The organism is Flavobacterium selenitireducens (assembly GCF_014748335.1).
Lineage (GTDB): Bacteria > Bacteroidota > Bacteroidia > Flavobacteriales > Flavobacteriaceae > Flavobacterium > Flavobacterium selenitireducens.
On sequence record NZ_JAAVIY010000002.1, the window covers coordinates 230687 to 288357 of the forward strand.

Annotated in this window: 42 protein-coding genes, 1 tRNA gene and 1 pseudogene (2 of these 44 running past the window's edge); 21 read left to right on the forward strand and 23 right to left on the reverse strand. The window is 48.1% G+C overall.

The genetic code is table 11. The annotated features are described in order from the left end of the window. Window positions 1–983, reverse strand: partial view of an adenosylmethionine--8-amino-7-oxononanoate transaminase gene (gene bioA, locus HC229_RS04585; protein WP_191019284.1) — the 5' portion only. Its footprint begins 292 nt before the window's first position; only the first 983 of its 1275 coding nucleotides appear in the window; its start codon is at window positions 981–983; its stop codon lies beyond the left edge, outside the window. Then, a complete protein-coding gene (gene bioD, locus HC229_RS04590; RefSeq protein ID WP_191019285.1) occupies window positions 980–1600 on the reverse strand; it encodes a dethiobiotin synthase in 621 nt (206 codons plus the stop codon). Before bioD ends, bioA begins: the two co-directional genes overlap by 4 nt. Window positions 1601–1770: 170 nt before the next feature. On the opposite strand from bioD, the gene HC229_RS04595 reads away from it, so the two are divergent. Continuing rightward, the gene (locus HC229_RS04595) at window positions 1771–2850 is read left to right on the forward strand and encodes an AI-2E family transporter (protein WP_191019286.1); all 1080 of its coding nucleotides are present in this window, start codon (window positions 1771–1773) and stop codon (window positions 2848–2850) included. Window positions 2851–2918: 68 nt separating this feature from the next. Here HC229_RS04595 and HC229_RS04600 read toward each other — a convergent pair whose 3' ends face one another. Next, window positions 2919–4058, reverse strand: coding sequence for an aminotransferase class I/II-fold pyridoxal phosphate-dependent enzyme (locus tag HC229_RS04600; RefSeq protein ID WP_191019287.1), 1140 nt, complete (start codon window positions 4056–4058; stop codon window positions 2919–2921). A 272-nt stretch (window positions 4059–4330) separates the two neighbouring features. Here HC229_RS04600 and HC229_RS04605 point away from each other — a divergent pair, with 272 nt between their 5' ends. The 5 genes from HC229_RS04605 to HC229_RS04625 are packed head-to-tail and all read left to right on the forward strand — an operon-like array spanning window position 4331 to window position 6087. Continuing rightward, window positions 4331–4840, forward strand: coding sequence for a DUF2975 domain-containing protein (locus HC229_RS04605; protein ID WP_191019288.1), 510 nt, complete (start codon window positions 4331–4333; stop codon window positions 4838–4840). Continuing rightward, window positions 4840–5067 carry a helix-turn-helix domain-containing protein gene (locus HC229_RS04610; protein ID WP_191019289.1) on the forward strand — a complete coding sequence of 76 codons (228 nt, stop codon included), beginning with the start codon at window positions 4840–4842 and terminating at the stop codon, window positions 5065–5067. Before HC229_RS04605 ends, HC229_RS04610 begins: the two co-directional genes overlap by 1 nt. Continuing rightward, window positions 5057–5242: a hypothetical protein gene (locus HC229_RS04615; protein ID WP_191019290.1), complete on the forward strand. Its 186-nt coding sequence runs from the start codon at window positions 5057–5059 to the stop codon at window positions 5240–5242. The genes HC229_RS04610 and HC229_RS04615 overlap by 11 nt, the downstream gene beginning before the upstream one ends. Before the next feature lie 42 nt (window positions 5243–5284). Further along, window positions 5285–5821 (forward strand): DUF3667 domain-containing protein, encoded by a 537-nt coding sequence (locus HC229_RS04620; protein WP_191019291.1) that lies wholly within the window; start codon window positions 5285–5287, stop codon window positions 5819–5821. Beyond that, on the forward strand, window positions 5812–6087 hold the full coding sequence (locus HC229_RS04625) for a hypothetical protein (RefSeq protein ID WP_191019292.1): 276 nt from the start codon (window positions 5812–5814) through the stop codon (window positions 6085–6087). The genes HC229_RS04620 and HC229_RS04625 overlap by 10 nt, the downstream gene beginning before the upstream one ends. Here HC229_RS04625 and HC229_RS04630 read toward each other — a convergent pair. The 10 genes from HC229_RS04630 to HC229_RS04675 all read right to left on the reverse strand — a co-directional run bounded on the left by HC229_RS04630 (window position 6084) and on the right by HC229_RS04675 (window position 21486). Further along, a complete protein-coding gene (locus tag HC229_RS04630) occupies window positions 6084–8276 on the reverse strand; it encodes a PepSY domain-containing protein (RefSeq protein WP_191019293.1) in 2193 nt (730 codons plus the stop codon). The two genes, HC229_RS04625 and HC229_RS04630, sit on opposite strands and share 4 nt — an antisense overlap. A 9-nt stretch (window positions 8277–8285) precedes the next feature. Next, on the reverse strand, window positions 8286–8768 hold the full coding sequence (locus HC229_RS04635) for a DUF2271 domain-containing protein (RefSeq protein WP_191019294.1): 483 nt from the start codon (window positions 8766–8768) through the stop codon (window positions 8286–8288). After that, on the reverse strand, window positions 8768–10249 hold the full coding sequence (locus HC229_RS04640) for an ankyrin repeat domain-containing protein (RefSeq protein WP_191019295.1): 1482 nt from the start codon (window positions 10247–10249) through the stop codon (window positions 8768–8770). The genes HC229_RS04635 and HC229_RS04640 overlap by 1 nt, the downstream gene beginning before the upstream one ends. A gap of 179 nt (window positions 10250–10428) precedes the next feature. Further along, window positions 10429–10710, reverse strand: a complete 282-nt coding sequence (locus HC229_RS04645; protein ID WP_191019296.1) for a F0F1 ATP synthase subunit epsilon — start codon at window positions 10708–10710, stop codon at window positions 10429–10431. Between the two features lie 102 nt (window positions 10711–10812). Continuing rightward, window positions 10813–12321 carry a F0F1 ATP synthase subunit beta gene (atpD, locus tag HC229_RS04650; RefSeq protein ID WP_191019297.1) on the reverse strand — a complete coding sequence of 503 codons (1509 nt, stop codon included), beginning with the start codon at window positions 12319–12321 and terminating at the stop codon, window positions 10813–10815. A gap of 222 nt (window positions 12322–12543) precedes the next feature. Then, complete coding sequence (locus tag HC229_RS04655) at window positions 12544–14079, reverse strand: G-D-S-L family lipolytic protein (RefSeq protein ID WP_191019298.1); 1536 nt, start codon at window positions 14077–14079, stop codon at window positions 12544–12546. Between the two features lie 25 nt (window positions 14080–14104). Further along, entirely contained in the window at window positions 14105–16891 is a 2787-nt protein-coding gene (locus HC229_RS04660; protein WP_191019299.1) for a TonB-dependent receptor, read from the reverse strand. A gap of 278 nt (window positions 16892–17169) precedes the next feature. Next, window positions 17170–19017, reverse strand: a complete 1848-nt coding sequence (gene glmS / locus HC229_RS04665) for a glutamine--fructose-6-phosphate transaminase (isomerizing) (protein ID WP_191019300.1) — start codon at window positions 19015–19017, stop codon at window positions 17170–17172. Between the two features lie 41 nt (window positions 19018–19058). Beyond that, window positions 19059–20663: a DUF4270 domain-containing protein gene (locus HC229_RS04670; protein ID WP_191019301.1), complete on the reverse strand. Its 1605-nt coding sequence runs from the start codon at window positions 20661–20663 to the stop codon at window positions 19059–19061. 16 nt (window positions 20664–20679) lie between these two features. Then, on the reverse strand, window positions 20680–21486 hold the full coding sequence (locus tag HC229_RS04675) for a glycogen/starch synthase (protein ID WP_191019302.1): 807 nt from the start codon (window positions 21484–21486) through the stop codon (window positions 20680–20682). Between the two features lie 108 nt (window positions 21487–21594). Here HC229_RS04675 and panC point away from each other — a divergent pair, with 108 nt between their 5' ends. The 6 genes from panC to HC229_RS04705 all read left to right on the forward strand — a co-directional run bounded on the left by panC (window position 21595) and on the right by HC229_RS04705 (window position 28668). Next, a complete protein-coding gene (panC, locus tag HC229_RS04680; RefSeq protein WP_191019303.1) occupies window positions 21595–22443 on the forward strand; it encodes a pantoate--beta-alanine ligase in 849 nt (282 codons plus the stop codon). Between the two features lie 14 nt (window positions 22444–22457). After that, on the forward strand, window positions 22458–22808 hold the full coding sequence (panD, locus tag HC229_RS04685) for an aspartate 1-decarboxylase (RefSeq protein WP_191019304.1): 351 nt from the start codon (window positions 22458–22460) through the stop codon (window positions 22806–22808). A 2-nt stretch (window positions 22809–22810) separates the two neighbouring features. Next, on the forward strand, window positions 22811–23782 hold the full coding sequence (locus HC229_RS04690; RefSeq protein WP_191019305.1) for a lysylphosphatidylglycerol synthase transmembrane domain-containing protein: 972 nt from the start codon (window positions 22811–22813) through the stop codon (window positions 23780–23782). Between the two features lie 210 nt (window positions 23783–23992). Further along, entirely contained in the window at window positions 23993–25141 is a 1149-nt protein-coding gene (locus tag HC229_RS04695) for an alpha/beta hydrolase-fold protein (RefSeq protein WP_191019306.1), read from the forward strand. 144 nt (window positions 25142–25285) lie between these two features. Continuing rightward, complete coding sequence (radA, locus tag HC229_RS04700) at window positions 25286–26647, forward strand: DNA repair protein RadA (RefSeq protein WP_191019307.1); 1362 nt, start codon at window positions 25286–25288, stop codon at window positions 26645–26647. Between the two features lie 47 nt (window positions 26648–26694). Then, complete coding sequence (locus tag HC229_RS04705; RefSeq protein WP_191019308.1) at window positions 26695–28668, forward strand: transglycosylase domain-containing protein; 1974 nt, start codon at window positions 26695–26697, stop codon at window positions 28666–28668. On the opposite strand, the gene HC229_RS04710 is transcribed toward HC229_RS04705, so the two are convergent. Further along, complete coding sequence (locus HC229_RS04710) at window positions 28665–29156, reverse strand: regulatory protein RecX (RefSeq protein WP_191019309.1); 492 nt, start codon at window positions 29154–29156, stop codon at window positions 28665–28667. The two genes, HC229_RS04705 and HC229_RS04710, sit on opposite strands and share 4 nt — an antisense overlap. Window positions 29157–29639: 483 nt before the next feature. Between HC229_RS04710 and HC229_RS04715 the strand changes: the two genes are divergently transcribed. Both HC229_RS04715 and HC229_RS04720 read left to right on the forward strand, forming a co-directional pair. After that, entirely contained in the window at window positions 29640–34862 is a 5223-nt protein-coding gene (locus HC229_RS04715) for a choice-of-anchor D domain-containing protein (protein ID WP_191019310.1), read from the forward strand. A 171-nt stretch (window positions 34863–35033) separates the two neighbouring features. Next, a complete protein-coding gene (locus HC229_RS04720) occupies window positions 35034–39230 on the forward strand; it encodes a choice-of-anchor D domain-containing protein (protein WP_191019311.1) in 4197 nt (1398 codons plus the stop codon). Window positions 39231–39262: 32 nt separating this feature from the next. On the opposite strand, the gene HC229_RS04725 is transcribed toward HC229_RS04720, so the two are convergent. From HC229_RS04725 to HC229_RS04745, 5 genes are all read right to left on the reverse strand, one after another. Beyond that, entirely contained in the window at window positions 39263–40132 is an 870-nt protein-coding gene (locus tag HC229_RS04725) for a cupin-like domain-containing protein (protein WP_191019312.1), read from the reverse strand. A 172-nt stretch (window positions 40133–40304) separates the two neighbouring features. Then, window positions 40305–41393 carry a biotin synthase BioB gene (bioB, locus tag HC229_RS04730; RefSeq protein ID WP_191019313.1) on the reverse strand — a complete coding sequence of 363 codons (1089 nt, stop codon included), beginning with the start codon at window positions 41391–41393 and terminating at the stop codon, window positions 40305–40307. Between the two features lie 145 nt (window positions 41394–41538). Continuing rightward, window positions 41539–41991: a hypothetical protein gene (locus HC229_RS04735; RefSeq protein ID WP_191019314.1), complete on the reverse strand. Its 453-nt coding sequence runs from the start codon at window positions 41989–41991 to the stop codon at window positions 41539–41541. A 158-nt stretch (window positions 41992–42149) separates the two neighbouring features. Next, the gene (locus HC229_RS04740; protein WP_191019315.1) at window positions 42150–43478 is read right to left on the reverse strand and encodes an HTTM domain-containing protein; all 1329 of its coding nucleotides are present in this window, start codon (window positions 43476–43478) and stop codon (window positions 42150–42152) included. Continuing rightward, entirely contained in the window at window positions 43475–44404 is a 930-nt protein-coding gene (locus HC229_RS04745; protein WP_191019316.1) for a bifunctional riboflavin kinase/FAD synthetase, read from the reverse strand. Before HC229_RS04745 ends, HC229_RS04740 begins: the two co-directional genes overlap by 4 nt. A 181-nt stretch (window positions 44405–44585) precedes the next feature. Here HC229_RS04745 and HC229_RS04750 point away from each other — a divergent pair, with 181 nt between their 5' ends. From HC229_RS04750 to HC229_RS04760, 3 genes are all read left to right on the forward strand, one after another. Continuing rightward, window positions 44586–47267 (forward strand): zinc-dependent metalloprotease, encoded by a 2682-nt coding sequence (locus HC229_RS04750; protein WP_191019317.1) that lies wholly within the window; start codon window positions 44586–44588, stop codon window positions 47265–47267. A 166-nt stretch (window positions 47268–47433) separates the two neighbouring features. Beyond that, window positions 47434–50178: a zinc-dependent metalloprotease gene (locus HC229_RS04755; protein WP_191019318.1), complete on the forward strand. Its 2745-nt coding sequence runs from the start codon at window positions 47434–47436 to the stop codon at window positions 50176–50178. Between the two features lie 134 nt (window positions 50179–50312). Continuing rightward, window positions 50313–51533, forward strand: a complete 1221-nt coding sequence (locus HC229_RS04760) for a zinc-dependent metalloprotease (RefSeq protein WP_191019319.1) — start codon at window positions 50313–50315, stop codon at window positions 51531–51533. Between the two features lie 45 nt (window positions 51534–51578). Here the strand turns inward: HC229_RS04760 and HC229_RS04765 are convergent, their stop codons facing one another. Further along, the gene (locus HC229_RS04765; protein WP_191019320.1) at window positions 51579–51920 is read right to left on the reverse strand and encodes a hypothetical protein; all 342 of its coding nucleotides are present in this window, start codon (window positions 51918–51920) and stop codon (window positions 51579–51581) included. Window positions 51921–52267: 347 nt separating this feature from the next. On the opposite strand from HC229_RS04765, the pseudogene HC229_RS16590 reads away from it, so the two are divergent. From HC229_RS16590 to HC229_RS04775, 3 genes and pseudogenes are all read left to right on the forward strand, one after another. Beyond that, a pseudogene (locus tag HC229_RS16590) lies at window positions 52268–52387 on the forward strand (AraC family transcriptional regulator); the annotation flags it as partial. Window positions 52388–52709: 322 nt separating this feature from the next. Next, the gene (locus HC229_RS04770; protein WP_191019321.1) at window positions 52710–53627 is read left to right on the forward strand and encodes a polysaccharide deacetylase family protein; all 918 of its coding nucleotides are present in this window, start codon (window positions 52710–52712) and stop codon (window positions 53625–53627) included. Then, window positions 53624–54766 (forward strand): GNAT family N-acetyltransferase, encoded by a 1143-nt coding sequence (locus tag HC229_RS04775; RefSeq protein WP_191019322.1) that lies wholly within the window; start codon window positions 53624–53626, stop codon window positions 54764–54766. The genes HC229_RS04770 and HC229_RS04775 overlap by 4 nt, the downstream gene beginning before the upstream one ends. A 48-nt stretch (window positions 54767–54814) precedes the next feature. Here HC229_RS04775 and pth read toward each other — a convergent pair whose 3' ends face one another. The 3 genes from pth to HC229_RS04790 all read right to left on the reverse strand — a co-directional run bounded on the left by pth (window position 54815) and on the right by HC229_RS04790 (window position 57478). After that, window positions 54815–55381 carry an aminoacyl-tRNA hydrolase gene (pth, locus tag HC229_RS04780; protein ID WP_223845522.1) on the reverse strand — a complete coding sequence of 189 codons (567 nt, stop codon included), beginning with the start codon at window positions 55379–55381 and terminating at the stop codon, window positions 54815–54817. A gap of 522 nt (window positions 55382–55903) precedes the next feature. After that, complete coding sequence (locus tag HC229_RS04785) at window positions 55904–56512, reverse strand: 50S ribosomal protein L25/general stress protein Ctc (protein ID WP_191019323.1); 609 nt, start codon at window positions 56510–56512, stop codon at window positions 55904–55906. Between the two features lie 24 nt (window positions 56513–56536). Next, window positions 56537–57478, reverse strand: a complete 942-nt coding sequence (locus HC229_RS04790) for a ribose-phosphate pyrophosphokinase (protein WP_191019324.1) — start codon at window positions 57476–57478, stop codon at window positions 56537–56539. 163 nt (window positions 57479–57641) lie between these two features. Between HC229_RS04790 and HC229_RS04795 the strand changes: the two genes are divergently transcribed. Next, window positions 57642–57671, forward strand: a tRNA-Leu gene (locus tag HC229_RS04795) (it continues 50 nt past the right edge of the window).

Consider the following 57671-nt stretch of genomic DNA (forward strand, 5'->3'; position numbering starts at 1 on the left):
AAATTGTGCTGGGTTTCCTTCGATCTCAGTAGCTCAAACGCCGCCAAAGCCGCAGCGCAGCCCGTAGGATTCGCCGTAAACGTATGGCCGTGGAACAGCGCTTTGTTGATGTCGTCCGAATAAAAAGCATCAAAAATTTGTTGGGTAAACGTTGTGATTGCCATCGGGATCGTGCCTCCGGTCAATGCTTTCGACAGGCAAATGGCATCAGGCTGCTCCTTGAGGTAGTCACAGGCGAAATTTTTTCCGGTTTTACCGAAGCCTGTCATGACTTCGTCTGCAATTGTAAGCACATCGTTCGCTTTGCAAATCGAGATCAACTCATCCAGATATTGTGCTTCGTACATGACCATTCCCGCCGCTCCCAATACCAACGGCTCGAAAATGAAGGCCGCGCATTGATTTTCCGCGATCGCATTTTTCAACGCCGCGAACGACGCTTGCTGTTTTCCCTGAACCGGAACGGGAATCCTGACGACGTCTATGAACATGCCCTTGAAAGCTTGGGTGTACAACGAAATCCCGCTCGCTGCCATTGCCGCAAAAGTGTCGCCGTGAAACGCATCTTCAAATGCTATGATCGTCTTGCGAAACCCGCCTTTGTTGTAAAAATATTGCAATGATGCTTTGATCGCAACTTCCACGGCGGTCGATCCATTATCTGAAAAGAACACTTTTTTTTGGTTCCCAGGCAACATTTCGAGCAGCTGTTCGGCCACTTGTATCGCCGGTTCGTGGGTAAATCCGCCAAAAAGTACGTGCTCGAGCGTCGTGAGTTGTTTGTAGATCGCGTCGGCAATAAATGTATTCGAATGTCCAAACGGATTCACCCACCACGAAGCGATCGCATCTACGTATTGTTTGCCCTCGACGTCCCAAACGAGCGCGCCCTCGGCTTTGGCGATCACAATTGGCGGTTTTGCGGTTTTGTGCTGCGTATACGGATGCCAGAGATACGCTTCGTCTTTTTCTTGTAATGTCATGATTTGAGCAGGTTTTCCCGGAATTTGTCGGCGTATTCGGCAATCACATTTTTATCGAAATAGGGTTCGGTTTCGATGCGTCCAATCATCTTCAACCCGGTTTTTTCCAGTATGATTTTTTCCGTTGACGGATTTTCATCTCCCGAAAATATAATTCCGGCAATACGCGCTTCACGGTTTTGAAGCGCTTCGATTGTCAGTAATGTGTGGCTGATGCTGCCCAGGTAATGACGCGATACCACGATCACCTGGTAATCAGGCCGAATCAAATCTGCAATCGTCTCCGATTCGTTAAGCGGCACGAGCAAACCACCGGCGCCTTCGATGACGAGGTGTTCATTCTGGATTTCGGGCTCAGCAATTTTGGAAACGTCAATTCGGACGCCGTCGATTTCTGCGGACCAATGCGGGCTTGCCGGCGTATTCAGCGCGTAAGAATTCGGATGGATCTTGGTCTTGGCGTTTGAGACGTAAGCGGCCACTTTGTGACTGTCGGAATTGGTAAGGTCGCCGGCCTGGACGGGCTTCCAGTAATCGGCTTCCAGTGCCTGTGTGACGATAGCCGAAGCGACGGTTTTTCCCACGTCGGTCGAGCTTCCGGTGATAAAAAACTTCATGCGGCAAAGATACGTTTGTTGTCGTTTGCAAACGTTTGTTGTCGGGTTTTTAACGCTACCGACAATTGGGTCGTCATTTAACTTTTCCGACGTGTTATTAATCCAATGCGACGGCCGAAATTGTCAGCTCAAAGAAAATCGCGTACATTTAATTGCAAACCACGACACAAATGAACCGAGCTTTTGTCCCGCCTTATATAAAATTCGTCTTTCTTTCGCTGCTGATCATCATCATTGTCTTTTTTATGGTCATGGCTAAAAAAATCCTGATTCCCCTAATGATATCGGGTTATGTCGCGATGTTGTTGACGTCGTTCTGCAACCGCCTCGAAAAACGAAAAATACCGCGATCGCTGGCCGCCTTCATCGCCTTGCTGATCGCCTCTATATTCCTCATCGGATTCCTGTACTTCGTGGTCACGCAAGTAGGGAATTTCGCAGATGACGTCGAGGCCAATATGGAAGCCAACCTCAATTCGTTGGTTTCCGGAGCCGATAGCTGGATTCAGAAAAATACCGGATTCGACATCCAGATGGAGCGCGGGTTCGAGCTCAAAAAGATGTTCAGCCTCGTACAATCGGAAGACAAGGCGCTTACCGATTTCCTGTTCAAAGCGCTCGGTACCCTTTCTGACATTATTTTATTGCCGGTTTTTATTTTCTTCCTGCTGATTTACCGCGATCATTTTGCGGTTTTTGTAAGCAAGGTTTTTCGCAGCCAAAAAGATTCGGATTTGCTCCAACAGATCGCTGAATTGCGAAAAGTGGTGCACAACTATCTTATCGGGGCGGGTAAAGTGATGCTGATACTTGGCATTGTCAACACTGGCGTTTTGTTTGCGCTTGGAATCAAACACGCGATTTTCTTCGGGATGCTCGCCGGCGCACTCAACATCATTCCGTATCTCGGCCCGGCCCTTGGCGCCATCCTTCCGTTTCTGTTCGCATTGCTGACCAAGGACAACCTGTTTTATCCTGCGGCGGTCGTGGTATCGTTTACCTTGATCCAGTTTTTGGAGAGTGCCTATCTGACGCCGCGTATCACAGGCGCTAACGTCAGCCTGAACGCTTTCGTTACCTTTCTCGGACTGCTTATTGGCGGCATGATTTGGGGAATTCCGGGAATGATCTTGATTATCCCGACGATCGCAATCCTGAAGAAACTGTTTGAATTGAGTCCGGAAACTGAGCCTTACGCTTATTTGTTCGGGGAAGAAGACCATCGCTGGTTTCGCAAGCGCAAGACGTAATTCAAGTTTGGATTTTATGCCGACATCGTACGCTGATTTGAAGATTTCAGGCATCACTGAAAATTGGGTCAGAACAGAAGGTCGCGAAGGTTTTCGAGCAAGTCTGAAATTTCCTGTTCGGAATTGTAACTGTGCAGGCAAATGCGCAGTCTTTCCTGACCTTCGGGAACGGTTGGCGACAAAATGGCCTTCACGCCGAACCCTTTTTCCTGTAACTTTTCGGCTACCGATTTCACGCGCTCATTTCCGGGAATTACCGCACATTGAATCGCCGATTTGCTGTAAACAAACATTGGTTTTAGTGACAGCCGGTTTTTTTCGCGATTGAAATGCGAAATTATTTCCGAAAGTTCGCTAACGTTTGTTGTCGTTTGTAAACGTTTGTAAGCGGTAATTACCGTCGCGACCGAATGTGGCGGTAGTGCCGTCGTATAAATGAAACTTCTGGCGAAATTCACGAGATATTCCTTTAATCGAACCGATCCCAAAATCGCGGCTCCGTGGCAACCCAAACCTTTGCCAAACGTGATGATCCGGGCGAAAAAGGCGTTTTCCAAACCGAGCTGTTGTACCAAGCCAGAACCGTGAGCACCAAAAACGCCAATCGCGTGCGCTTCATCGATGACGCACAAACAGTCGTGACGGGCGCAAATTCGCGTCAGTTCCTCGAGGTTGGGCGAGTCGCCGTCCATCGAAAAAACAGATTCGGTGACTACGTAGATAGTTGTGTTTCCGGATTTGAATTTCGTGGCAAGCGCTTCGAGTTCTTCGAGATCGTTATGCGCGAACTTGAACGCTTTGGCTCGCGAAAGACCGATTCCGTCGCGAATGGAAGCGTGGCACAATTCGTCGTACAAAATAACGTCAGAGCGTTGGGGAACACTGCTGAAAAAACCGATGTTGGCATCGTAACCGGAGTTGAACATCAAAGCCGACTCGCTTAGGTGGAATTGCGAAATAAAAGTTTCGGCCTGGTCGTAAAGATGATGGTTTCCCGAAATGAGGCGGGAACCCGTCGAGCCGTTTGTAAGCGTTTGTTGTCGGATAAGGAACTCGTGTGTTTCGTCGAAAATCTCGCGGGAATGCGCAAAGCCAAGGTAGTCGTTCGAGCAGAAGTCAAACTGGAAATCGGCGGACGACAGCGTTCGTATTGCGTTTTCCTGTGCGCGTTTTTCGAGTTTGTCCAGTAGTTTTTTCGGGAAATCCATGCGTAAAATTAGGCAAATTGGCGTTAGCGTGAAAATGGGTTCATTAGCCCCGAAGCGCGAATTAGCCTTTTGCAGACAACCGCTATTTTTTGTCGTGGATGCGGGCGACCAAAGGAAGCCACGCAAGCCGCGCAACAAAAAGGCGGGTGGTAAAAAAGCTAAGAGCAAGCGAAGGAAAGGCTACCAAAGAAATAATTTTTAAAAGTTTTTTGATAATTAATTATTGTTATTCGATAATATTTATACATTTGCTGAAACCAATAATCGACAATATGAAAAAACTCAACATTCTAAAAACACTGCTCGATCTCTTTTTCTTTTTCGGAATTCTGTCATTTGGCGCCGTTTGCATTTTTGTGATGATCGCGCTTTTCGGCGAAGAACCAATGAACCTCAAAGTCAATGGCAAAGATCTCATGGTGGACAATTGGGGCGCTCGTTCGCTGCTCGTTTTTTGGTTGATTGCGGCAGCACTTTTCGTAAAAGCGATCCAGTTGCTGAGGCGTAACGTGAAATCGTTCGTGAAACGGGAGATTTTTACCGATGAGGTCGTCCGGAATTTCAGTTACATCGGATGGTGTTTGTTGATCTCAACGTTCGTTTACGGCGTGCCTTCGTTCATTTATCGCGCAATCGTACATGAAAAAGTGGGGCTTGATCTCGAGATCGGAAGTTTTGACTCCGGGATTTTGTCCGTAGCTTTGGCGTTGTTCTTTATGGTCTTGAGCGAGGTTTTCAAGATTGCCAAAAATTTGAAGGAAGAAAACGATTTGACACTTTAATGCCGATAATAATCAATGTAGACGTCATGTTGGCCAAGCGCAAGATGCGGTCCAACGAATTAGCCGACCGCATCGGGATGACGACGGCCAATCTCTCCATTCTCAAAACGGGGAAAGCAAAGGCGATCCGTTTTTCGACGCTCGAGGCGATTTGCGAAGTGCTCGACTGCCAACCTTCCGATATTATCGAATATGTCCCATCCAAACCTGATTCAGATGAAAGCTAAACATGTCTTTATTTTACTCGCATTATCTTGCGCGTTTACCGTTGGCGCGACCCTTATGAAAGTCCAACGCGTCGAACATGCGAGCCTGATGCTGGCGTTTGCCATGTTTTTCCAGATTGGTGTTTTCGGATTCATCGCATATAAAGTTCTCTCCAAGAAAAACGACAGTTTGTAAGCGAAAGCCGCATTTTCGTATATTTCGGGGAAACAGTCACTTATGGCTTCCGTATGTAGGAATTGCGATCGCGAATTGGCGGCCGATTTCGGTTTTTGTCCGGGTTGTGGGCAAAAGTCCGATCTGCACCGCTTGAGCTGGCACGAAATCGCCCATGATTCCATTCATTACTTTACGCACGCGGACAAGGGAATTTTCTCCTTGATCGCCGATTTGGGCTCCAAGCCGGGAAGTGTCGCGCGCCAGTATGTCGAAGGTCGGAGGCGCAAGTATTTTCCTCCGTTGAACTTCTTTCTTATCATCGCCGCGATCCTGGTGATATCATCTACATGGAATCCGCTCCAACGCACGGACATTTCCCGGGAAAACATAACGGTGTTGTCCAAAATCAAGGATACTCAGGAACGTGCCCATCAATTGAGCGTTTACGAACGAAAAGCAAAGGTGACACCGTTCATAAGCAGCTATTCGAATGTTGTCGCGCTGGCTTCGCTGCCGTTGAGCGCCTTCGTTTTCTTTTGTTTTACACCAGGTCGCGATACAATTATGTCGAACATCTTGTCGCGGGAATGTACATGATCGGGTTTTGCCTGATGATTTATGCGTTGTTGGTGGCAATTGCAAGCCTGATCGGGATAAAGCGGGATTACGTTTCGGGAGTCCTGTTGCTTTTCCAGATCGGATACGGGGCGTTTTTTTACTTCGGATTCATGGAAAAAGGTCGCAAGAGGCGGATCGTGTTGCCATTGTTGGCGAGTTTCGCGTCCGTTTTCCTGTGGATCGTATTGACCACGACGCTTATCGGAATTTACATCCGCACCGGATTTTGGGGACTTATCGCTTAATAACAATCCATTTTGACCTGTCCGGACGACTGAAAGTGGCTCAACGGTTTCTTGAGCTCGTTTTCGCAAATTCCGGTCAATAGTTCGAGTACGTTGTTTTGCATCGGAAGCGATCCGCAAATGAGGATTTGTCCACCGGATTTCAATAATTCGGCAACAAAATCGGCGTCGCGCGCGAGCAAATCCTTCACATACGATTTTTCGCCTTCACGCGAGTACGCCAGGTTGAGCTTCGAGAGTTTCCTCGATCGGATTTTGGTTTCGATGAAGTCGCGATACGGCTCAAACGATCGTGAATTACGGAAGCCGCAGTATAAATGGCATTCAGATTCGAGAAGGTTTTCGTCAATCATGCCCAGGAACGGCGCGATTCCGGTTCCGTTCGACACTAAAATGGTTGATTTTGCCTTCTGGTCAAAGTGGAATTCGGGATTGGGTACGATGCGGCCCGTCACGGTTTGCCCGACATTGAGATCGTAAAAAAACGTCGATCCCAAACCGAATTCGTGTCGCTTGATGCTGAGTTGTATCGATTTCCCGACTTTTCCAATCGAATACTGTCGTTCGCGATGATCGCCCGCGGGATAAATATTGAGCAAGTCGCCCGACCGGAAATGTCGGTTTTTTTTGGGTTCGAGTTGCACGACGAACGCGTTTCCGACGTCGGAATCTGTTTTTTTGACGACGGTAAATTTTTGTAGTTTCCGAGGTTTTTCAGTAACCGAATTAAGGTTCAGGTCAAGTCCGATGTTCGCTTTGTTCGACCATTCGCTGGCCCATTCGGTAAACGTTGCGATAGATTTGTCATTCACGGTTCGGATTTCGAGAAACGGTTTGAGACGTTCCTCCCGCGACATTTCGTTGTAGACGGAGTGCGCGAATTGGCAAAAGTCGGGATAAGCGTGCGAACCAAAACCGACAACCGAGAAATGTACGGTATGATCCTGCCATTTTGAGCGAATGGCCGAGAGCGCTTTTTTGGCATTGGTCGGCGCTTCCCCGTTGCCGTAAGTTGCGGTAATCACCACTATATGTTTTGCGTTCGGGAATGTTGCGTAGTCGTTCAATTCGGCGAAGTGTGATTTCTGTCCGGATTGTATCAGCGAAAGATGGAACGCCTTGGCAAAACCCATCGTGCTCCCGTTCTCCGATCCCGCCAACACTATGATTTCAGCTGTTTCTTTCTTATACTTATTTCGGATTTTACCACGTCGGCGCTTTAGCGTCATCGCAAATCCCGAGTAAATGAAATAGACGATGTTGACGCACGCCACTGCCAAAATCAAAGCCCAGATCACGTTGGCGCGTCCGGTGTGCAAATCGAGGCCGAGCGTGAGGTAATTTTTGATTTCCGGATGTTTGTGTTCGCTTAAAATTTCCCCGGTGAATTGGCTGACGACGATTTCCTTTTGAGCAAGTTTTACGGTAAAGGCGTCTTCGGCATCGTCCGAAAACGGAAATTCAACCGAGACGACATCGGACAACAGAATATCGCGGAAAGCCGGAAAATCCGAGACTTCGCGCTTAGGTTCGGACTTGACTTTTTCGTAATCGATATTGTGCGCAACGTTCGGTGTTTCCAAAAAACCAAATTCGTTGAACGTCAGCAGCACGCCCGTTATCGAGATGATCAGGATCGGAACGAGCCAGATGCGGCCAAAGATGACATGATAGTATTGAAATTGGTTCTCGCGCACGACTTTCGAGAAAAACTTTGTCAGTTGGCGCTGGCGTTTGACCACGAGAATACTTCCGGTCAGTGCGATCAGAAACAGCAGGAACGCCGTCAATCCGACGAAAAAACGGCCGATGCCATGCAGGAAAAGCGAGCGGTGAAGTATGGTGACAAATTGGAAAAATTCACTTTGAGGTTCGATTCTCGCGAGAATTTTTCCCGATTTCGGATCGATGTAGGCTTTGACGGTTTCCATTTCGGAATCCATTGCATCGATTGTTACGAATTTTCCTTTCTCGACCTTAAGCTCGAGGATTTCCTCATAATTTTTTTGACTGAGCGCGACGGTTTCTGCCAACGAAATCTGGTCGAGACCGCTCACGGCGTAGGGTTTTAAGCTGTCCGATACGGGTTCGAACGCCAAAATGAAACCCGTTACCGAAGCAAGCAATATAAAAAGGAAAGAAGATACGGCCAAAGCGAGGTGGCTGTATCTCCAAATCGAAATCGTCATCGTATTTTCTTAATCTTTATTCGGCATCAGGCGCACATAGCGGATGTAGTTGTTGCCTTCGGTTTTTCCCGAAATATTTTCGGACGTAAGCGGCACTTCGATGTCTTTTACGTTGTACTTCTGGTTTTCGACAGCTGTTTCAAACCGGATCGTGTAACCCGCATCGATTTTCTTTTTGTCGATTTCCAGCACATTCACTGACCGATCGCCGCCTGCCATCGAAGCTCCCGTGATTGCCGTGATGTTTTGCTTTTTCGCCTTTTGGAATGTCCACCATTCTTTGAGGTCGGGATACCATTTTTTGTCGCGCCCCATCACATAGAGCGTTTGTTCGTATTCGCCTTTAGCGTTGACGAGCGAAACCGTTATGTAAGCGCCTTCACCGGGATAATTGGACATTTGCACCATGCATTTGTACTTTTCGGATTGGGCGGTTGCCGTTGCGGAAACCAGTATCGCAAACAGGCTAAGGATTTTGACTATACTTTTCATTATTTGAGGAAATCGATGGAGACTTTGTTTTGTTTGAGGACTTCATTTTCTGAAGCCAGATCGTAGGCGGTTTCGTCCATGTCGGTTTTGTCGGATGTTTTCGCACCGGCTGCGACCAGGAATCTGAGCGCTTCGTCGTTTTTGGACATCATTGCCGCTTTGTGCAGAGCAGTCATACCCTCGGCATTTTTCTTATTGACATCAATTCCGAAATCTTTGGCTTTTTTGAGCAGGTTGAGGTCGTTTTTCGCAATTGCTAAATGGTATAAGGTGTTACCGTTTTTTTGAGGACTTTTTATGTCGATGCCTTTTGCTTCCAGCATTTTGAGTTTTGCGTCGAAATCCCCGGCTTTTTTAGGATTGTAAGATTGTATGAGATAATACGAAAGGTTGTTTCCGTCAACATCGCTGACATTAGCGTTTGCGCCTTTTTCGAGCACCAATGCGACAATTTCAGGGGAATTGTTCTGGATGGCCATCGCAAGTGCCGTTTGGCCTTTGGTATTCACGGCGTTGATGTTCTTGGTTTTTTCCGCCAACGTCTTAACCAAACTCACGTCCGGATTTGAAGAAGCCGCGTTCATCAACACCGTATTTCCTTCTTTGGTGGCCTGGTTTACATCGACGCCTTTCGACAGGAAATAAGCGATCACATCGGCTTGATTTTCCTTGCGGACGATATAGTGAAGCGCATTTTCCCCATTGACGCCTTTTGCCGTCGGCTTGACGCCTTTCGATTCGAGGAATTGATAGGTTGCTAGCTTATTCGTATTCGACCGCGAACCTTGCGCTGCCGCAATCATCGCATGATCGGTAAACATTACGCCTTTTTTGAGCAACTGCTCCATGATTTGCCGATTCCCGCTTTTCGCTGCGTAGTCGAGCGCCGTTTTTCCGTTTGCATCTTTGCTTTTCAAATCGACACCTTTAGAGGCAAAATAGTCGATGAGCGTCATGTCTTTCGCACTTCCGGAAGCCAGCAGCAAAGCGTTCGCACCATCGTGATCGAGGTCTTTCTTGAGGTTTGCGCCATAGCCGATGCACAGGTCGTACACTTTGGTGTCAAGTTGGCCGTTTGCGGCGGCAAAGTTCAGGACGGTGTAGCCGTGATCGTCCTGTAGATTTGTCTTGGCCCCTTTTTTCTTTAGGGATTGCATCAGATCCGTATTTCCGGCATAGGCTGCCCAAAACAGATAAGTTCGTCCGTCGTGAGTGATTTTGTTGACATCGTTCGCGTTTTTTGACAGCAGGTATTCTATGGTTTCCATCGGCGCTTTTTCCAAGATGGCGTAAACCGTGGCGTCGAACGCGTTGGAGTTTAGTTGGGTAGCGTCGTTGCCTTTTTGTTCGTCGGCTATGACCGTCGCGACAGATGGCGCCGCTTTCCAATAGGCGCGGTCAAGGAAAATATTTTGTGCGTCCGCCTGAAAAGCGGTCAGTGCTAGGAAAATTGCAAGGAATAGAGTTGATTTTGAGTACATCGTCGTGATTTTTCGGACGCGACAAAATTAAGAAGAACGATTCTAAATAAAGAGTATAATTGGTTAAAATTTGAAAATTTTGAGTTTAGGTCAGATTCGGGAAAATTGTGTGTTCCGGTCACCTAATTCCATAAAAAAAGCCGGAACAATGCCCGGCTTTGTATTTCAGTGAATCGTTTTCAGTCAACCAAAACGATTACTTTATTGTCATTCATCTCGATAGTCCCGGATGTTACGGCCAACGTATACGTCTTTTCGTCAACTTTGACGAATTTGCCCGCCACTTCTTTAGCGAAATGGAAACTGTTCGCCTGGATTTTCACATCTCCCGCTTTCAAAATCGAAACGATGGGAGCGTGATGGTTCAATATCTGGAAACTTCCGTCAACGCCCGGCAATGTTACGGCTGTAACTTCGCCTGAGAAAAGCGTGGCTTCGGGAGAAATTATGTCTAATGTCATATTTTTAGTTGTTGGTTGTTGGTTGTTGATAGTTATTAGTTGTTAGTTGACGGACATCGAACACCATCACCTATTAACTAACAACTATCAACTATCAACTATTTACGCTTCAGCAAGCATTTTCTGACCAGCTTCAACCACATCTTCGATAGTTCCTTTCAAGTTGAAAGCAGCTTCAGGCAAGTGATCGAGTTCACCGTCAATGATCATGTTGAATCCTTTGATAGTGTCTTTGATGTCTACCAAAACTCCAGGGATACCTGTAAACTGCTCAGCAACGTGGAACGGCTGAGACAAGAAACGCTGGACGCGACGTGCACGCGATACGGACAATTTATCTTCTTCAGACAATTCTTCCATACCAAGAATCGCGATGATATCTTGCAATTGCTTGTATTTCTGTAGAATTTCTTTTACGCGTTGCGCACATGCATAATGCTCGTCACCCAAAATTTGCGGAGTCAAGATACGCGAAGTCGAATCGAGTGGATCAACCGCCGGGTAAATACCAAGCTCGGCGATCTTACGAGACAATACCGTTGTAGCATCAAGGTGGGCAAATGTCGTAGCAGGAGCCGGATCCGTCAAGTCATCCGCAGGAACGTAAACCGCCTGTACAGATGTGATCGACCCTTTGTTTGTAGAGGTGATACGCTCTTGCATCGCACCCATTTCAGTAGCCAACGTCGGTTGGTAACCAACGGCAGACGGCATACGACCCAAAAGTGCCGAAACCTCAGAACCTGCCTGCGTAAAGCGGAAGATGTTGTCAACGAAGAAAAGAACGTCCTTTCCTTGGTCTGAACCAGCACCGTCACGGAAATACTCCGCGATGGAAAGTCCTGAAAGCGCAACACGTGCACGTGCTCCAGGTGGCTCGTTCATCTGTCCGAATACGAAAGTCGCCTTCGACTCACGCATAAGGGTTTTGTCAACTTTGGCCAAATCCCAACCTCCATTTTCCATAGAGTGCATGAACTCGTCGCCATATTTGATAATGCCTGACTCAAGCATCTCGCGAAGCAAATCGTTTCCTTCACGCGTTCTTTCACCTACTCCTGCGAATACCGAAAGACCACCGTGACCTTTTGCAATGTTGTTGATCAATTCCTGGATCAAAACCGTCTTACCTACACCGGCACCTCCAAAGAGACCGATTTTTCCACCTTTTGCATAAGGCTCGATAAGGTCGATAACTTTGATTCCGGTAAAGAGTACTTCAGAAGACGTCGACAAATCCTCGAAACGAGGCGCCTGGCGGTGAATCGACATTCCGTTTTCTCCATCGCGCGGCAAGTCGCCAAGACCGTCGATAGCATCTCCGATAACGTTGAAAAGACGTCCGTAAACATCCGGTCCGATTGGCATCTTGATCGGGTTTCCTGTCCCGACAACTTCGAAGCCACGGCTCAAACCGTCAGTCGAGTCCATCGAAATGGTACGCACCGTATTTTCACCGATGTGTGACTGAACCTCAAGTACTAACAACGTACCGTCTGCTTTTTTGATTTCGAGTGAATCGTAAATTTTTGGGAGTTCTACATCGCCGCTGAACACTACGTCAACTACCGGTCCGATGATCTGAGCAACTTTTCCTGTTATTTTCGACATTGCTTATGTATTTATTAAATAGCCGTTTAGGTTTTCTAAATGACCTTCTTTTTTTCGAGTGCAAAGATAGTTTTTTGAAATAGCAAGTCAATAGGTTTTACTGAAAAAAATCGGTTAAAATTGACGATTGTACGCAACTTCATAAAACGCACTGACATTTCCATAAAACAAAAGAGCCGTTTCTACAGAAACGACCCTTTGATATACACGAATAGGTTGTTATTATGGAAGGTTCATCGGATACTGGATCGGATACGTTCCCAAGTCGACACCTTTAAAATTCGATCCGTACGTCGTATTGATGGCTTCGAGAAATTTGTTGGCTATCAAGCCATAACCGCGTGCGCTTGGGTGAATGCCATCGAGTGAAAACGCCCCGCCGGTCGCAAAGGTGGCGGTGAGATGGTAGTTCCCGAACCGGATGCCGCCGTTCAGCAATTGGTTCATTATGGCAAAAGTATCTACGAACGCAAGGCCGTGTGTTTCCGCAGCATTGGCGATAGTTACATTGTATGCATCGGTGGCCGCCGCGATTTCAGTCACTTCGGACGGGACCAAAACATGCTTGTCCTGCAACGGGTAGGTGATCCCGAACTTGTTCAAAGGTGCCGGAATTCCGGCTGGAGCCGAACCAATTACCGCGCGTGTCGTCAACAAAACGAAGTCGCGTGCCGTTCCTGCTTTTGCATGACGTGCCTGGCCAAAAACCTGGCCGTAGAATGTTGCCGTCGCGATGCCAAGGCTCGGAGTGAACGCTGCCGTTAGCTGAGCCGATAAATCAGGAAGCGATTCGTCTTTTATCAAAAGTGGATTTCCCTGCGTTTTGCTCAGCAGATTGATGCGGTCGCCCGCTCCGAAAGCCGTCAGTGCTTGTTTAAGCGGTCCGTACAGTTGGGCGTTCAGTGCGTCTACCGTTGCTTCGCCGACGGCTACGTTTCCGGCGCCCAGGACAGATGTCGTCAAAGGGTTGTAAGGCACTGTCGTGAAAAATGGCAGCGTGTTGATGTAAGGCAAGTTAGCGATTACACCCTTTCTTCCGCCTTCCGCGAGTTGAGCGACCATTCCGGAATATACGGCTTCGAAAGTTGCCGGTGGCGTGATGTCGTTTCCGTTTACCGGGTCCTGCGATGTTGGAACTCCTCCATTGGTGGCATATCCCAAAACATCGTTACCACCTATCCACAGTGAGAAAAACGTAGGGTTTTGTGACAACGCATCGCCCAAAACCGAAGCCGTCGGAGACGAAGCAAACCGGCCGAAATAAGGATTCAGTTGTCCGTAGCCCGGAACTGTCAAATGAAAACTTTTCGCGCCTGGAATACCAAGGTTACTGACAGGTCCGTTTACCGTCGTGCCGAAAACCGTTCCCGAAACGCCGGGCACGTTCATGGGTGATGGAGACGGGACATTGGGATTGGGCAAACCCAGGTAAAGACGTGTAGGAAATTGAGGGATTTGCACGCCTCCCATCGAAAACCCTCCGATGTTGTCCACCATCAACGGTTGTGTGAACGCACCGCCTCCGGCAAGGGCGAACTGGGAAGCGATAATGTTCGGATAGGAATTTTCCTGGCCTTTGCGGAACAAAGCGTTGTCGCTGTAACCGGCGGCGAACGAATCGCCCAGGGCCACATATTTTGAAAGGTCGGCGGAACCGGCGGTAATCGGCTCGTCTGCCGCGGACGATCCGTTGTCGTCGTCGCTACAAGCCGCGAAGGTGAGCGAAGCCAGTAGCACATATTTGAAATTTCGTATCATCAGCAAATTATTTTAGCAATTTATATTAAGGATTGATTGTGATCTGGGCATACCATTGTTGTCCGATGCGGCCCGCGCCGATAACCTGAAGGTAGTCTTTTCCGCCAAGGTTGGCAGCGCCCACTTTAAACATGGTTTTCCATTTGGGAATCGTATAACTTACCTGGGCGTCGAAAACGCTTACTTCTGGAACTATTCCGTCTGCAAAAGATCCCTGGTACAAATATTCATCAGACCAACGGTAGTTCAAGGCAAAGCCAAGCCCGTTGTAAATGTTGTTGCTGGAAACGGAAGCCTTCACGCGGTGTTTCGGCGTATTGAAACCCGGAATGAAGCTCGGGTCTTCTTTTTCGTCGTACTCGAAATCCGCATAGTTGTAATTCGCGCCGATCTCAAGCGTTTTGAAGAATCGTTTGGACAATCCTATACCAAAGCCAAGAGAGGTGACCTCCGTTTTTGAGTTCGTGTAGACCTGGTAGACGCGACGGTCGCCGAAGCCGATGGCCTGAAGCCCGAGTGCGACGTCCGGGTTTGTAGGGTCGGTTCCCACGACACCGTAATAAGGCGTAATCACGCGCGACTGGTTCAAAAAGTCGTTGTAGATGTTGTAATAGACGTTGGCATCAACTGAAATTCCGTCACCGAAAACAGAGCGGTAACCCAATTCGAAAGCTTGAACGCGCTCTGGTTTTACCAGTCCGATATTGGCCACTCTAAGATCAGCTGTATTTCCCGACGCTCCAAACGCGCTAACCGAAGCTGCCGTGTAAGAATTCGTATAAGCGTCGTTTCCTGTCAACGTAACCGACGTACCTTGACCCAAGGCTTGTCCGGCCAAACTGACCGGCATGGTCTCTACGTAGCGCGTAAGGTTGTCCGGAGCCGATCCGATGAGCGCAAACGGCCCAAGGTCAAGCCCGATGTACTGGTCTTGCGTCGTAGGATTGCGGAAACCTGTTTGGTACGAAACACGGAAGTTGTGCTCTTTTTTCGCTCCCGCGGAATAAACCGCTGCGATTCTAGGCGAAACGAATCCGTCGAAATTCTGGCTTTTGTCGTAACGCAACGATCCGGTCAGTTTCAATGCGTCGATTGGATTGGCGATGGCCTGGACGTAAGCGCCATATTCGTCATAGCGAAGGACGCCGTCGTAATCGGTAAAAATCGTGCCTTGCGAATCTAGCGCATATTGACGGAACGATCCTCCCACCATGACTTCAGCCACTTTGATAAGTTCCTTGAAGTTGTAATTTCCGTCAACGTGATACAATTTCGAGTTGTCGAGGAATTTCGCTCCCTGCGTCAAATCCGGATTGCTGGTAACGGTGTTCAGCGCGTTGCGGAATTCAGGCGTTCCGGCCACGAGTCGCGGATTTCCGTTAGGCGTCAGCGGAAGCAAACCCTGTGTATCGTTGTTGTCCGCGAAACGACGGGCGTAGATGCCGGCCTGTTGAGCGTCGTATCCTAAAACGGCAGACGACAACTGGAAGGCCGTAGCATAATCGGTAAACCAGCCCACGTCCGACTTTGCAGCACGGTTGACGTTCCACGCGGCAAATCGCATGTCGTACGAATCGCCCGCGCTTTCAGATGTCATATAGCCGCGAAGGAAGAAATTGCGGTTGCGGACCTCCACACGAACCTGGTTCATGAGGAAATTTTTGAGCGAGTAGCGGTTCGCACCTTGGTAGATCGTGGTTCCCAATCCCACTTTCTCTTGTAAGATGATCTCGAAATCATTGTCGAAAGGCTTGAAATGTATGGAAACGTCCGCCTTGACGCTCTCGATTTTGTTGTCGTTTATGTCGCGCTCGGCATAACCGGTGCGGCTGACTTGGCCAACGTTCGGGATGAAAGTCGTGACCTCGTCTCCGTAGAAGTTCAATCCGTCGTAATTTTGATTGACATCGTGGCCGATCCCACCGGCAGTCATGCTGCGGTTGTCATCTGCAATCCACTCTGTGGCGCGCAGGTAATTGAAGTTCACTTTCCCGGCGACGTGCTTGGAAAATGCAGTCGCGGCGCGGAATCCGAAGTCGTAGTAATCATTTGTCCCGGCTGCTTTCTGGGATGTTTTTCCGTATTTGAAATAAGTACTGATGCCTTGATGCGTAAACGGACTTTTGCTGTTCATGAACAAGATTCCGTTGAATGCGTTGGCTCCGTAAAGTGCCGATGAAGCGCCAGGAAGTAATTCCACGCTGGCCACGTCGAGTTCGGATAACCCGACAAGGTTGCCCAAAACGAAGTTCAGCGCAGGTGACGAATTGTCCATTCCGTCTACCAATTGCAGGAAGCGCGTGTTGGCGACAGCGGCGAATCCTCTGGTATTGATCGACTTGAATGACAAACTGCTCGTGTTGAAATGCACCTCTTTCATGTTTTCGAGCCCGTCGTAGAACGATGGGGAAGAGGTGCTTTTGACCTGTGCCGCGCTCATGCGTTCGATGGTTACCGGCGATTGCAGCACACGCTCCGGAGTCCGGGAAGCCGAGACGACGATCTCATCGAGCTTGGTTTCCTCCGAAGCCAGTTGCACTTTTACGTTTTGGTTGGCCGAAGTTACGCTGGCGGTTTGGGTCGCGTAACCCACCATCGTGATCTCGACCGTAAATGGTGGTGTTTTGGAAGTTGTCAGGGTAAATTTTCCGTCGGCGTCGGTGGCCGTGGCGGCGTTGTCTCCCGTGACCGTGACGTTCGCGCCCGGAACCGGAAGTCCGGTGCCTGCTTCGCTGACGGTTCCTGAAATTGTCGTTTGCGCTTGGGTAAGTCCGCAAAAGAACAATGACAAAACGAACAGATAGAATTTCATTTGTTTAGATTTTGTTGGATTAGTTGACCTAATGTATTAAATAAATCGGATTCCTAAAAACCGTTGAATTATTTTCTAAAATCCTTAAAAATCTCGTGCTGAATTTACGTTATCTGTAGCTGTAGGATTATTTGTGTTTTTATTAACATTATGAAAAAAAACACGTAAAAACACTATGCATGCATATAAAATTGCTTTTTCCGTAAAAATGACTTGTCAGAAAAAAAATGCAAAAAGCAGGCGTTTGAGGCCTGCTTTTCAGTTTTGTATCTGATTAATTACTCTACCGTAACGGATTTTGCGAGATTTCTCGGCTGATCGACATTACACCCGCGCAATACCGCGATGTGGTAAGACAACAATTGCAACGGAATCGTCGTCAACAATGGCGAAAGCGCATCCGACGTATCCGGAATTTCGATGACATAATCTGCAAGATCGCGAACCTGGGTATCACCCTGGGTGACGACTGCGATGATTTTACCGCTTCTCGACTTGATTTCCTGGATGTTGCTCACGACCTTGTCATAGTGGCCTTGTTTCGGGGCGATGACGACAACCGGCATCAACTCGTCGATCAAGGCGATCGGCCCGTGTTTCATTTCCGCCGCAGGATAACCTTCGGCATGGATATACGAAATTTCCTTTAGTTTCAATGCACCTTCGAGCGCCACCGGGAAGTTGTATCCGCGCCCGAGGTAAAGGCAGTTTGGCGAATCCTTGAATCTTTCGGCAATCGTTTTGGCGATGTCGTTCGTGTTCAACGCTTCGGCTACTTTTTCAGGGATTACCTGAAGTTCCTGCAAATAGCGGTGGAAGTCAGAATTGTTCAACGTTCCTTTGGCTTTTGCCAGACGCAAGGCGATCATCGTCAATACCGTGATTTGCGTCGTGAACGCTTTTGTCGAGGCAACTCCGATCTCTGGACCTGCATGTGTATAAGCTCCGGCGTGTGTTTCCCGCGAAATCGACGATCCTACGACATTGCATACGCCAAATACGAAAGCACCTTTTTCTTTTGCCAGTTTGATGGCGGCCAATGTATCGGCGGTCTCACCAGATTGCGAAATCGCGATCAGCACGTCACCTTTGTTGATGATCGGGTTGCGATATCGGAATTCAGAAGCGTATTCCACTTCAACCGGGATGCGTGTGAATTCCTCAAATATGTACTCGGCCACAAGACCGGCGTGCCAAGAGGTTCCGCATGCCACGATGAGGATTCGGTCTGCATTCAGGAATTTTTCGAGGTTATCTTCGACGCCCGCCATCTGGATAATGCCCTCATTTGCATGAAGACGTCCGCGATAGGTATCCTTGATCACGTTTGGCTGCTCGTAGATTTCCTTGAGCATGAAGTGGTCGTAACCGCCTTTTTCGATTTGCTCGAGGTTCATCTGAAGCTCCTGCACATAAGGATCGACAAGTGAATCGTCTTTGATTTTGCGGACTTTGAGCGGCTTGTTCCTGCGCACGATCGCCATTTCCTCGTCTTCAAGGTAAATTGCGTTCGAGGTGTATTCGATGAAAGGCGATGCATCGGAAGCGATGAAAAACTCGTCTTTCCCGATTCCGATGGCAAGCGGGCTTCCCAAACGGGCAACCACGATTTCATCCGGGCGATTGACGTCGAAAACGCAGATGGCGTAAGCGCCGACAACCTGGTTCAACGCGATCTGAACCGCTTTCCCAAGTTTTACGTCCTCGTTTTTCTTAACTTCCTCTATAAGGTTTACCAAAACTTCGGTATCCGTGTCAGACTTGAACGTATAGCCTCGTTTGATGAGTTCTTTTTTGAGCGGCTCGTAATTTTCGATGATTCCGTTGTGGATGATCGCAAGCTGGCCCGAATTCGATAGGTGAGGATGTGAGTTCACGTCGTTCGGGACGCCATGTGTCGCCCAACGCGTATGTCCCATTCCGATGGTACCGTTGAGGCTGATTTCTTTTGTCGACCGTTCTTCAAGATCCGAAACCTTTCCTTTTGTCTTGGAGAGTTTCAATCCGTTCTCGTCGTAAATCATCACGCCCGCGCTGTCATAACCGCGATATTCGAGTCGTTTCAATCCTTTTATGACGATCGGGTAAGCATCCCGGTTGCCAATGTATCCAACAATTCCGCACATAACTTTTGAATTTTGTTTATTTGGTTGGTAAGGTTCAGATTTTAGTTTGCGTTGTTTTCCTCAGGACGCGTAAAATAGATCACGAGTTTGAGACGCTCCGCTACGTCCGGACTGTTCGGACCGTGTAGCACGACGCCGAACGGGTGCATGGCCGAACCCTTTGGTATTTTGTTGTAGTTGGTCGTCGAGCCATCCTGGTTGGAGACCGCAATTGGATTTTTGGTGCGCACCATCGCGGTTTCGAGAATGTTTTCGGTTGCGGACAATCCGAAGCGAACCCTTGTGGAATCCGGCTCGTTGATCAAGCCGCGGATATAATTCGTAACCCGGAATTTATACCAATATTTCGTCGTTCCATCAGGAAGTTTCTTTGATTCGAGATTCCCGCCGAAGACGTTTTTGCTCGTCTTTGTATCTCCAGACGTCGAACCGTCAAAATTGTAGTCCACGATAGATTGACCGTTTGTCATGTCATAAAGGTAGAGACGGCGCGGTTTGACAGCACCTCCGGTAGCGACTTCATCGACGTTGAAGATCAGGTTGGCCTCGTTGATCATGGCTTGTGCGCCATTGTTGTCGGCAGTCAGCTGAGCGCGTTCGGCTTCGGTGATGATGTCGACGGCCGTGATATATCCTTCTCCACCTTTCACGATGAGTTTGTCGGGTGTTTGAGGCGGAACGTTCTCGTAATTGAGCAAACTGATCGAATTCCCGGTAAGGTTAAGTTTCATTTCAAACCGTCGTTCGACCGTAGAAGTCTGGCCGCTGTTTGTCGTGGTGATATCTCTTCGGTAGTAAATCGTGATGACGCCTTTGGAAAAATCAAGTGTGTTGAGGACGCCTTCGAGGTTATTCGGGTTGGAAACCTGGAAATACAAACCTCTAAAATAGTTTTTGAACACGTTGTTGTTCACCAGCATACCCTCAGGAGCCTCCATGATTTTCGACTTGAAGAATGCCTTGCTCAACGTAAGGTACATTCCCGGCCCTTGCTTGACCTCGGTGGAGTCCGTGTCGGTTATGTCGGTTTCCCGCCTGTGTGTGATGATTTCCTTATTGCTGAACTTAAACTGCGTATTTTGCTCTGCTGCAGGCGCATTGTTTAATACCAAAGGTGAAGCCACACTGGCAATCGCATTATTCATATCATTGTAATATGCCTGCGACTGGGGCACGTTGTCCACTACGTCCTGATCGCGCAGGAAATAGTTGTTTTCACGGATCTTAAGATCGAATTTGGTTTCCTGGTTTCCGAAAATCGAATCGAGTTCGTATATTCTTTCCTCGTCGACAGTGTCGGTCTGATCAGCGAAATACGGAATGTAAAGCCGCACTTTGTCGACATCGATAAAATCATCCAAAGTAGGATTCACGCTGGCGAGCTCGACCTGGGTAACATAATTGGCGGTTACTTTTCCGAATCGGAGATCGTTGTAGATTCCCAGTTGAGCCACCGGAAGGTTTTTAGTCTCGACAGGACCCGTAGCGTAGCTGGCCGCGCTTATGAAATTGTCTTCTTTCTTTTCCAGACCGTAGTGGTCGTCCCCAACCAGATCGGTTCCTATTTCATTAAAATCCTTATCGCACGAAACAATGGTAACGGCAGATAGCAAAAACAATACTGTCTTGAAAAAATTAGAAGTCATAAAATGCTTGAAATGGTTATAGGACCGTCTGCTTATAGAAATTCGTATAGGCTTGGGCAAAGGTTTCTTTCGGCGCGAAAGGTAGAAAAGGTTTGCCCGAAGATTCTATAAATTTTGTTAAACTTGGAGACAGGTTTTCGGACCCTATAATCACTGCGTCAGAGTGCATTACGGACGCTTTTATGATGTTTTCGTAGTCCGGTGTTTCGAGGTCGGAAACCGCATCTTGAGGAATGTCGTCAAACATCACTTTGCTCATCATTTTCGCATCGAGCGTTCCCTCAAAACCTTGGGCGTAAACCGATGTCACGATCTTGGTATTGGCGAAAAGCGCCTCGTCCTTATAATAGTGCTTCATATATATAGGAAGCATGGCCGCCATCCATCCGTGGACGTGGATGATGTCCGGAACCCAATTGAGTTTCTTGACCGTTTCGACTACGCCTTTCGCGAAGAAAATCGATCGCTCGTCATTGTCCGGATACAAGGCGCCGTCTTCGTCCGTGAACGTAGATTTGCGCTTGAAATACTCATCGTTGTCGATAAAGTAGACCTGGATGCGTTCTTTCGGTATCGATGCCACCTTGATGATGAGCGGCATATCAAGGTCGTTTACCACCAAATTCATTCCCGAAAGCCGAATTACTTCGTGCAATTGGTGCCTTCTCTCATTAATATTTCCGTAGCGCGGCATGAAAATTCTGATTTGTCCGCCTTGATCGTTGATCATTTTCGGAACATCATAAGACATCAAAGACACCTCATTTTCAGCTAAATACGGAACAACTTCAGATGATACGTACAATATCCTCTTATCCTCCATATGGTAAATCTCTTTTTCTGTAACCCAATAAAAACAGGCAAAAATACGAAATTTTATGGTATTATTAACAAAAGTGATAATTTTGCCCCTCTTTAATACTATGACTCCATGCTGATTTTTAATAATCAGGAAGCCCTTTCGGCTCACCTAAGTTCCATCAGGAAGCCGCAAACCACAACGGGCTTTGTCCCTACCATGGGCGCTTTGCACGACGGCCATCTCTCGTTGCTTTCAGAATCTGTCGCGCAAAATGACATTACGGTTATCAGTATTTTCGTCAATCCGACGCAATTCAACAATGCGGACGATCTTGCGAAATATCCGAGGACGCTTGACGCGGATGTGGCCAAGATAGAAACCGTCAGTGCGGACATTCTCGTATACGCTCCGTCGGTAAACGACATTTACGGATCGGACACCGTTTCCGGTCAATTCGACTTCGACGGCCTTGAGAATCAAATGGAAGGCAAGTTCCGCCCCGGACATTTTGACGGTGTCGGCACGATCGTAAAGTTCCTTTTTGAAATCGTCGAACCGACTAACGCATATTTCGGGGAGAAGGATTTCCAGCAGTTGCAGATCGTACGCAAACTCGTTTCCAAGCATGGAATCCCGGTAAAGGTCGTACTTTGCCCGATTTTTCGCGAGCCCAACGGCCTGGCAATGAGTTCCCGAAACGAACGCCTTGCACCTGAAACACGGGAAAAAGCGGCTGTCATTTATAAAGCGTTAACTACTGCCAAACAGCTCTTTGGCACGAAATCTGTCAGGCAGCTGCGCGATCTGGTAACCGAAATGGTTGAGCAAAACGGGACGTTCCGACTTGAATATTTTGAGATAGCTGACGAAGCGACATTGGTGCCGGTCGAAAAAACGGAAAATAACGTGAAATATCGCGCTTTCATTGCGGTATTCGCAAACGACATCCGTTTGATAGATACAGTTTCATTAAATTAATTACCTTTGCCCCCATGTTAGTACATGTTGTAAAGTCGAAGATCCACCGCGTTTCCGTAACCGGCGCTGATCTGAATTATATCGGAAGCATCACTATTGACGAGGCCCTGATGGAAGCGGCCAATATCATCGAAGGTGAGAAGGTTTCGATCGTGAACGTGAACAATGGCGAACGGCTTGAGACATACGTCATTACCGGAAACCGCAACAGTGGTGAAATCCAGCTCAACGGCCCGGCTGCGCGCAAGGTCGCGAAAGGCGATATCATCATCATCATTTCCTACGGAATCCTCGAATTCGAGGAAGCCAAGTCCTTTAAACCAAGTCTCGTTTTTCCTAACGAGAAGGATAATTCCCTTACCTGATCTTGAAACAACCGATAAGCAAATTCCTTTCTATAGTGTTGCCTATAGCGTTAGGGATTTATCTTATCGTATACACTTACAACGGTTTTACGCCTGAGCAGATCGATGAAATCCGGTCGTATTTTCGCGATGCGGAGTACTCATATATCGTAATTGGTGCGTTGATCGCCGTCCTCGGAAATGTCTCACGCGCCTGGAGATGGAAATATCCGCTCGAGCAAATGGGTTATAAGTCGTCTTTCCTCAACAATTTTCTTGCAATCAATATTTGTTATCTGCTGAATCTTGCGGTACCAAAATCGGGAGAAGTCAGCCGTGCCGTAATCCTTAAAAAGTACGAAGACATCCCGTTCGACAAAGGTTTCGGTTCTATCGTGGCCGAACGCTTGCTGGATGTCCTGATACTCTTCGGCTTTATGCTGCTTGCTTTTTTCCTGCAATTCGACGTCGTGAAGGCCTTTGTGCTCGACCAGATACCGCTTAATAAACTCTTGCTTTTCGGCGGTATCGGATTTGGGATCGGCATGATTTTTTTGTGGATCTACATGTACTCCAAATCCAAATACGTGTTGTTGCTCAAAGAGAAGATTTCCGGTTTGAAGGAAGGCGTTTTCAGCATTCTCAAAATGGAGAAAAAATGGCTTTTCCTCGCCCATACGATGCTGATTTGGGCGTCGTATCTGCTTACTTTCTATGTAACGATGCACGTTTTTCCACAAACCTCGGGACTTTCGTTCGGGGCGGCAATTTCCGCATTTGTCGTCGGCAGCATCGCCATCGCCTTTACCAATAGCGGCTTCGGGTCGTATCCGTTCCTGATCTCGCAAATCTTGGTTTTTTACGCCGTTGAGAAAACGGTAGGCAACGCTTTCGGATGGATTGTCTGGACGTCCCAAATGCTCGTGGTCGTGATCTTCGGGTTCGCATCTTTTATACTATTGCCGATATTGAATAGGGGAAGTAGGACTTCGTAAGACTATTTGGTGTGGTCGCGGTTTATGGGTTGAATTTAAGATTTAGTACAGAAAAACTGTAAGGGGCGGAGCGCTTAAACCCATATTTTTGTCCTTGGGCGGGCGCGGGAAAGCTGTATGAGCAAGGAGAACTGACAATCAGTTTACTTTTGATTTTGTAACTTCTACGTAATGCTAAAATCCCTATCTTGGCTTGCCAAACCAAGAACTATGAGAGCTTTTCTTTTTGTTGCAAGCGTGCTGTTCTGCACGGCCTTCGCATCTGCACAAAACACGGTCATAGACTCCGTCAAGTCTAAGAAACTGGGCGTTTCACGCGAAATCAGCATCGCCCTTCCGCCATCGTATAAAAAAGACAAGGACAGGAAATTCCCGTTGCTCATTTTGCTCGACGGTGAATATCTTATGCCGGCCTTCACGGGTGCGCTCGACTATGGCGCCTATTGGGAAGATATCCCGGAGATGATCGTGGTCGGCATCAGCCAGAATAAGAACGGAGAGCGCGATGCAGATACTACTTTTGACAAGGAAACCGGCCTACCGGAAGGGAAAGGCGCTGATTTCTTTGATTTCATCGGAACCGAACTGGTCCCCATTATAGAAAAAAGCTACCGCGTCGCACCGCTGAAACTCATCGCCGGCCACGACATGACCGCGGGTTTCGCCAACTATTTCCTTTACAAGGACATTCCGGTTTTCGACGGTTATATTTTGCTTAGTCCGGATATGCCGCCGGGAATGGAAGAGCAGATTCCCGAAAGGCTTACCAAGATCCAAAAGCCGATCTGGTATTATCACGCCACTGCAGACGGGGACGTCAAGAAACTCGCTACGCGTATCCGAAAACTCGACGAAACAGCCAAAACCGTGAAACGTCCGGGATTGAACTATCGCTTCGACGACTTCAAGGGCGCGTCCCATTATTCGCTTGTCCTGTATGCGATTCCGAGCGCACTTTACGGTTTCTTTTCGGTCTACCAACCCATTTCGGCTAACGAGTTCAACGAAAAGATCGCCACGCTCCAGGAAGGTTATGTGCAATATCTGGTCGATAAATACGATGTAATCGAGAAAACGATGGGCATGAAAATGAAAATCCGACTCAACGATTTCAAGGCGATTGAGGCGGCTATCATCAAAAACAAGGCGTATAACGAATTCGACCAGTTGTCTCAATTGGCCGACAAACAATACCCGCGCACGATGCTCGCCGATTACGAAATGGGCCAGATGTACGAAAAGAAAGGCGATTATCCGCGAGCGATCAAGGCGTACATGCGCGCATACCAAATGCAGGAAGTCGGCGATTTGACAAAGGATATGATGTTTGAAAAGGCAGAGGAATTGAAGAAGATGTGACAATTAGCGAATTAGTCAATGAGTCAATGAGATAATTGGTGTTCCGATCGGGCAATCTTGAACCTTAAACTTTAAACTTCAGACTTTAAACTTCAAACTTTAAACCTTAAACCCTGACCAAACTCCCTGTCCCAACCAAATCCTATGGCCAAAGTAAAAACCGCCTTTTTCTGCCAGAACTGCGGCACGCAATATCCAAAGTGGCAGGGGCAATGCAACGCGTGCAAGCAATGGAATACCATTGTGGAAGAGATCGTGCACAAAGAAGAAAAACCGGTCTGGCAAGCTACAAATCACGAAACCAAGCGCGCGTCGAAACCGTTGCGCATCAAGGAAATCGATTCGGCTGAGGAATACCGTCTCGACAGTTCGGACGGGGAACTCAACCGCGTCCTCGGAGGCGGCATCGTGCCCGGATCGCTGATTCTGTTGGGAGGCGAACCGGGAATCGGGAAAAGTACCTTGCTATTGCAGATATCGCTGAAATTGCCGTTTCGGACACTTTACGTTTCGGGCGAAGAAAGCCAGAAGCAAATCAAGATGCGCGCCGAACGCATCAATCCGACCAGCGACAATTGCTACATCCTTACCGAAACCAAAACACAAAACATATTTCGACAGATAGAAGAAATCGACCCTGACATCCTGATCATCGATTCCATCCAAACGCTGCACACCGATTATATAGAAGCCTCTCCGGGTTCCATTTCGCAAATTCGCGAATGCACGGCCGAACTCATCAAATTCGCCAAGGAATCGAACGTCCCGGTAATCCTTATCGGACATATTACCAAAGACGGAAACATTGCCGGGCCTAAGATCCTCGAGCACATGGTCGACACCGTTTTGCAATTCGAAGGCGACCGAAACCACGTTTACCGATTGCTGCGTTCGCTCAAAAACCGTTTCGGATCGACGGCTGAACTCGGGATTTACGAAATGCAGGGCAGCGGATTGCGCGAAGTCTCAAACCCGTCCGAAATTTTGATTTCGCATCGGGAGGAAAATTTGTCAGGAACGGCGATCGCTGCGACTTTGGAAGGCATGCGCCCGTTGATGATCGAAATCCAGGCGCTCGTGAGCACGGCGGTTTACGGAACGCCACAACGCTCCACGACAGGTTACAATGCCAAACGCCTCAACATGATTCTCGCCGTTTTGGAAAAGCGGGCGGGTTTCAGGCTGGGAACAAAAGACGTGTTTTTGAACGTGACGGGTGGAATTTCGGTAGACGATCCTGCGATTGACTTGGCGGTTGTCGCAGCCATTCTTTCGTCGAATGAAGACATTCCCGTAATAAAAGACTGTTGTTTTGTGGGCGAAGTCGGGCTCTCGGGAGAAATCCGTCCGGTAAACCGAATCGACCAACGAATACAGGAAGCCGAGAAGCTTGGGTTTTCGCAAATATTTGTGTCCAAGTACAATAAGATCACACTCAAGAATTCGTTCATCAAGATCAGTCTCGTATCGCGCATCGAAGACATTGCGTCAGAGCTCTTCGGTTAACACATCTTAACATTTAAAACCTTATATTTAGTGTTTATTTCGTCCAAATGAAGAAAAGCACCAAAAAGAAAATTTACATAGGGATCGGCTCCTTTTTTACCTTGATCCTGCTGGCGCTTTTGGGCATTTTCATTTTCCGCGACAGTTTGCTCGACAAGGCCATAGTCAAGGTTTCGGATAAGATCGCGTCCGACTACGACAGCAAATTCAGCATAAAAGCTGCCAGGTTCACCGGTTTCAGTTCGATCGAGATGAACGATATTTTACTTGTTCCGAATAATGCCGATACGCTAGTCAGCGTCAAATCGCTAAATACCGAAGTCAATTTCTGGAAACTTTTCACAGGCGATCTCCAACTCGGGACGCTCGTCGTCAAAGACGGATTCATCCAACTGGTAAAGAACGCCAACGGCAAGAATTTCGATGCTTTCCTGCATCCGAAAAACCAAGAAGAACAAGAAGAAATCAAGACGAACGAGCCCAAGAACTACGCGCGCCTCGGCTATCGCATCCTGAATCGCGTGCTCAATTTGGTTCCGACGAGCATGCAACTCGAAAATATTTCGCTGAGAATGGACGACATGGGCCGCAAAGTCACGATGAAAATGGACAGGCTCCGGCTTCAGGACAAACAGCTCAAAACTACGATCGACGTCACCACGAACACATTCAACCAAAAATGGGAAATCGCCGGTTTTGCAGATCCACGCGACAAAAAGACCGATCTGCGGTTTTACACGACCGATTCGATGGGCATCAAGGTTCCGTATGTGGACGAACGCTATAACCTGAAATCGGGTTTTGATTCGATCCGGCTTAAAGTAGACAACATCAGTTACAGCGGAGGCGAAATGAACATCGACGGATTTTCCTCAATTGCGAATTTACGCGTGAACCATCCGAAAGTGGCTTCGAAAGACGTCGTGGTACAAAATGCAAAATTCGATTACCATTTGCTCTTCGGCCCGGATTTCGTGGCTGTCGACAGTTCGTCCACGGCGGTGCTGAACAAGATCAAGTTTCATCCGTATGCCGAATATAATGTCGCCGGGGACACGATCTACAAGGCCAAAATCGACATCCCGAAAATGCAGGCGCAAGATTTCATCGAATCGCTTCCGAAAGGACTTTTCACGAATTTCGAAGGTATGGAAGCAGAGGGCGCGTTCGACTATAAGCTTGATTTCGCGTATAACAAGAACAAACCCAATAAAACGGTACTCAAGGTCAAACTCAACAAGGAAAACCTCAAAATCAAGAAATATGGTGAAGCCAATCTTGGCAAGCTCAACGGCAGTTTCGTGTATCGCGCGATCGAGAACGGCAGGCGATTGCGTCCGATATTGGTTAATCCCGTCAACATTTACTACACGCCTTTAGACCAGATTTCGCCTTATTTAAAACGAGCGGTTTTAACGACCGAAGATCCGTCGTTCTACAGCCACAAAGGCTTTATAAACGACGCGTTCAAACAATCGATTGTGCAAAACATCAAGACCAAACGCTTTGCAAGGGGCGCGAGTACGATTTCGATGCAGCTCATCAAAAATGTTTTCCTAACGCGGGAAAAGACGTTGTCGCGCAAACTTGAGGAAATCCTGCTCGTGTACATCATGGAGAACAACAATATCGTGAGCAAGAACCGGATGTATGAAGTATACCTGAACATCATCGAATGGGGCCCGAACGTTTACGGGATTGGAGAAGCGTCGTTGTTCTATTTTCTAAAACATCCGAGCGAACTCAACCTCAACGAATCGCTTTATCTCGCCTCGATCGTACCGAAGCCGAAAGGTTTCATGTGGCAATTTGACGGGGAAGCGACGCTGAAGCCTTATCTGGTCAGACGCAATTCCTATCTCAAAAATACGATGATGCGCCGCGGATGGCTCACGCCCGAAGATACCACCGCCCAAACCAAAAAGGTCGTGCTTTACGGAGCGGCGCGTGCCTATGTGAAAAGAGAAGACGAAAAGATCATCAACGTCGATACGCTTGAAGTTGACGAGTTCGACTTCTAAACCTTTTCGAGTTCCCGGAGCCGGTCGTAAACGAGGTGGCTTTCAAAACCTTTTCGCAACAGGGCGTCGCAGAACTTTTTGCGGATGGCTTGTGTCGTCCTTTGCGGATACGATTCCCACAGCCGTTCTGAAAATTTGTAGAAAGTATCGAAATATTCCTCGTCTGAGAGCTCTTTGAGAGCCGTCGCGATATTGCGCTGTGAGATATTTCGCATCTTAAGTTCGTTCGCGATTCTTACTTTTCCCCAATTTTTGATGCGGTGTTTGCCTCTCGCGAAACTCTTGGCGAACCGTTCCTCATTAAGGAAATTTTTGTCGATAAGATGTACCACTATCGACTCAATTGCCTCCGGAATCATTGACATGGCGCGCAGTTTCTTCATCACTTCATCGTGGCAACGCTCCTGGTAAGCACAGTATTGCTCAAGCACTTGCCTTGCCTGTTCAACTGTATACGACTTGCCGTTTCTGAAAGGATAATCTGTCATATTTATTGTTGAAAAATCTGAATACTAAAAGCGTTGAAAACAAGTTATTTAGATTAGATTTGTTGCCCTTTTTAATCCAAAGGGAAAAACAATACGAATATACGCCGTAAATAGAGTCTAAGAAACAAAAACAAATGCCACATGAAGATGAGAATTTTACTATTGCTCGCGGGACTATTCTTGGGAAGTTACGCGAGTGCGCAGATTTATCAACACAATTTCACGACAGCTGCCTCGGGAAGCACTTATAATATCGCTCCTAACATTGCTGACCCAAATATTTCTGCCAGCCTTTGGGCAACGACAGCGCAAAATGGTTTTGGAAGTCTGGCAGGTGCGGCTGGAAATTCGCTTTCAATAGAACATTCTAGCGGAACACAAACTTATACATTGACGTTTAATGTTGCATCAGGCTACCAAGCAGCAATAAGTTCGTTCAGCTTTTGGCGGCGGCGAAGTGACACAGGCGCTCAAAACTGGAGCATGACAGTAAACGGAATCGCGGTCGGTTCGGGAACCGTTCCCATGACAGGCGCGACCACCGGAACGCTCGCGGTAACAAATACGGTTTCTGGATTGACGGGAACGGCCACTGTTGTTCTTTCGTTATCGGGAGCGACCGCAGGAGGCACATTCAGGCTTGATAATTTTACGCTTAATGGCTCTGTTGATCCGGTCGGCCCTTATTCGGTACAAACAGGCGACTGGAATGTCGCTTCAACGTGGAGCACGAACGCCGTCCCTTTAAATTCAGATAACGTACGAATCACGGCAGGCCACATTGTTCATACGACAGCTAGCCTGCAACGCAACGGTACAACGACCGTCAACGGCACTTTCGAATTGCGCAACGGCGGTTTCGCCCAGGGAACGAATTTCACTTACGGAAGCGCAGGCGGCCTCAATTTCAACACGACCGGCGTCTACGGAATCAACAATAACCACGTCTATTGGCCTGCGACAAACAGTCCGTTCAACGTGACGGTGCTTCAGGGCGGAATTCAGATGAACAGCACCTCGCGTACCGTTGCAGGAACCTTCGTGGCCGGCGGTAACCAGGGCGTGGCGTTTGCGGTTCCGTCTGTATTGACGTTGAACGGGATTTGCCGCATCGATCCGACAGGATATTTCTTGAATTCGCCAATTTATGGAAACGCATCGGAACTGATTTACAACACTGGCGGCACTTTCGGACGCGGCTTCGAGTGGTTTGCAAATGGAGCCGGAACGATCGGCTCAACGCCCGGTTATCCGAATGACGTCAGGATATCGGCAAACACGATCCTGAATTACAACAATGGAACGCCACAGGCCAAAGCGGTAGCGAGAGATTTCACGATCGACGCCGGCTCCCATTTGAATATGAACATCGGCACATCGTCGAATTTACCTTTGACCGTCGGGAGAAACGTCGTGAATAACGGCACGATGACGCTTGGTAACGTCGCGGGCGCAGATTTGAAACTTACCGGAAACTTCACTAACACAGGGACGTTCAACGGCAACGCACGCGCGGTTTCTTTTTCGGCAGCGACCGGAATCCAAACAATTTCCTCCACGACGGCACTTACATTTCCTTATGTCGTTTTCGAGAGCGCGGGAGTCCACACGATTCAGTTGTTGAGCGACCTGACCATCAGTGCGCCAAATGGAGGCGATGCGATTTCGTTTAATTCCGCGAACGATATTTTTGCGTTGAACAACCGGGCGCTGATCATCGGAACGCCTGGCGTCGCCAATACGATAGCCGGAATCGGTTTCTTTGACGGAACCAATTCGGTGACGACCACTTCGGCCATGACGTTGAGGGGAACGGGATCCATCGGCACGTTGCGATTCAGGACTGGCTTCCAGAACCTGGCATCGCTGGTAATCGACCGCACTTCGGCTGCGACCGCCGTAACGTTGGGAACCGCACTGCGCGTACAATCTACGCTTACGTTGACGAACGGGCGCCTTGATGTAGGGAATTTTCCACTAACTCTTGGTCCGTCACTAGCTTACACAGGGAACGCATCGAATTATATTATTGCCGATAGGGAAAATGCAAATGCAAACGTGTTCAAAATTTTCTCCGCTGCCGGAAATTTCACGTTCCCTATTGGAGATTCCGACGTGTCGATGGACGGATCCCAGTATTCGCCTTTAGCGGTAACAATAGCGGGAGGAACAGGATATTCTGCCAACTCTTACGTACGTGCCGCAGTTCACGACATCAAAAAGGCCAATTTGGACGCACCAACGGATTTTCTTACCAGATATTGGGATTTGGGCACGAGCGGATTCACACCCGGAACGTTTACCGCTTCAGGAACTTATCTCGCCGTTGATGTAAGTACGCCGGTCAATGAAGCTACATACAAAACGCAACACTGGAACAACGCGGTTTGGACTTCTGGCACTCTGATCACGCCGATGACTACCGGTCCTATAATTTGCACGTCTGGTGCAGGTGCCGTAAACCATATAACAGCGGGCATCCGGAATCCCGACATCAATGTAAGGGGAATCAACGGAGGTTCAGATCCGACGATTGTTTCCGGCGATATGGTTCCGTCGGGATTGGACAACACGGAATTTGCGGCCCAAACTATCGGAAATTCACAGACGAAATCGTTCCGTATTGAAAATGTCGGGGACACTTCTTTGAACGTTTCCGCCTTAACGCTTACGGGTACCAATCCAGGGGATTTCACTATTTCAGCTTCAGCGCCGTATTCAATTTCGGGCCCGACAGGATTTGTCGATTTTACCATCACATTCCAACCGACGGCTGCGGGTTTGCATACGGCAGTAGTCAATATCGCAAGTAATGATCCGACGGCAGCGGAGAGTCCGTATCGATTTATGATTCAGGGTGTCGGCGATTGTCCGACCAATACAAATACCGTTACGCCAACTTCTGGACCGGCCGGAACACTCGTGACCATCACAGCAACCACGGATAATTTGAACGGCGCATCGGTTACGTTCAACGGAATCCCCGCCGTCGTGAACCAAATTTCGGCTACGCAGGTGACGGCGATCATACCGGTTGGGGCTACCGATGGGCCATTGATCGTTATGAACGCTGCTGGTTGCCCGGCGACCACGCCATTTGACGTTATCGATACGGTCGCGAGCGGTTGCCAAGGTGGCAGCGCGCTTCCCTCGACACTTTTTATAAGTCAATTGACAGACTCCGGAGTGGGGGCGATGTCCTATATCGAAATTTACAACGGAACGGGTGCCACCGTAAATCTTAGCGGTTGGTCGTTGCGTTTGTACAACAACGGAAGCGCGACGCAAAACGGAGGACAGGTCAATCTCAACAATTTCAATCTTGCGAACGGAAGTTCGTATACTGTTGCCATCGGACTCGACTCCTCGTGTTCGACAACGCCCGGAGCAGACGGGTCGAGAGCAGACCAACTCGCTGGTACCGTTGCCGGGGTAAACTTTCACAATAGCGGCAATACAAGCAGCGGCCACGATCATATCCGACTTTATAACAGCGGTGGTACACATGTCGATAGTTGGGGCGTGTATAACAGCGCAAACTGGGCGACCTCACTCAATTTGGGACAATCAGGCGCTAATTTTATCCGAAGGAACAATGTCGTTGTTCCAAATGTGAATTATGTCAATTCCGAATGGAACATTACCGATTGGGGCGAAGACTGTCCGTCACTTGATTTCTCCGATATCGGTACATTCGATTTTATCGCCGGCACGCCTCCGAATATCACGCTCCACCCAACATTCGTTCCGAGTTGCAAAGAAACTACGTTCACAGTTGCGGCCGACGAAGGTTTTTCAGGCGGCAACGGCCTTGCATATCAATGGTATGAAGTCGCACCCGGAGCTACGACCTGGACGCAACTCGCCAATGGAGGCGTTTACTCGGGCGTGACGACCGAAAACCTGACGATCTCAAACATTACCGGGCTTGAAGGCTATCAATATTATGCTCAGATCCGTGAAACCGGCGCGACCTGTTACTCGGCATCGAACGCTGTAAGGATTTCCGCAGTGAACACCGTGACGTGGAATGGCACCAACTGGGTGCCCGCTGCGCCAAACTCATCCACACCCGCGATCATTAACGGCAATTACAACACGGCTGCCAACGGAAGTTTTGAAGCGTGCAGCCTGACGGTAAACAACACGGGAACGCTCGTGATTTCTCCGAATACTTATGTTTCGATTGTGAACGACTCGACGGTGAACACGGGCGGTACACTCCAGGTTCAGGATGACGGTTCGCTCGTGATGATCGAAGACAGTGGTATCGTAACCAATAACGGGACGACCCAGGTGACCCGCCAAACCACGCCTTTCCGCCGATATGATTATACGTATTGGTCGTCACCTGTGACCAATACTACACTGGGCGCGGCAATGCCGGGTTGGCGATACGACTATTCCTGGACATTCAACACCGCAAATTATACCGACATCACCGGCCCTAACGGGACGGGCGGCCCCGACGGGTTCGACGACAACAACGATACTTGGGTAAACGCCGGGGCAGGAGCGACGATGATCCCGGCAAAAGGCTATACGGTTATGGGGCCGACGAACCTGGGAACCTATCCCGCTTTGTCAAGTGTCACGTTTTCCGGAGCGGTCAACAATGGCGTTGTCACGATTCCGCTGGCCTTGAGCGCTAACGCGGCCGACAACCTTGACGACTATAATTTGGTAGGAAACCCTTATCCGTCGGCGATCTTTGCAGATGATTTCATCAACCTGAATACGAATATTTCCGGAACGCTGACGTTCTGGACCCATTCCACGCCTGTTTCCAACACTGCGCCGGGGCCTTATCAGATGAATTTCGTCACCACCGATTACGCCATGTATAATCTCAGCGGCGGCGTTGCCAGTTCCAACGGCGGTGCGCAACCTACGGGATACGTTGCCAGCGGCCAGGGATTCTTCGTGGAGGCTAACACGGCAGGCAATCTTGTTTTCAATAACGCGATGCGCGATAGCGGTTATTCGAACAATAACTTTTACCGCAACGCGAATGTCGATTTGCCTGCGGTCCAGAAAGACAGGATTTGGCTCAACTTCAAACACGAAATCGGGCTTTTCAGCCAGTCGTTGATTTGTTACACCAACGAGGCGACGCTCGGCGTTGATCGCGGCTATGATGGCATTGTGAGCAGCGGAGGAAATGCGGTGAGTTTTTATTCGTTGATAGACGAGGGTAAGTATCGTATTCAGGGACGTCCCGCATTTTCGAGTGACGATGTTGTTCCCCTCGGGCTGAACACGCGTTTGCCTGGAACTTATACAGTAAGCATCGAACGAGCCGAAGGGTTGTTGGACGATCCTTCGTTGCCTGTTTTCATCGAAGATAAACTACTTCATGTTTTCCACGATTTGAAGCAAGGCCCATATTCTTTCGAGGTCGGATTAGGAGCGACGGACAACCGCTTTCAACTGCGCTATTCGGAAAATGCTCTCGGTAATCCGGATATGGAAGCTCCTGAAAAACAAATTATTGTCGTTTCTACAGGCGATATGATAAAGGTGAGATCGGGCGCAGGAAGTATTTCTCAAATAGAGATTTTCGACATGCTCGGACGAAATATTTACTCCCAAAAGCAACTCGCGACTGATTATATGGAAGTGCCAGTTTTCGTGTCGGAGCAGGCGCTGCTGATTCGTATAACGCTTGCCGACGGTACACAGGCAGTGCGAAAAATCACACATTGAAAAACAGCATGTCTTAAGGTAAGAAAAACTTAAGAAAAAACCGATGTAATTCATCGGTTTTTTTTGTTTTTTATCGATTAAAAAATAGGTTCTAATAGGCTGTCAATCTTTTATTTGTAGGTTTGAAGGTTACAATTCCCAAACAAATTTTACCCTTGATTCCTACTGCGTATGAAACTTAAAAATTACTTTTTATTTGCTGCGGTTTTTTTACTCGCATCTGTCGCCCGATCACAGGTGATCCTGACCGAGGCGGCACCTACGGTAACCATCGATTTTTCGGCATCCATGCAAACAAGTGTAGGAAACGGAGCGTACAAGGCAGCAGGTTTTTCACCAAATCCCACGGTTGCAGGACGTTTGAACTCCAATGCCTGGGACGTACGCGGGTTTGATTTTGGTGTTTTGGGTTTTGGAGGCACGCAAACAGTGGATGATTTTGGGCGTGGACAGGTTACAAGCCCAGTATTGACGGGCGGTCTCTACGCTTATACGGAACTGCCCGGAACGGTAGCGAATCCGGCGTTTATGATCCAGCCAGCCGCAACCGATTTCAATCCCGGGTCAATTGTGCTCAGGGTGCGGAACAACGGGACGATCAACATGACCCAATTGGCGGTTTCTTACAATTTGTTCGTCAGGAATGACGAAGGTCGCTCATCCTCTTTCAACTTTTCGCATTCTGCCGATGACGTCGTATACGAACAAGAACCAACGCTCGATTACACCTCACCCGAAGCACCCGACGCTTTCCAATGGACGGCGATCGGCGTTTCTCCGGCAAGATCGATGATCATTACCGGTATCAATATAGCGCCGAACCAATATTATTATTTGAAGTGGACGTCTCAGGATGTCGGAGGAACCGGTGACCGGGATGAATTCGGCCTGGACGACATCGTGGTCTCTGCAACCTATGGAGCTCCTGCTCCGGAAATCAACGTCAAAGGTGTTTCTGGCGTCACGGTGCTCTCCGGCGATACGACTCCGACCGTTGCCGAAGGAACCGATTTTGCTCCGATAGGCGCACCGCTTTCTACCGTCGGCGCGAGCCTGAATACGACTTTCCACATACAAAACCTCGGCGGGGCGATCCTCAACGTAAGTAACATCCAAATCACAGGTCCGCACGCTTCTGATTTTACGATCTTCATTCCGGCGGCTAACAATCAGCCGACCGGAGACATACAACCGGCGAGTTTTTCGGGTAATTTCCGGGAACTTACCATCAAGTTCGATCCAAGCGACGAGGGTCTCAGGAAAGCGCGCGTTACCATCACCAATTCTGACAGCAACGAGAACCCTTATTTTTTCGATATTCAAGGATATGGCCTGATACCAAAGCCGGATATCAACGTCAAGGGATTTTCCGGAGGCACGTCTAACATTACCAGCGGTAACATGATCGCCGTTGCCGGAAACAACACGCTTTGGGCCGTCGACCAACTTGTAGGATCGAGTGTCAGCAAAGAGTATCGCATTCAAAATACAGCCAACATCGCCTCGGTGCTTCAGTTGACGGGCACGCCTAAAGTGCAGATTGCCGGTGCGAATCCCGGTGATTTTACCGTGGCCACGCAACCGACCTCGACGAATATCAACGGCGGTTTCGGATCGAATTTCGTCATTACCTTTACGCCCCAGGCAGCCGGCATCAGGACGGCTATAGTTTCCATCGCGAACAACGACCTGGTAAGCGATCCGTTCACTGGCCTGACGGAAAATCCTTATACGTTTCTCATTCAGGGGAAAGGCGTAGCTCCGGAAGTCGACATCACAGGAAATGGTCAGCCAATCGTCAGCGGAAGCGTGACACCTACTTTGGTCAACCATACATTTTTTGATTATCTGAATATTACCGGCGCCACGCTTGACAGGGTTTATACCGTGAGGAACACGGGAACGATGCCGCTTACGCTAGGAGCTTTGACACTTTCAGGAGTGAATGCGTCGGAATTTTCGATCGTTTCGTCTCCTTCGGCCACATTAGCAGTCAACGCCACTACGACATTTACGATTCGTTTCGATCCGTCGACCGTCGGAATCAAAAATGCTACGGTCAGTCTTGTGAATAATGATTTCGACGAGAATCCCTACACTTTCGCCATTCGCGGTTATGGACTGGACTACGTTCCTTGCGCATATGGAGTCGTGGAGACGATCGCCGTACAGGACTTTGAGACCGCTCCGGCCACTCCCACCTGGACATACACCAATACAGGCGGAACATTTGGCGGCGGAACAGGATACGGAGCCGCAAGTGATGGAGGAGCATCTCCCCGGTCGTTGGGTGCGCGCAGTTTCCAAGTGGTAAACGCAACGGGATCGGTAACGTTCAACGCAATCAACACATTGGTCTATAGTGATGTCGAACTTTCGCTGAGATTAGCTTCATTGTCCACAAACGCCACCGAGGGAAGCGATGCCAACGACAAAGTAACGGTGGCCGTCAGTGCCAATGGAGGTCTCAGTTGGTCAAACGAATTCGACCTGATCGGGAACACGAACTCGAGGTGGAGTTTCTCGTCCGGTTCGGGAATCATCGCGCTGCCTTACGATGGGAACAACGTCCTGACCAATTTTACCACTGCGGGAACCGGTTTTGTAACGACAGCTGGCATGAGCACGTTGCGCTTGTCCAATCTGCCCAAAACATCAAACCTTATGGTAAGGGTCACGCTGACGAACAATAGCGCTACCGAGATCTGGGCAATCGACAACGTAACCTTGTTTGGACGCAAGGAAATTACCACGACCTGGACGGGCACTTGGAGCAATGGGGCGCCAACCCAAACGACGAAAGCCATTTTCGATGCGAATTACAGCACTGCAACAGGCAATATTTCCGCTTGTAAATGCCAGGTTAACGCCGGGCGGACTATTACGGTCAATTCTGGCCAATTCTTAAACGTCGAAAGCGACATCGAGAACGCGGGAACGATCATAATCGAGAATGGCGGAAGTCTGGTTCAACGGAACGATTTTGCGTCGAATGTCGGAAACGTGACGGTAAGACGCAACTCGACTCCGATGCGCGCCTTCGATTATACATACTGGTCGTCGCCCGTCAGCGGACAGACGCTCTACAATCTTTCACCTGCGACGCGATCCGACAAATTTTACACGTTCAACACCCAAATCAACAATTGGCAGAATGTGCTAAGTTCAACCATCATGACGCCGGGCATCGGATACATCGTAAGATCGCCCCAATATTTTACCCAGACGCCGCAGGTTTATCCAGCGAGTTTTGTCGGGATGGCCAACAACGGATTCGTGACGCCGGCGGTTTACAACACCTCAGGAACCTGGAATCTTGTCGGGAATCCCTATCCGTCGGCGATAAATGCCGATGCGTTCCTGCAATTGCCGGGCAACGCCTCTCTGATCACCGGAACCTTGTACTTCTGGACGCACAATACGCCCGTAGCCAACCTTGTATACAATTACAATGACTATGCGGTGTACAATCTCCTCGGCGGAATCGGCACGATGGCAGCGCCGAATATCGGACTTAACAATACGGTGCCAAACGGGAAAATAGCATCGGGTCAGGGCTTTTTCGTGGTAAGCCACACGCCGGGTTCGCTCACGTTCAACAACAGCATGCGGATTACCGGGAATAACACCACTTTTTTCAGGCCGAATCAGCAAGGGTTTTCAAATTCGATTGTTGAAAATACTGATGTCGAAAAACACAGGATATGGCTCGACCTTTACAACGACAACGGGCGATTCAAGCAAACTTTGGTCGGATATGCAGCTGGCGCTTCGGACACTTTCGACGGCGCCTTTGACGGACTTGCTGCCGAAGCCGGAAACGAACTGGCGTTTTATTCGCTCATCGGCGAGGCCCAGACAGGATATGCGATTCAGGGGCGTTCTTTGCCTTTTTCAGATTCCGACGTGATCCCGATGGGTTATAAGACTGCCGCCGCCGGAACGTATTCGATTGCGTTGGAAGGATTCGACGGATTATTCGGCCAACAGAATATCTATCTGGAAGATAAATCGCTTGACATAATTCACGATCTTAAGCAAAGCGCCTACAGTTTTACCACGGCTCCCGGCACGTTCAATACACGTTTCGAATTGCGATTTGATACTGCTCAATTGGGAACACCGGACGTTTCGCGTGACGATGCGCTGACAATCGCCGTAAAGGACAGAAAAATCCAGTTGCGCAGCTCAGGTTCGCAGATCGAATCGGTTGGAGTTTTCGATTTATTGGGCCGGAATCTATACGAGAAGCGAAACATACAGGCGGAAGAAGTTTCGTTGGAAAATGTTTCCGACGCCAGCCAATCGCTGATCGTCAAAACGAAATTGGCCAACGGAGCGGTCATTTCCAAAAAAATCGTCCTATAATACAAAAGCCCCGTTTCGATGGGGCTTTTTTCTTAGTGTATTCCAAGCAATTTGTGGGTGCGCGCGACTGCCTTTTTGTTTTTGTAATCGATCCAGGATTGCCCTTTCCATTTTCGCATAAGGTTGTCGAAATGACGCATGAAGAAAATGTTGTAAGCTGCCTTGCCAAGATTTGAAATGTCTTGCGGAAGCGATCGCAAACTCATCGAAAAACCCGGTGTCAGGTATTTCATGTAGTGCCAATAACCTTCCGGCATATAGAGCATTTCACCGTGGCTTAGGTCGGTAACGAATCCTTTTGCTTTCTTAAGGGCCGGAAATTTTTCGAAATCAGGATTGTCAAAATCGATATCTTCTCGCGAAATCAACGCATGCGGAACCTTGTAGAGGTAAGGCGTCTGGTCTGGGGCGAAAAGGACACACCGCTTCTTGCCGTGAAAGTGAAAATGCAGGATGTTCGAATAATCGATGTCGTAATGGATGAACACTTTAGAATTCTGTCCGCCAAAAAACAGCATCGGCATTTGCTTGATAAGCTTGATCCCTAAATCGGGCCAGCGAAAGTCGTCGCGCAACTTGGGCACTTCCTTGACAAGATTGTAGAGAAAGATCCGATAATTCGTAGGCTCGGATTCCAACAAGTCGATGTAGTCCGACATTTTCATTTTGGCATGCGCTTGATTGAATTTGTCTTTGTGGGAAACCGGTCTATCGTCATAAAGCGGCACCACTTGCTCGCCTGCGAGGCGTTTCATGTATTCAAAATTCCATTTTTCGTATGCGGGCCAATCTTCGGTAAGTTTTTCTATGACGACCGGCCGTTGTTTTTTGACGTAATTATTGTAGAAATCTTCTTTTGAAATAGTTTCCACGCGGTCGATTTCGGTTAGGTGTAAAGACATACAGCTTTGAAGTTTTAAATGAAAATGCGCCTTTTTTAGTGCGCTTCCCTATCAAAGTTAGCAAGTGTTACGGAATTGTAAACCCGCCCGGATGCCAATCTTTTCCTAAAAATTAAAGGTTTCGGACATAAAAAAAGCTCCCGTTTTGGGAGCTCATTTGTATAAAATGACTTTATACTAATTTCTTTCCGGACGCCTCGAGATTGCGTTCGATGCTATGTCCTGGTCGCGTCCATCGTGGTTTTTCGCCAAGCGCATGGAATTGGGAATCCTCGGCTTCCACCGTTTGCGGCTGGACTTTTTTGGAAAATGGCTTTTGTGCGACCAATCCTAACATTTCGAACATTTTCATGTCTTCGTTGACATCAGGGTTTGGAGTAGTCAAGAGTTTGTCTCCCGCGAAAATCGAATTCGCACCGGCAAAGAAGCACATGGCCTGACCTTCTCTAGACATATTGGTGCGGCCGGCGGAAAGCCTTACCTGTGTCTCGGGCATTACGATACGAGTGGTCGCTACCATCCGGATCATATCCCATATTTCAACTGGCTTTTCGTCTTCCATCGGCGTTCCTTCGACGGCTACAAGTGCATTGATCGGCACCGATTCCGGCTGGGGATTCAACGTAGACAAAGCCACGAGCATTCCGGCCCGATCTTCTATGCTTTCGCCCATTCCGATGATGCCGCCGGAGCAAACCGTCACATTGGTCTTGCGCACGTTGTCGATCGTTTGCAAACGGTCTTCGTACCCGCGCGTCGAAATGACTTCCTTATAATATTCTTCGGATGTGTCGAGGTTGTGATTATACGCGTACAATCCGGCTTCAGCCAAACGTTGCGCCTGGTTTTCGGTGATCATGCCGAGCGTACAGCACACTTCCATGTCAAGTTTATTGATCGTTCGCACCATTTCCAAGACTTGGTCGAATTCCGGCCCATCCTTGACATTTCTCCATGCGGCGCCCATGCAAACTCGCGATGACCCACTGGCTTTGGCTCGTAACGCTTGTGCCTTTACGTGGTTGACCGTCATGAGATCATTGCCTGCTATATCGGTGTGATATCGAGCCGCCTGAGGGCAATAACCGCAATCTTCCGGGCATCCGCCTGTCTTGATTGAAAGCAGCGTCGAAACCTGGACCACATTAGGGTCGTGGTGAATGCGGTGGATGGAAGCCGCTTCAAACAACAAATCCATCATAGGCTTGTTGTAAAGGGCGATGATTTCCTCTTTTGTCCAATCGTGTCTTGTTTGGGTCATAAGGATAAATTTTAATTCGGTCAAAAGTAAAGAATTCTTGTTTAAGTCGGTTCGGATAGCCCGGCAAATGACGTCGCGTTACCTCACAAAAAAACCTGCGACCCAACCAAATAGTTGAGTTGCAGGCATATCTGCAAAGGAACTTTTAATCGACTCGGTTGATGACTTCCACTTTGTCTTTCCAATATTGCATGAGGCAGAACGAAACGATCAGTGAAGCAGCGGTAGACTCGAATAGCAATCCGATACAATATTGCTGGATGGTGAGGTCGCCTCCGCCGAAAATAAAGTTTTCCGCGAGGTTTTTAAGATAAGGCTCTCCTCCCTGGATGTAGATATAAGTGAGTAAACTGGCGATGCTCAACACGGCTCCGATCATTGAGGTGATGATTGCCGAGACGAGATTCGTATTGTAGCCTCTTATGCCGTCTTTGTAATTCGCCCGGATGGTGCGGTTGACGCCGAACACTACGAAAAGTATGTTCAGGATCCTGAGGAAAAACACATCGGAAACGCCCAAAAGCTCGAGGATGATAAAGTAAATCCCGATTCCGATGAAGATCAGGAATCCGTTCGTAAGTTCTCTGCTAAATTTCATGGTTATGGTTTTTTTAGTGGTTCCGGATACGAAAAAATCCGGATTGAGTTAGACAAAAGTTGTGATGGTGTCTCTCAAATTTAACTAAAAAATTACGATATAATTAGCACGAAAATGACTTTAAGATAATTTTATACGCGATTTTCATCGGACGACAATCACCGCAGCGGCTTCCAGTTCCCGTCGTAAAGCAATACCCATTCGTTGTGCCAAAAATAGTTCCAGCGCGCCTTGGCCAGGTCGGTTTCCGGATCTACGAGCTGATGGTATCCGGAATTGTTGACGGCCACTTTTCCGATGGCGAAAACACTTACATCTTTGCCCTTAGCGGTGTATTCATTTTTTATGCGATGGGCCATCTGCCAGATTCCGTCCGGCTTTGTCGTCGCAAAATGCTGTTGCTTTTCGCTGAGCTTGTGGAGCGAATAATAATTGGTTTCACCAGATTTGCGATCGACGACCTTAAATTGGGCAAATCCATTGCGCTGTCGCAACATCATCCGCCAACTCAGGCGATGGCCTTCCTCCGTCCATAAAACATCGCCTTTGATCGCAAAATGCCGGAGCGGCAACAGTATCTGTAACATGAAATACGGCAAGAACACATATAATAACAGCGATCGTTGTTCAGGCAAGGCAACGCTCGTATCGGCAACCGGTTTTTTCCTGAGGAAAATTCGCCTTATGGTATCCGGAGGATAGAAAAACACGATGAAACTCAGTGCGAAAAATGGGAATATCCCAATTTGCAACACGATCGAATTGAAAATGTGGAACACGATCGAACAAACAAAAGCTGCCGTACGCGTCCGTTTCCATAAAAAAAGTGGAATGACCAAAAAATCGAAAACCATCCCTGACCATGCGATAAACAAATGGAACCAATGTTGGGCGAACAGGTCTTCGGCAAACGGCAGGTGATTTGTTCCTCCGAGCAACAATTCGATGAACGTGCCGTTGACCCAATCGGGCGTGAGTTTTGAAACCGTCGCGAAGAAGTAGACGATCGCCATCTGCAAAATCATCGCCCACGAGCACCATTGCGGCATCGTCAGCCGTTTGATGGCAGGATTGAGCCTTGCGTCGATCGAAGCGTATCGGTGGGCAGGCAGGCACAACATGATCAGGCAGACCAGCAACAACAAATAATAATGGTTGTTGTACGATTCCTTCTGCATAAAATAAACGCCGGCCCATAAAATGGAATAAAGCGACAGTGCGATCCGGTAACGAAAGCCGGCCATGACGAAAAGGCCCAAGATTCCCATGGTGGCGAAATAAAAATACATGCCGTTGCCAGGAAGCGGTTGCAGCCATTCGAGCCCGATATGGGAAAACGTGAATTCGGTCTCAATGAACATCGATTTGACCCAGCCGGTCAGGATCGCACCTATGGATTCGGCGAACAACAAAAAGCCAAAAAATATCCGGAAAACCACTAAAGGCGCGTTGTCTATCGGACGGAAAAGTTTTTGGGCAAACGTCATAGCTGGTTGAAATAGTCGAGGGTTGCGTGTTTGTCTTTTTCGATTTCGGATTTGAGGATTTCCAGCGACGCAAATTTCTCTTCATCCCTTATCCGATGTAAAATTTCAACCTTGATTTCCTTTCCGTAGAGGTCGCCCGAAAAATCGAGGTAATTTACTTCTACGGACAAATCCTGTCCGCCGACAGTAGGATTCGTACCAATATTCATCATTCCTTTGACTTCTACGCCGTCAATAACGCTCCTTACGACATAGACGCCTTGTTTCGGAATCAGTTTATACGAATCGGACAAGTCGAGGTTGGCGGTAGGAAAACCGATCGTGCGCCCGAGTTGGCGACCTTTGACGACGGTGGCCGTCAGGAAATAATCGTATCCGAGGTAATCGTTGGCCAAGCGCATGTTTCCTTGGGCCAATGCCTCGCGTATCTTGGTCGAGCTTACCGAAACTTCGTCTATTTCCTGGGCCGATATCTGCTCGACATCGAAACCGTAAACCGAACCGAATTCGCGTAAATCGTCAATCGTCGCGGTTCGGTTGCGGCCAAATCTATGGTCGTGGCCGATGATTATTTTTTTGATCCCGAAGCGATCCACGAGAACCGTTTTTACGAATTCTTCCGCTGTAAGCCTTGAAAATGCCTTGTCGAACGGGTGAATCACCAGATTTTCGAGGCCCGCGTCTTCAAGTAACTGCGCCTTTTCGTCTATCGTATTGAGCAACCTGATATCGGAATCCGATTGCAATACCGTGCGTGGATGCGGGAAAAACGTCAGTATCACGCTCTCGCAAGCTTCTTCGTTGGCAATCTGGACAAGCCTGTCGATGATTTTACGGTGGCCTATGTGGACGCCGTCGAAAGTACCCAGGGTAAGGACGGTCTTGCCAGAAGAAGAAAAATCCTGTATGGAATTGAAGATTTTCAAAAGCGGTCGTTTCTGCAAATGTAACGGGAGTTTGAATCGCAAGCAAAAACCAACCGCCATTTTCCGAAATAAATTGAGGTATCGCGAACCATCGTTTCAAAAACGATTCAAAAAGAGGAAGTTAACGTTTGGTAAGTCAAATAAAATGTTATTTTTGTTAGAATACCATAACTATGAAAAAATGAAGAAAACATTACTTTTTTTAGCTTTGGCGGTAACGGTTGGGCAATTGAGCGCCCAAAAGTCGTCATGGACAAAGGTTCCGGCCAGCAAAGCGGACGGGCGTTCGCTCATCAGGCCGGTAGCTGAAGGCGAAGAACAAAATCTATATCAGATCGATATAAGCGCGCTGAGGCAGTCGCTCCAGAACGTCTCCAGCCGATTTTCATCGAACGAAGGCGTCGTGGTCCTTATCCCAAATATGGATGGAGCACTCGAGCGTTACCGCGTATGGGAAAATTCCAATTTCGCTCCGGAACTCCAGGCGCGATTCCCTGAAATACGGGCGTACGTCGGCAAAGGGATTACAGATAAATCTGCCACACTTCACTTTAGCGTCGGCCCGAAAGGCATCCAGACGATGGTCATGAGAGCCAATCGCGGAACCGAATTTATCGAACCTTACACTACAGACCGGAATACTTATGTGATTTTCGATTCAAAGACACGACGTCCCGGGAAACTTCCGTTGGTTTGTACCACCGAGGATGTTGCGATCACAGATGAATTCTCGCGCAACAACCAAACGGCTTTGGCCAACACCGGCGTTTTGAAAACCATGCGTCTCGCTTTGTCGTGTACGGGCGAATACGCCCAGTATCACGGAGGCAGCGCGGGCGCAATCGAAGCTATGAATGCAACGATGACACGTTGTAACGGCGTTTTTGAGAACGATTTTGCGATCCACCTGAATCTCATCGCGAACAACGACGTGCTGGTGTTCACGAACCCGGCGAACGATCCGTATTCTCCAGCGACCGGTATCGACAACTGGAACCTCGAGCTTCAGGAATACCTGACCGCTACGATAGGTGAGGCGAATTATGACATCGGACACTTGTTCGGTGCAACCGGAGGCGGCGGAAATGCCGGCTGTATCGGATGCGTTTGCGTCAGCCCGGTCGGAACGGGTGATCTGGCAACTGCCAAAGGATCCGGGATTACCTCGCCTGCCAATGGAATTCCGGAAGGCGACACGTTCGATATCGACTACGTTGCCCACGAAATGGGGCATCAGTTTGGGGCGAACCACACGTTCTCTGTAGGTCTCGAAGGTGCCGGTGTGAATATTGAGCCTGGCAGCGGATCTACAATTATGGGTTATGCCGGAATCACCGGAAGTACTGACGTACAATCAAATTCTGACGATTATTTCGCTTACCGCAGCATTCTACAGGTGCAAACCAATATGGCTTCGAAGACGTGCCCTGTCAATACGACGTTGACAAACGGAGCACCTACCGTCGATGCAGGTGCCGACTACACGATTCCGAAAGGAACGGCGTTTAAACTCAGCGGTTCTGCTACAGATGCTACAAACGAAGGATTGACCTATTGCTGGGAGCAAAACGACAATGCTAATTTCCAGAGCGACGGCGCCGACAGCTTTGCATTTCCAACTAAGCTGACAGGGCCTAATTTTCGCTCGTTGCCACCTGTCGATACACCCGTTCGCTACATGCCGGCCTTTTCCAGTGTCCTTAACGGATACCTGAGCACGACATGGGAGTCGGTCAGTACGGTGGCCAGGACATCGAACTTTACACTTACCGTTCGTGACAATGTCGCAGGCGGCGGACAAACCAATACCGATGCCATGGTCGTTACGGTAAACGCAACTGCCGGTCCTTTCACGGTAACTTCTCCTGCAGTCAACCAAAGCCTGGTTCAGAGCGCGCCTTTTACCTTGACTTGGAACGTCGCGGGAACAACGGCAGCGCCGGTAAATACGGCGAACGTGAACATTTTGTTTTCATCGGACATGGGTGCGACCTGGACAACGATCGCAGCGAATACGCCAAACGATGGTACGGAAGCCATTACGATACCTAACGTCTCGGCTCCATTTTGCCGATTCATGGTGGAATCGGTCGGAAACATCTTCTACGCGGTTTCTCCTAATTTCGCTATCGGATATACACTTTCTTCGGAATGTACGACTTACTCCAGCACGGGAGCACTCACGATTCCGGACGGCGTCGGCGCTGAAACGCCTGGTCCAGTCGGAACCAATACGATTGTCGTGCCTGCGGGAGATGGCGTCATCAATGATCTTAACGTGTCGTTGAACGTGGCACATACCTATCCGAATGACCTCGTGCTTGGCGTTACGCATCCTGATGGAACGCTTTCAAAAGTATGGAACCGCGCCTGTGCAGGAAACAACGATTTTAACGTTACGCTCAGCGACGGAAGCCCGGCATTTACTTGTGCTGCGGGAATGACCGGAACTTTCAGCCCGTCATCTCCTTTATACGTATACAATGGCAAGCCGCAGGCCGGAACATGGACGTTATCTGCTACTGATTTTTACGTAGGGGATACCGGAAGCGTGAATTCCTGGTCGCTGATCATTTGCCGCACTGTGCCGCAATTGTCAACCGGAGATTTCGGGTTGTCCGACTTTGCGATTTACCCGAATCCGAACAACGGAAACTTCACAGTGCAATTCACGCCGAAGGGATCGAGCGACGTATCGGTTTACGTGCATGATATCAGAGGCAGGAAAGTTTTCGAAAACAAATACGGGAACAGCGGCTTCTTTGCCCAGAACATCCAACTCAACCAGGTGCAATCAGGAGTTTATCTCGTGACCGTACAGGAAGGGGATCACAAAGAAGTTCGGAAAATATCCATAAAGTAATCGCAACATCAAATTTAAAGGCCATCCGTAACGGGTGGCTTTTTTTATTGAAAACAAACCGTATCTCAAGATCTAATGTGCTGATATGTTAAACCACGCAGTCAACGACTTATATTATTTCGATTCTAAATAAAAAACCAATACATTTGGGAAAATTTAAACTATAATGAAAAAAACGTTACTCTTTTTAGCGTTGGCACTTTCAGCCGGAACCGTTTCGGCTCAGAAAGGATCGCCTTGGCAAAAGGCTGGTGCGGACAAACTAACCGGTCGACAGGCGATTCGTTCAGGTGCTCTTGCCGATACCCAGCGCCTTTACACAATTAACCAAACACAACTACAAGAAACACTTTCTGGAGCTGCAGACAGATTTTCCGGAAGCGCAGGAGTCCAAATCTCCGTTCCGAATGCAAAAGGACAGATCGAGCAGTTTCTGGTTTGGGAAAACTCCAACTTCGCACCTGAGTTGCAGGCGCAATATCCTGAAATCCGTTCTTATATAGGTAAAAGTTTGACCGATGCGGGAGCAACGTTGAACATGAGCGTTTCGCCGAGAGGTGTAAAAACGATGGTTTTGCGTGCCGGTCAATCGGCGGAATTCATCGAGCCTTACACAACCGACCGCTCGGTTTATCTGGTTATAGACGCTCAGTCAAGAACTAAAGGAACTCTTCCTTGGACTTGCGGAACTGAAGATGTCGCCGTGAGCCAGGATGTCAACAGATCAGTGACGGCAGCACTTTCGAACAACCAATCGTTCAAGACTATGCGTCTCGCCTTGTCGTGTACAGGGGAATACGCCCAGTATCACGGTGGCGCGGCCGGCGCTTTGGCTGCGATGAATGAGACGATGGCTCGTGTCAACGGGATCATGGAGAAAGATTTGTCAATCCGTATGAACATCATCGCCAACAATAACCTTGTCATTTTTACAAATCCGGCAACAGACCCGTATTCGGATGCTGAGGAAGGTGTCGGTGGTATCGGTAACCCTCCGAGCCCGGCATTGTGGAATGACGAATTGCAGTCTACGCTGACCAACATCATCGGAAATGCGAATTACGACATCGGTCACCTTTTCGGTGCAAGCGGTGGAGGAGGAAACGCAGGTTGTATCGGATGCGTCTGCGAAACTGGCAAGGGTCGCGGATTTACGTCTCCTGCAGACGAAGTCCCTGAAGGCGATGCGTTCGACGTAGATTATGTCGCTCACGAAATCGGTCACCAATTGGGCGGTAACCACACCCATTCGTTCACGACTGAAAATAATTCGGTAAATGTGGAGCCTGGAAGCGGTTCTTCTATCATGGCATATGCCGGATTAGCCGGTACCGCAAATGTTCAGTTGAATTCTGACGCTTACTTTACTTATAGAAGTATTCTTCAGATCCAAAACAACATGGCCAATAAAACATGTCCGGTGAGTGTATCGACCAATAACACACCACCGACAGTAAACGCCGGACCAAACTACACCATTCCTAAAGGAACACCGTTTGTACTTAAGGGATCGGCTACCGATGCTGAAGGAGATGCCTTGACTTATACGTGGGAGCAGAACGACGATGCAAACGTCTCAGGCGACGAAACGACAGCGTTCAACAACTCGTTTGTTTCGCCTACCAAAACCAATGGGCCTAACTTCCGTACTGTGATGCCTACAACGTCCCCGAATCGTTACATGCCGAACTTCCAAACCGTTTTGGGCGGTTCAACGGCCAATGCATGGGAAACAGTTTCCAATGTGGCGCGTACGTTGACTTTTACCTTGACGGCCCGCGATAACCACATCGCACCGAACCAGTATCAACAAACGAATACAGATGAGACGGTTCTTACCGTAAATGCGACTGCCGGTCCTTTCCGCGTGACGTATCCGAACGTTACAAATGAATCCTGGATTCAGGGAACATCCAAGACGATTACATGGGATGTTGCAGGGACAACAGCTAACGGCATCAATACGTCTGCGGTAAACATTCTTATTTCGTATGATGCGGGTGCGACATTCGTTCCGCTTGTGTCGAATACGCCAAACGACGGAACAGAAGCCATTACGGTTCCGGCCACTGCGGCTCCATACTGCCGGATCATGGTTGAAGCCGTCGGGAACATTTTCTATGCAGTATCACCTTCATTCGCTATCGGATATACCCTTACTACAACTACGACTTGTAACACATATACGTCTAACCAGGCAACACCTATCGCGGGTGCAAATCCACCAACTTGGTCGGTACAAGGTGTCGTAAACGTTCCGGCAGGTCAGAATGTTACCATTTCGGATGTAAACGTAGGCGTGAATATTACACACCCGAGAATAAATGACCTTTACGTAGGAATCCATCCACCGGGTCCACTTACGGTTGCCGGGATCCGAATCCTTTATCAGCAAGGTTGCTCCCAGTTCTTTACCGGAGGCGGAATGAACACTACATTTGATGATCAGGGATCTGCGTTTACATGTACGGGTATCCAAACTGGAAATACCACAATTGCTCCTTTGAACGCCTTGAGTATCTTTAACGGAACGCAATCGGCAGGCGATTGGAGATTGGTAGTTGCCGACCTTACGTTGCCTAACAGTGGTACATTCAATGGTTTCTCTGTAAACATTTGTTCTACGACCACGACAGCTGTATTGTCCACTGATAATTTCGAGTTGGCAGATTTCAGCCTGTATCCGAACCCGAATAATGGAACATTCAACGTGAAATTCACGCCAAACGGAACGAACGATATCAACATCAACGTTCACGACATCCAGGGAAGAACCATCTTCACGAAGAAGTTTGACGCTGCCGGTATCTTCGAAGAAAATCTTCAGTTGCCATCTGTTCAGTCAGGCGTTTATCTCGTGACGGTTCAAAACGGTGCCAGCAAAACCACGAAGAGAATTGTAGTAGAGTAATCTTCTTACAAATAAATACAATAAGGGAGGCGTTTCGTCTCCCTTTTTTTGTTTACGTCGATTGTTCCGGTCACTGGTCGATTAAATAATCGCGGTCGTATTATTTTAAATAGTTTTGACCCAGATAAGCGGCTATGAATAAACTCTTTACTCTTTTAGGCCTTTTTTGCATCGTGACCCTTTCGGCTCAGCGCCACTGCGGCTCTGGCGAAAAGATTGCCCAGTTGGAGCAGGATGCGAATTTCAAGGCACGCCATCAGGCCAACAAAGCGCTTCTCAGCGACGCGAGGTCTCACAGTAAAAATTCGGTGACCAACACGCCGAACAGCATCACTACGATAAAGGTCGTATTTCACGTCCTGTACAAAAACGATGTCCAGAACATTACCGACGAACAAATCAATTCGCAATTGGCTTCGATGAATGCTGATTTCAGGCGGATGAATACTGATTTCGCGACCGTTGTTCCCCAAGCTTTCCAGTGCCATGCCTCCGATATGGAAATCTGTTTCGTCAAGGCGACGGTCGATCCCAACGGACAGCCCGCTACAGGAATAACACGAAAATTGGTTGCTCCCGGCTTCGATCTGGAAACGCAATATTACACGGACGCCGGTCAACCCGCCTGGGACACTTCGCGATACCTGAACATCTGGATCGGCAGATTCCAGACATTCGGCTACCTTGGATTCGGAACACCTCCTGCTGCCGCTGGCCAACCTTACGACGGCTTGTGCATATCATATAAAACGGTCGGTTGCGATGGTTCGGCCATACCGCCTTTTAACAAAGGACGCACGATCGTGCACGAATTGGGTCACTATTTTGGACTGTCGCATCCGTGGGGAGAAGATGGATCGGCTTGCGGTGACATGACGAATGACGATCACGTCGGGGATATTCCATCGATAAACGATCCGCATTTTGGAAATCCGACCTATCCCGAAAACAGCAATATGTGCCAACCCGATGAAAATGGCGCGATGTTCATGAACTTCATGGATTACGTTAATGATGAAGCCATGGCATTCTTCACCGACGACCAAAAGGCCATTGTGCAGGCCACGCTTTCCACGGCACGCATGTCTCTTTTGGGGACGAAGGATCTTGCTGTAGAAAAGGGAATTTCGATTTATCCGAATCCCGCCGACAAATTCGTGGCGTTGCGCTCTCAATCTGCCTCGCTTGGATATATAGAAATTTACACCGCCAACGGGCAGTTGCTGAAGACCGTCGTGACAGATCAAAAAGAAAATACGATCGGTCTCGAAAATTTCACTCAGGGTGTTTACCTGTTACGCATCTACGGGATTGACGGCGCCCTTCTCAAGTCCGACAAACTTGTCAAAAAATAAAACTCTCTAATTACAGAGGGTTTTCTTAGCTAACTTTTAGGGTAATCAGTTGCCGATTTTGATCGAATCGGTAAAGGTTTTATTGCTGTATCGTGAAACGAACGTGTAGTTTCCGTACCCGACGTTTGCAAAATGGAACATTTTGATCACGCTCACATTTGCCGGTAATGTGGTTTGAAACACTTCGGCTCCGCTTTCGTCGTAAATCGCGATTTTTACCGGTGTTTGTTCGATGTTGATGATGCTCATCGCCACACGCTCATTGGTCTTTTTTACAAGGACCGGTTTCTTGACTTCGGCTTTGACCGCTTCTCCAATTTTCGCCGTATTTTCGTCGACGGTAATTTCGTAACGGGCGATTTTTTTAGCAGATTCGGCTTCGGGCACGTAGGTTCCTGATTGAAACTGCGTCAGGTCGTACGTTCTGGAGATGCGTCGTCGGACTTGATTTTTTCGCGAAACAAAAGATCTTCGCTATGACTATAGAGCGACAAGACTACATTTTGGGCATCTAATACCGAAAAGCTGACATTTCTGCCCGACGCGTTTTTGATGCGAAGTGAAAAGTCTGAAGCGTTTGCGAACGCGGAAAATGCCATCCGAACAACATCGCCTGACCAAACCGAATTTCATTACAAGTTCCATAATGCTTGAATTTAAGTTGAACTTCTGATGATGTAAAATTACCGATGTCGAGGGCGTGACGTTAGCATCGGATTTTCATATTTATATGCGAGTTGGTTTACGTGAACGGAGGTTCGGGCAAGCGCCAAATCGGCAGCCACGTTTCGTATTATAGCGATGGGGATCTGATTCTCATCGGCAGCAATCTTCCGCACTGTGGTTTTACCGATTAGTTACTTCAACAAAACTTTCCGGGAGCTGACGGGCAAAAGCGCTTCGGAATATCGCAGGCAATACCGATCCGTGATCAATTGATTTTCCAGAATCTCGTTTCTTTTTTGAACGGGCATGAATAATAAGTTAATTTTGGAAAAAAAGTGAATGAACGGGCAAATCTGGCGAAGTTTGTCGGGTTGGGAACTTTGACCGTTTTATGAAGTCCGGAAAATCGAACGGTCGAAACAACGAACAAGTCGCATTTGCGCATGAAAGGCAATTATGGGAATCGTAAAGCAAGCACTATATATAATATCGGGTCCAGGCTTTTTGCCGATGTTCAAAAAACAGACGATTTTCCCGTATTATCATATTGTCCGTGACGATGCGGTGCCACATATCGAAAATCTTTATCCGTATAAAAACACGGCTCAGTTTTTAGCCGATGTGAAGATTCTTTTGGAAAATTACCGTCCGCTGGAACCGTCGCGTCTTTTATCGGGCAAACTGCCGGACAACCATTTCCTGCTGACGTTCGACGACGGTTTGCACGAAGTGTACTCCGTAATCTATCCTATCCTCAAAGACAACGGTATCAGCGCTGTGTTCTTCGTCAACCCTGATTTTGTCGACAATCAGGCGGGCTTGTACAAACATTCCATCAGCGCCATTATTTCGCGACTTAAGGAAACGGGTTTTGAAAAGTCTGTGTTGGATCGCATCGGCGCCATTTTTTCGTTTACCTATACATCGGTAGAAGATTTTAAGCGAAAATTCATCGGTATCCAATTTTCCGAAAGGGAAAAGATCGCGCAAGTGCTTTCGCTGATGGACATGGACATGGATAAGTATTTGAAGCAGCACACGCCTTATATCACAAAAGACCAGATACGCCAAATGATGGCGGACGGATTCTATTTTGGCGGCCACACCATGTCGCATCCGCCGTTGCAACAGTTGACGCACGATGAACAGAAAAGCGAAATCATTAACTCTGTTGAGTGGCTCAGAAGTAATTTCGGGATCGAATATTCGTTTTTTGCGTTTCCTTTTTCGGATAAAGCGATTTCGGGGAAGTTGTTGCGCGAATTATTGGAATACGATCCCGATATCGTGCTGTTCGGGAACTCGGGTCTGAAAAAAGACATTTCCAGCCGAATCATCCAACGGTTTTCGCTGGAACATCCCGCCAAAGCGACACGCAAACAAATCGTCATGGAAAACCTCTACAAATACTTTAATAAGATCATTTGAAAGTACAACATCAGCAGATCATGATTGAGATTAAGAAAATAAAGAAAGTGGATGTTCCCGGCTTGTTGCACGACAGGGAATTCTGGACGCAGTCGTTCCTGGCGATTAGCAAACACCGTTTGTCGGCTCATTACAAGAACCCGCATCTCCAGGACGACGACATCGTGCTGCTGCTTGCTTATTTGAACAATGAGTTGGTTGGATATATGGGCTTGTTCGTCGACAAGGTAAACATCGGTCAACGCCAAATGAAAATCGGATGGCTCTCGACCTGGTGGGTTCATCCCAAGACGAAGGGCACGGGCATAGGACGTGCGATATTGAATACGATGTACGAAGCCAACGATGGTTTTATCGGGATCTCCCAGTTCACGCCGAGTGCAAAAAGAGTGTACGACAGTTCAGGATATTTTACCACGCTCAAGAACAATCACGGGCTGAAGGCGGTGCTGCGCAGCAATCTTACGTTCGTGCTTCCCGCTCTGTTCCCGAAACTGAAAAAAATGTCGGGACTTTTTAACGCCGTCGACCGCCTTGCCAATGTGTTCATCAACCTCAGGCTCGAACTCCAGCGAAAGATGATGGCGTCGCGTTTGAAGAAAAATCTTGTGATTGAATACCAGAGCGCGATCGACTCCGAAGTTCGCGAGTTGATCGACCGAACCGGCAAAAATGACCTTTCCGACAAAAGTGACGAATTTTTCGAGTGGCTTAAAGCTTACAATTGGGTTCAGGCGGCGCCTCTACTTGATTTTACAAAAAAAGAGCGGTACGAATTTTCAATTTACGATAAGGATTTTGGTTTTTCGTATCTCAAGATTATTCAGGACGGAAAGTGCGTCGGTTTTCTGGTTCTCCAAAGGCGAAACTATGTGCTAAAAGTACTCTTCACGTATTTTGACGCTGTCGACGGTCATGACGCGTTGATCTCCGATGTGATCAAACTCCACGCAATCTCCCAAGACGTAAGGGAAATCATTTGTTATGACGAACGTATTTGCGCCGAATTTAAGAAGTCATATGTGTTCCTTTATACGACCAAAAAAGTGAAACATTCGATTATCTCAAAAGCTTTCGGTACATCCGGCTTTGAGTCGACAAGGATGAATTTCGGAGATGGCGATTGTTCGTTTGCATAGTCGATTTGCTGGGAAGAATTTTGAGTTATTCGATATGCGATTTGCGGATTACTTGCCGTTGAATCCGCTCATGGTGTGTTCCAGGCCCGCTGTCCCGAAAGATTTGATGATTTCTACCGAAATTTCGAGTCGCTCGGGCAACTTCGCTTCTTCTTCCGGCGACCATTCGCCGAGCACGTAATCGACCTGTTGGCCTTTCTTGAACTCGTCGGAAATCCCGAACCGGAAGCGCGTGTAATTTTGGGTATTCAAAACCTGGTTGATGTTCTTAAGCCCATTATGGCCGCCGTCGCTTCCTTTTGGTTTGATGCGGATCGTGCCAAACGGAAGGTTAAGGTCATCCGTTATGACGAGAACGTTTTCAATTGGAATGTTTTCTTTTTGCATCCAGTGTTGGACGGCTTTCCCGCTGAGGTTCATGTAAGTGTTGGGCTTCAGCAATACGAACTTTCGGCCTTTGAAGCTGTATTCCGCAACCGATCCCAGTTTGACGGTCTCGAATGACAAACCTTCTTTCCTGGCCAAAAAATCAAGGACTTTAAATCCTATATTGTGACGTGTGTTGACGTAATCGGCGCCGATGTTGCCGAGACCGGCGATTAAAAATTTCTTCATTGGATCAAAATCGTCTTTTGGTTTGGAAAATAGTCTCGAAAGAAAGTTCATGTCGCAAAAATAGGAAGTCGAAGGGCGAAAGGCAAAGATCGCGGCCAATTTCATTCACATAATTGATTTGGGGATCGCGAAGTTAATAGCCCGGATGCAAGCGGCTAGCCTTTTGAAGAAAACGCCTTGATTTTGCCCGGTTTGGCAAAGCGCCCAGCGGAAGCTATTGCCAAACTGGGCAAAAACTGGCGGTTTTGAGAAAGCTGGAAGCGGGCCAGCCGGAATGGCTTCAAAAAGAAAATCAGAAATTTCTGATAGCAAAAAAAGCCGCCACCACCCACCCGTAAAAATATCGGAATCCAACCTCCAACCCATACAGAAAAAACGTAAAAAATCTTAATTCTTCAAACTGTCCCAACCCGATCACGCCCCGCCAAACACGTCCATAAAAAAAGCCCCGTCTTTCAACGAGGCTTATTGGGTTCGGAAGAAAGCCTAAAGCATATTGCCTAACGCTTACAGCCGGTTTGATTACTTTTTCTTTCCTTTTGCAGGAGCTTTTGCAGCTTTTGCCGCTTCCTGGGCCGCTTTCATAGCCGCACGAGAGATACGTACTTGAGCAACGACAGTGTTGTCAGGGTGCATCAATTTGTATTTGTCAGAAACGAGTTTCGTAACGTACAATTTGTTACCCATTTGAAGTTCCGAAATGTCAGCGTTCACGAAATCAGGAAGATCGGCAGGAAGCGCCTTCACTTTCAATTTACGTGTATTCAAACGCAAAACTCCACCACCAAGTACACCTGGAGACGTTCCTGTAATTTTCACAGGCACTTCCATCGTGATTTCTTTCTTCTCGTTCAACTGGAAGAAGTCGATGTGAAGGATTTTATCCGACGTTGGGTGAAACTGGATATCCTGAAGGATAGCGTTGATTGATTTCCCGCCAAGTTCGAGCACGACAGTGTGCGCGTTAGGAGTGTAAACCAGGTTTTTGAAAGATTTCTCTTCTGCAGAGAAGTGAACTGGTTTGTCGCCGCCGTAAACTACGCACGGAACCATTCCAGCATCACGTAGCGACTTAGTCGAAGACTTGCCTACGTTTTCTCTTTCTGATCCATTAATCGTAATCGATTTCATTGTATAAGAATTATGTTAAAAAAATTAAATTACAAATTTACTGCTGATGGATTTGTTCTCCTGTACCATTTTCATGACATCGGCAAACAAATCGGCACAGCTTACCACCTTGATTTTAGGCGACTGTTTTTTTAGCGGAATCGAATCGGTGACGATCAATTCCGTCAATTGCGACTGTTCGATCTTTTCGTAAGCCGATCCCGAAAGGATGGCATGCGTACAGATCGCGCGGACGCTGAGCGCTCCTTTTTCGATCATCAGGTCGGCCGCTTTTGCGAGCGTTCCGCCGGTGTCGATCATATCATCTACCAAGATCACATTGCGACCTTTGACTTCCCCGATGAGTTCCATCGATTCGATGATGTTCGCAGCCTTTCGTTGTTTATAGCAAATCACAACATCCGATTCCAAAAACTTCGAATACGCATAGGCCCTTTTCGATCCGCCCATATCAGGCGAAGCTATCGTCAGGTTCTCCAAGTTCAGGCTTCTTACATAAGGCAAGAAGATTGTCGAGGCGAACAAATGATCAACAGGTTTTTCGAAAAATCCCTGGATCTGGTCGGCGTGTAAATCCATCGTCATGATGCGTGTGGCTCCGGCGGTTTCGAGCAACTTGGCTACGAGTTTTGCGCCTATCGGGACACGCGGCTTGTCTTTCCTGTCCTGGCGTGCCCATCCGAAATAAGGAATGACAGCCGTGATGTGACGGGCAGAGGCGCGTTTGGCGGCATCGATCATGAGCAACAGCTCCATCAGATTGTCCGAACTTGGGAAAGTCGAACAAACCAAAAAGACCCTGATCCCGCGGATCGATTCTTCAAAAGACGGCTGGAATTCGCCATCGCTATATTCAGAGAACGTTACTTTACCCAGCTGAGCGCCATATGATGCGGCGATTTTCTCGGCAAGGTAGGTGCTTTGCGTACACGCGAAAATTTTGGCTTCCGGTTCGTGATGCGACATCGTTATGTGTTGTTAAGTAGTTAGTTGTGTGCTCGTTTTGTAAACGAGGTGCAAATTTAGAAATTAAATCTGATGAAAAACGAATAAAATCGCGTAAATTTTGTTTGCAGATAAAGATTTATTTATACATTTGCAGCCACGAAACGGTTATACCAGATCAAATGCCCGGGTGGCGGAATTGGTAGACGCGCTG

Coding starts and splice junctions, on each gene's coding strand:
- HC229_RS04645 (WP_191019296.1), bottom strand. CDS start 10,710: ATGACATTAGACATAATTTCTCCCGAAGCCACGCTTTTCTCAGGCGAA.
- bioD (WP_191019285.1), bottom strand. CDS start 1,600: ATGAAGTTTTTTATCACCGGAAGCTCGACCGACGTGGGAAAAACCGTC.
- HC229_RS04610 (WP_191019289.1), top strand. CDS start 4,840: ATGCCGATAATAATCAATGTAGACGTCATGTTGGCCAAGCGCAAGATG.
- panD (WP_191019304.1), top strand. CDS start 22,458: ATGTTAGTACATGTTGTAAAGTCGAAGATCCACCGCGTTTCCGTAACC.
- HC229_RS04640 (WP_191019295.1), bottom strand. CDS start 10,249: ATGTACTCAAAATCAACTCTATTCCTTGCAATTTTCCTAGCACTGACC.
- glmS (WP_191019300.1), bottom strand. CDS start 19,017: ATGTGCGGAATTGTTGGATACATTGGCAACCGGGATGCTTACCCGATC.
- HC229_RS04605 (WP_191019288.1), top strand. CDS start 4,331: ATGAAAAAACTCAACATTCTAAAAACACTGCTCGATCTCTTTTTCTTT.
- pth (WP_223845522.1), bottom strand. CDS start 55,381: ATGAAGAAATTTTTAATCGCCGGTCTCGGCAACATCGGCGCCGATTAC.
- HC229_RS04695 (WP_191019306.1), top strand. CDS start 23,993: ATGAGAGCTTTTCTTTTTGTTGCAAGCGTGCTGTTCTGCACGGCCTTC.
- HC229_RS04725 (WP_191019312.1), bottom strand. CDS start 40,132: ATGTCTTTACACCTAACCGAAATCGACCGCGTGGAAACTATTTCAAAA.
- HC229_RS04595 (WP_191019286.1), top strand. CDS start 1,771: ATGAACCGAGCTTTTGTCCCGCCTTATATAAAATTCGTCTTTCTTTCG.
- HC229_RS04625 (WP_191019292.1), top strand. CDS start 5,812: ATGTACATGATCGGGTTTTGCCTGATGATTTATGCGTTGTTGGTGGCA.
- HC229_RS04600 (WP_191019287.1), bottom strand. CDS start 4,058: ATGGATTTCCCGAAAAAACTACTGGACAAACTCGAAAAACGCGCACAG.
- HC229_RS04705 (WP_191019308.1), top strand. CDS start 26,695: ATGAAGAAAAGCACCAAAAAGAAAATTTACATAGGGATCGGCTCCTTT.
- HC229_RS04720 (WP_191019311.1), top strand. CDS start 35,034: ATGAAACTTAAAAATTACTTTTTATTTGCTGCGGTTTTTTTACTCGCA.
- bioB (WP_191019313.1), bottom strand. CDS start 41,393: ATGACCCAAACAAGACACGATTGGACAAAAGAGGAAATCATCGCCCTT.
- HC229_RS04785 (WP_191019323.1), bottom strand. CDS start 56,512: ATGAAATCGATTACGATTAATGGATCAGAAAGAGAAAACGTAGGCAAG.
- HC229_RS04760 (WP_191019319.1), top strand. CDS start 50,313: ATGAATAAACTCTTTACTCTTTTAGGCCTTTTTTGCATCGTGACCCTT.
- HC229_RS04660 (WP_191019299.1), bottom strand. CDS start 16,891: ATGAAATTCTATCTGTTCGTTTTGTCATTGTTCTTTTGCGGACTTACC.
- HC229_RS04750 (WP_191019317.1), top strand. CDS start 44,586: ATGAAGAAAACATTACTTTTTTTAGCTTTGGCGGTAACGGTTGGGCAA.
- HC229_RS04670 (WP_191019301.1), bottom strand. CDS start 20,663: ATGACTTCTAATTTTTTCAAGACAGTATTGTTTTTGCTATCTGCCGTT.
- radA (WP_191019307.1), top strand. CDS start 25,286: ATGGCCAAAGTAAAAACCGCCTTTTTCTGCCAGAACTGCGGCACGCAA.
- HC229_RS04675 (WP_191019302.1), bottom strand. CDS start 21,486: ATGGAGGATAAGAGGATATTGTACGTATCATCTGAAGTTGTTCCGTAT.
- HC229_RS04615 (WP_191019290.1), top strand. CDS start 5,057: ATGAAAGCTAAACATGTCTTTATTTTACTCGCATTATCTTGCGCGTTT.
- panC (WP_191019303.1), top strand. CDS start 21,595: ATGCTGATTTTTAATAATCAGGAAGCCCTTTCGGCTCACCTAAGTTCC.
- HC229_RS04715 (WP_191019310.1), top strand. CDS start 29,640: ATGACAGTAAACGGAATCGCGGTCGGTTCGGGAACCGTTCCCATGACA.
- HC229_RS04740 (WP_191019315.1), bottom strand. CDS start 43,478: ATGACGTTTGCCCAAAAACTTTTCCGTCCGATAGACAACGCGCCTTTA.
- HC229_RS04620 (WP_191019291.1), top strand. CDS start 5,285: ATGGCTTCCGTATGTAGGAATTGCGATCGCGAATTGGCGGCCGATTTC.
- HC229_RS04755 (WP_191019318.1), top strand. CDS start 47,434: ATGAAAAAAACGTTACTCTTTTTAGCGTTGGCACTTTCAGCCGGAACC.
- HC229_RS04635 (WP_191019294.1), bottom strand. CDS start 8,768: ATGAAAAGTATAGTCAAAATCCTTAGCCTGTTTGCGATACTGGTTTCC.
- atpD (WP_191019297.1), bottom strand. CDS start 12,321: ATGTCGAAAATAACAGGAAAAGTTGCTCAGATCATCGGACCGGTAGTT.
- HC229_RS04735 (WP_191019314.1), bottom strand. CDS start 41,991: ATGAAATTTAGCAGAGAACTTACGAACGGATTCCTGATCTTCATCGGA.
- HC229_RS04630 (WP_191019293.1), bottom strand. CDS start 8,276: ATGACGATTTCGATTTGGAGATACAGCCACCTCGCTTTGGCCGTATCT.
- HC229_RS04655 (WP_191019298.1), bottom strand. CDS start 14,079: ATGATACGAAATTTCAAATATGTGCTACTGGCTTCGCTCACCTTCGCG.
- HC229_RS04710 (WP_191019309.1), bottom strand. CDS start 29,156: ATGACAGATTATCCTTTCAGAAACGGCAAGTCGTATACAGTTGAACAG.
- HC229_RS04770 (WP_191019321.1), top strand. CDS start 52,710: ATGTTCAAAAAACAGACGATTTTCCCGTATTATCATATTGTCCGTGAC.
- HC229_RS04790 (WP_191019324.1), bottom strand. CDS start 57,478: ATGTCGCATCACGAACCGGAAGCCAAAATTTTCGCGTGTACGCAAAGC.